This window comes from Streptomyces sp. NPDC103540, assembly GCF_055584445.1.
Map to the genome: position 1 here is coordinate 1 of NZ_JBVJMA010000028.1, position 52,094 is coordinate 52,094.

Annotated in this window: 67 protein-coding genes (1 of these 67 running past the window's edge); 23 read left to right on the top strand and 44 right to left on the bottom strand. The window is 71.8% G+C overall.

Annotated features, from left to right (window positions below; all coding sequences use genetic code 11):
- Positions 1-534: 534 nt before the first annotated feature.
- The 3 genes from ACZ6ZI_RS38360 to ACZ6ZI_RS38370 all read left to right on the top strand — a co-directional run bounded on the left by ACZ6ZI_RS38360 (position 535) and on the right by ACZ6ZI_RS38370 (position 3,815).
- Positions 535-3,042 carry a helicase associated domain-containing protein gene (locus ACZ6ZI_RS38360; protein WP_469529301.1) on the top strand — a complete coding sequence of 836 codons (2,508 nt, stop codon included), beginning with the start codon at positions 535-537 and terminating at the stop codon, positions 3,040-3,042.
- On the top strand, positions 3,039-3,329 hold the full coding sequence (locus ACZ6ZI_RS38365) for a hypothetical protein (protein ID WP_469529303.1): 291 nt from the start codon (positions 3,039-3,041) through the stop codon (positions 3,327-3,329). The genes ACZ6ZI_RS38360 and ACZ6ZI_RS38365 overlap by 4 nt, the downstream gene beginning before the upstream one ends.
- Positions 3,330-3,569: 240 nt before the next feature.
- Entirely contained in the window at positions 3,570-3,815 is a 246-nt protein-coding gene (locus tag ACZ6ZI_RS38370) for a hypothetical protein (RefSeq protein ID WP_469529305.1), read from the top strand.
- A 34-nt stretch (positions 3,816-3,849) separates the two neighbouring features.
- Here the strand turns inward: ACZ6ZI_RS38370 and ACZ6ZI_RS38375 are convergent, their stop codons facing one another.
- Positions 3,850-4,074 carry a hypothetical protein gene (locus ACZ6ZI_RS38375; RefSeq protein WP_401171837.1) on the bottom strand — a complete coding sequence of 75 codons (225 nt, stop codon included), beginning with the start codon at positions 4,072-4,074 and terminating at the stop codon, positions 3,850-3,852.
- Positions 4,075-4,375: 301 nt separating this feature from the next.
- Here ACZ6ZI_RS38375 and ACZ6ZI_RS38380 point away from each other — a divergent pair, with 301 nt between their 5' ends.
- Positions 4,376-4,651 carry an isoamylase early set domain-containing protein gene (locus ACZ6ZI_RS38380; RefSeq protein ID WP_469529308.1) on the top strand — a complete coding sequence of 92 codons (276 nt, stop codon included), beginning with the start codon at positions 4,376-4,378 and terminating at the stop codon, positions 4,649-4,651.
- A 60-nt stretch (positions 4,652-4,711) separates the two neighbouring features.
- Positions 4,712-5,044 (top strand): hypothetical protein, encoded by a 333-nt coding sequence (locus ACZ6ZI_RS38385; protein WP_469529310.1) that lies wholly within the window; start codon positions 4,712-4,714, stop codon positions 5,042-5,044.
- A 14-nt stretch (positions 5,045-5,058) separates the two neighbouring features.
- On the opposite strand, the gene ACZ6ZI_RS38390 is transcribed toward ACZ6ZI_RS38385, so the two are convergent.
- The 3 genes from ACZ6ZI_RS38390 to ACZ6ZI_RS38400 all read right to left on the bottom strand — a co-directional run bounded on the left by ACZ6ZI_RS38390 (position 5,059) and on the right by ACZ6ZI_RS38400 (position 8,340).
- The gene (locus tag ACZ6ZI_RS38390; protein WP_469529311.1) at positions 5,059-5,379 is read right to left on the bottom strand and encodes an STAS domain-containing protein; all 321 of its coding nucleotides are present in this window, start codon (positions 5,377-5,379) and stop codon (positions 5,059-5,061) included.
- Positions 5,380-5,540: 161 nt separating this feature from the next.
- A complete protein-coding gene (locus tag ACZ6ZI_RS38395) occupies positions 5,541-6,512 on the bottom strand; it encodes a hypothetical protein (protein ID WP_469529313.1) in 972 nt (323 codons plus the stop codon).
- A gap of 187 nt (positions 6,513-6,699) precedes the next feature.
- Entirely contained in the window at positions 6,700-8,340 is a 1,641-nt protein-coding gene (locus ACZ6ZI_RS38400) for a replication-relaxation family protein (protein WP_469529315.1), read from the bottom strand.
- A gap of 675 nt (positions 8,341-9,015) precedes the next feature.
- Between ACZ6ZI_RS38400 and ACZ6ZI_RS38405 the strand changes: the two genes are divergently transcribed.
- Positions 9,016-9,459, top strand: coding sequence for a hypothetical protein (locus ACZ6ZI_RS38405; protein WP_469529317.1), 444 nt, complete (start codon positions 9,016-9,018; stop codon positions 9,457-9,459).
- A gap of 613 nt (positions 9,460-10,072) precedes the next feature.
- Here the strand turns inward: ACZ6ZI_RS38405 and mobF are convergent.
- Complete coding sequence (gene mobF / locus ACZ6ZI_RS38410; protein ID WP_469529319.1) at positions 10,073-12,046, bottom strand: MobF family relaxase; 1,974 nt, start codon at positions 12,044-12,046, stop codon at positions 10,073-10,075.
- 295 nt (positions 12,047-12,341) lie between these two features.
- On the opposite strand from mobF, the gene ACZ6ZI_RS38415 reads away from it, so the two are divergent.
- Positions 12,342-12,683, top strand: coding sequence for a hypothetical protein (locus ACZ6ZI_RS38415; RefSeq protein ID WP_469529320.1), 342 nt, complete (start codon positions 12,342-12,344; stop codon positions 12,681-12,683).
- Positions 12,684-12,711: 28 nt separating this feature from the next.
- Entirely contained in the window at positions 12,712-12,933 is a 222-nt protein-coding gene (locus ACZ6ZI_RS38420; RefSeq protein WP_359994302.1) for a hypothetical protein, read from the top strand.
- Positions 12,934-13,032: 99 nt separating this feature from the next.
- Here ACZ6ZI_RS38420 and ACZ6ZI_RS38425 read toward each other — a convergent pair whose 3' ends face one another.
- The 30 genes from ACZ6ZI_RS38425 to ACZ6ZI_RS38570 all read right to left on the bottom strand — a co-directional run bounded on the left by ACZ6ZI_RS38425 (position 13,033) and on the right by ACZ6ZI_RS38570 (position 33,583).
- The gene (locus ACZ6ZI_RS38425) at positions 13,033-13,986 is read right to left on the bottom strand and encodes a hypothetical protein (protein WP_469529324.1); all 954 of its coding nucleotides are present in this window, start codon (positions 13,984-13,986) and stop codon (positions 13,033-13,035) included.
- Positions 13,983-14,621 carry a plasmid partition protein gene (locus ACZ6ZI_RS38430; RefSeq protein ID WP_359994307.1) on the bottom strand — a complete coding sequence of 213 codons (639 nt, stop codon included), beginning with the start codon at positions 14,619-14,621 and terminating at the stop codon, positions 13,983-13,985. Before ACZ6ZI_RS38430 ends, ACZ6ZI_RS38425 begins: the two co-directional genes overlap by 4 nt.
- 140 nt (positions 14,622-14,761) lie before the next feature.
- Positions 14,762-15,130 (bottom strand): hypothetical protein, encoded by a 369-nt coding sequence (locus tag ACZ6ZI_RS38435; RefSeq protein WP_469529326.1) that lies wholly within the window; start codon positions 15,128-15,130, stop codon positions 14,762-14,764.
- Positions 15,127-15,723, bottom strand: a complete 597-nt coding sequence (locus ACZ6ZI_RS38440) for a hypothetical protein (protein WP_469529329.1) — start codon at positions 15,721-15,723, stop codon at positions 15,127-15,129. The genes ACZ6ZI_RS38435 and ACZ6ZI_RS38440 overlap by 4 nt, the downstream gene beginning before the upstream one ends.
- Before the next feature lie 63 nt (positions 15,724-15,786).
- Positions 15,787-16,503 (bottom strand): hypothetical protein, encoded by a 717-nt coding sequence (locus ACZ6ZI_RS38445; RefSeq protein WP_469529331.1) that lies wholly within the window; start codon positions 16,501-16,503, stop codon positions 15,787-15,789.
- A gap of 7 nt (positions 16,504-16,510) precedes the next feature.
- Positions 16,511-17,005, bottom strand: coding sequence for a hypothetical protein (locus ACZ6ZI_RS38450; protein ID WP_469529332.1), 495 nt, complete (start codon positions 17,003-17,005; stop codon positions 16,511-16,513).
- Between the two features lie 2 nt (positions 17,006-17,007).
- Positions 17,008-17,844, bottom strand: coding sequence for an Lsr2 family DNA-binding protein (locus ACZ6ZI_RS38455; protein ID WP_469529334.1), 837 nt, complete (start codon positions 17,842-17,844; stop codon positions 17,008-17,010).
- Positions 17,844-18,401: a WhiB family transcriptional regulator gene (locus tag ACZ6ZI_RS38460; RefSeq protein ID WP_469529338.1), complete on the bottom strand. Its 558-nt coding sequence runs from the start codon at positions 18,399-18,401 to the stop codon at positions 17,844-17,846. The genes ACZ6ZI_RS38455 and ACZ6ZI_RS38460 overlap by 1 nt, the downstream gene beginning before the upstream one ends.
- The gene (locus ACZ6ZI_RS38465; protein ID WP_469529340.1) at positions 18,398-18,859 is read right to left on the bottom strand and encodes an ASCH domain-containing protein; all 462 of its coding nucleotides are present in this window, start codon (positions 18,857-18,859) and stop codon (positions 18,398-18,400) included. The genes ACZ6ZI_RS38460 and ACZ6ZI_RS38465 overlap by 4 nt, the downstream gene beginning before the upstream one ends.
- On the bottom strand, positions 18,856-19,536 hold the full coding sequence (locus tag ACZ6ZI_RS38470; protein WP_469529343.1) for a GGDEF domain-containing protein: 681 nt from the start codon (positions 19,534-19,536) through the stop codon (positions 18,856-18,858). Before ACZ6ZI_RS38470 ends, ACZ6ZI_RS38465 begins: the two co-directional genes overlap by 4 nt.
- 91 nt (positions 19,537-19,627) lie before the next feature.
- Positions 19,628-19,933: a hypothetical protein gene (locus tag ACZ6ZI_RS38475; protein ID WP_469529346.1), complete on the bottom strand. Its 306-nt coding sequence runs from the start codon at positions 19,931-19,933 to the stop codon at positions 19,628-19,630.
- Between the two features lie 105 nt (positions 19,934-20,038).
- Entirely contained in the window at positions 20,039-20,458 is a 420-nt protein-coding gene (locus tag ACZ6ZI_RS38480; protein WP_469529348.1) for an NUDIX domain-containing protein, read from the bottom strand.
- A gap of 71 nt (positions 20,459-20,529) precedes the next feature.
- Positions 20,530-21,333 (bottom strand): hypothetical protein, encoded by an 804-nt coding sequence (locus ACZ6ZI_RS38485; RefSeq protein WP_469529351.1) that lies wholly within the window; start codon positions 21,331-21,333, stop codon positions 20,530-20,532.
- 113 nt (positions 21,334-21,446) lie between these two features.
- Complete coding sequence (locus tag ACZ6ZI_RS38490) at positions 21,447-22,073, bottom strand: hypothetical protein (RefSeq protein WP_469529354.1); 627 nt, start codon at positions 22,071-22,073, stop codon at positions 21,447-21,449.
- 89 nt (positions 22,074-22,162) lie between these two features.
- Complete coding sequence (locus ACZ6ZI_RS38495) at positions 22,163-22,861, bottom strand: hypothetical protein (protein WP_469529357.1); 699 nt, start codon at positions 22,859-22,861, stop codon at positions 22,163-22,165.
- A 96-nt stretch (positions 22,862-22,957) separates the two neighbouring features.
- Positions 22,958-23,338 carry a hypothetical protein gene (locus ACZ6ZI_RS38500; RefSeq protein ID WP_469529358.1) on the bottom strand — a complete coding sequence of 127 codons (381 nt, stop codon included), beginning with the start codon at positions 23,336-23,338 and terminating at the stop codon, positions 22,958-22,960.
- Positions 23,339-23,446: 108 nt separating this feature from the next.
- On the bottom strand, positions 23,447-24,028 hold the full coding sequence (locus ACZ6ZI_RS38505; protein WP_469529361.1) for a hypothetical protein: 582 nt from the start codon (positions 24,026-24,028) through the stop codon (positions 23,447-23,449).
- A 107-nt stretch (positions 24,029-24,135) separates the two neighbouring features.
- Complete coding sequence (locus ACZ6ZI_RS38510; protein ID WP_469529363.1) at positions 24,136-24,618, bottom strand: Pycsar system effector family protein; 483 nt, start codon at positions 24,616-24,618, stop codon at positions 24,136-24,138.
- A 92-nt stretch (positions 24,619-24,710) separates the two neighbouring features.
- Positions 24,711-25,301 carry a hypothetical protein gene (locus tag ACZ6ZI_RS38515; RefSeq protein ID WP_469529365.1) on the bottom strand — a complete coding sequence of 197 codons (591 nt, stop codon included), beginning with the start codon at positions 25,299-25,301 and terminating at the stop codon, positions 24,711-24,713.
- Positions 25,298-25,531 (bottom strand): hypothetical protein, encoded by a 234-nt coding sequence (locus tag ACZ6ZI_RS38520; protein WP_469529367.1) that lies wholly within the window; start codon positions 25,529-25,531, stop codon positions 25,298-25,300. The genes ACZ6ZI_RS38515 and ACZ6ZI_RS38520 overlap by 4 nt, the downstream gene beginning before the upstream one ends.
- Before the next feature lie 130 nt (positions 25,532-25,661).
- Entirely contained in the window at positions 25,662-26,099 is a 438-nt protein-coding gene (locus ACZ6ZI_RS38525) for an RRQRL motif-containing zinc-binding protein (protein WP_469529368.1), read from the bottom strand.
- Complete coding sequence (locus ACZ6ZI_RS38530) at positions 26,086-26,589, bottom strand: hypothetical protein (protein WP_469529371.1); 504 nt, start codon at positions 26,587-26,589, stop codon at positions 26,086-26,088. The genes ACZ6ZI_RS38525 and ACZ6ZI_RS38530 overlap by 14 nt, the downstream gene beginning before the upstream one ends.
- Positions 26,590-26,726: 137 nt before the next feature.
- Positions 26,727-26,897, bottom strand: a complete 171-nt coding sequence (locus tag ACZ6ZI_RS38535; protein ID WP_469529374.1) for a hypothetical protein — start codon at positions 26,895-26,897, stop codon at positions 26,727-26,729.
- Positions 26,894-28,366 carry a hypothetical protein gene (locus tag ACZ6ZI_RS38540; protein WP_469529376.1) on the bottom strand — a complete coding sequence of 491 codons (1,473 nt, stop codon included), beginning with the start codon at positions 28,364-28,366 and terminating at the stop codon, positions 26,894-26,896. The genes ACZ6ZI_RS38535 and ACZ6ZI_RS38540 overlap by 4 nt, the downstream gene beginning before the upstream one ends.
- Positions 28,367-28,546: 180 nt before the next feature.
- Positions 28,547-30,679 carry a hypothetical protein gene (locus tag ACZ6ZI_RS38545; protein WP_469529378.1) on the bottom strand — a complete coding sequence of 711 codons (2,133 nt, stop codon included), beginning with the start codon at positions 30,677-30,679 and terminating at the stop codon, positions 28,547-28,549.
- A complete protein-coding gene (locus ACZ6ZI_RS38550) occupies positions 30,679-31,131 on the bottom strand; it encodes a hypothetical protein (protein WP_469529381.1) in 453 nt (150 codons plus the stop codon). Before ACZ6ZI_RS38550 ends, ACZ6ZI_RS38545 begins: the two co-directional genes overlap by 1 nt.
- Before the next feature lie 108 nt (positions 31,132-31,239).
- Positions 31,240-31,452, bottom strand: coding sequence for a hypothetical protein (locus tag ACZ6ZI_RS38555; RefSeq protein WP_052876083.1), 213 nt, complete (start codon positions 31,450-31,452; stop codon positions 31,240-31,242).
- Between the two features lie 251 nt (positions 31,453-31,703).
- A complete protein-coding gene (locus ACZ6ZI_RS38560) occupies positions 31,704-31,958 on the bottom strand; it encodes a WhiB family transcriptional regulator (protein ID WP_469529384.1) in 255 nt (84 codons plus the stop codon).
- A 245-nt stretch (positions 31,959-32,203) separates the two neighbouring features.
- The gene (locus ACZ6ZI_RS38565; RefSeq protein ID WP_469529387.1) at positions 32,204-32,617 is read right to left on the bottom strand and encodes a hypothetical protein; all 414 of its coding nucleotides are present in this window, start codon (positions 32,615-32,617) and stop codon (positions 32,204-32,206) included.
- A 105-nt stretch (positions 32,618-32,722) separates the two neighbouring features.
- Positions 32,723-33,583 carry a hypothetical protein gene (locus ACZ6ZI_RS38570; protein WP_469529390.1) on the bottom strand — a complete coding sequence of 287 codons (861 nt, stop codon included), beginning with the start codon at positions 33,581-33,583 and terminating at the stop codon, positions 32,723-32,725.
- Between the two features lie 512 nt (positions 33,584-34,095).
- On the opposite strand from ACZ6ZI_RS38570, the gene ACZ6ZI_RS38575 reads away from it, so the two are divergent.
- The 7 genes from ACZ6ZI_RS38575 (at position 34,096) to ACZ6ZI_RS38605 (ending at position 41,193) form a co-directional block, all read left to right on the top strand.
- A complete protein-coding gene (locus tag ACZ6ZI_RS38575) occupies positions 34,096-34,905 on the top strand; it encodes a GntR family transcriptional regulator (protein WP_469529392.1) in 810 nt (269 codons plus the stop codon).
- A 54-nt stretch (positions 34,906-34,959) separates the two neighbouring features.
- Positions 34,960-35,517: a UTRA domain-containing protein gene (locus tag ACZ6ZI_RS38580; protein WP_469529394.1), complete on the top strand. Its 558-nt coding sequence runs from the start codon at positions 34,960-34,962 to the stop codon at positions 35,515-35,517.
- Positions 35,518-35,596: 79 nt separating this feature from the next.
- Positions 35,597-35,932: a hypothetical protein gene (locus ACZ6ZI_RS38585; RefSeq protein WP_469529395.1), complete on the top strand. Its 336-nt coding sequence runs from the start codon at positions 35,597-35,599 to the stop codon at positions 35,930-35,932.
- Between the two features lie 326 nt (positions 35,933-36,258).
- On the top strand, positions 36,259-37,488 hold the full coding sequence (locus ACZ6ZI_RS38590) for an XRE family transcriptional regulator (RefSeq protein ID WP_469529398.1): 1,230 nt from the start codon (positions 36,259-36,261) through the stop codon (positions 37,486-37,488).
- A 158-nt stretch (positions 37,489-37,646) separates the two neighbouring features.
- A complete protein-coding gene (locus tag ACZ6ZI_RS38595) occupies positions 37,647-37,958 on the top strand; it encodes a helix-turn-helix transcriptional regulator (protein WP_469529440.1) in 312 nt (103 codons plus the stop codon).
- Between the two features lie 919 nt (positions 37,959-38,877).
- Positions 38,878-40,320, top strand: coding sequence for a helix-turn-helix domain-containing protein (locus ACZ6ZI_RS38600; RefSeq protein WP_469529400.1), 1,443 nt, complete (start codon positions 38,878-38,880; stop codon positions 40,318-40,320).
- 9 nt (positions 40,321-40,329) lie between these two features.
- Positions 40,330-41,193 (top strand): DciA family protein, encoded by an 864-nt coding sequence (locus tag ACZ6ZI_RS38605; protein WP_469529401.1) that lies wholly within the window; start codon positions 40,330-40,332, stop codon positions 41,191-41,193.
- Positions 41,194-41,204: 11 nt separating this feature from the next.
- Here the strand turns inward: ACZ6ZI_RS38605 and ACZ6ZI_RS38610 are convergent, their stop codons facing one another.
- The gene (locus tag ACZ6ZI_RS38610) at positions 41,205-41,639 is read right to left on the bottom strand and encodes a hypothetical protein (RefSeq protein WP_469529404.1); all 435 of its coding nucleotides are present in this window, start codon (positions 41,637-41,639) and stop codon (positions 41,205-41,207) included.
- A 246-nt stretch (positions 41,640-41,885) separates the two neighbouring features.
- On the opposite strand from ACZ6ZI_RS38610, the gene tap reads away from it, so the two are divergent.
- From tap to ACZ6ZI_RS38625, 3 genes are all read left to right on the top strand, one after another.
- Complete coding sequence (gene tap / locus ACZ6ZI_RS38615) at positions 41,886-44,081, top strand: telomere-associated protein Tap (RefSeq protein WP_469529406.1); 2,196 nt, start codon at positions 41,886-41,888, stop codon at positions 44,079-44,081.
- Positions 44,082-44,087: 6 nt separating this feature from the next.
- Positions 44,088-44,645, top strand: coding sequence for a telomere-protecting terminal protein Tpg (gene tpg / locus ACZ6ZI_RS38620; RefSeq protein WP_469529408.1), 558 nt, complete (start codon positions 44,088-44,090; stop codon positions 44,643-44,645).
- A gap of 173 nt (positions 44,646-44,818) precedes the next feature.
- Entirely contained in the window at positions 44,819-45,727 is a 909-nt protein-coding gene (locus tag ACZ6ZI_RS38625) for a hypothetical protein (protein WP_469529410.1), read from the top strand.
- 91 nt (positions 45,728-45,818) lie between these two features.
- On the opposite strand, the gene ACZ6ZI_RS38630 is transcribed toward ACZ6ZI_RS38625, so the two are convergent.
- The gene (locus tag ACZ6ZI_RS38630) at positions 45,819-46,343 is read right to left on the bottom strand and encodes a DUF6233 domain-containing protein (protein WP_469529413.1); all 525 of its coding nucleotides are present in this window, start codon (positions 46,341-46,343) and stop codon (positions 45,819-45,821) included.
- 70 nt (positions 46,344-46,413) lie between these two features.
- On the opposite strand from ACZ6ZI_RS38630, the gene tpg (ACZ6ZI_RS38635) reads away from it, so the two are divergent.
- The 3 genes from tpg (ACZ6ZI_RS38635) to ACZ6ZI_RS38645 all read left to right on the top strand — a co-directional run bounded on the left by tpg (ACZ6ZI_RS38635) (position 46,414) and on the right by ACZ6ZI_RS38645 (position 48,156).
- Positions 46,414-47,016: a telomere-protecting terminal protein Tpg gene (gene tpg / locus ACZ6ZI_RS38635; RefSeq protein ID WP_469529416.1), complete on the top strand. Its 603-nt coding sequence runs from the start codon at positions 46,414-46,416 to the stop codon at positions 47,014-47,016.
- A 100-nt stretch (positions 47,017-47,116) separates the two neighbouring features.
- On the top strand, positions 47,117-47,887 hold the full coding sequence (locus ACZ6ZI_RS38640) for a hypothetical protein (protein WP_469529418.1): 771 nt from the start codon (positions 47,117-47,119) through the stop codon (positions 47,885-47,887).
- Positions 47,884-48,156, top strand: a complete 273-nt coding sequence (locus ACZ6ZI_RS38645) for a hypothetical protein (protein ID WP_469529421.1) — start codon at positions 47,884-47,886, stop codon at positions 48,154-48,156. Before ACZ6ZI_RS38640 ends, ACZ6ZI_RS38645 begins: the two co-directional genes overlap by 4 nt.
- 229 nt (positions 48,157-48,385) lie before the next feature.
- Here the strand turns inward: ACZ6ZI_RS38645 and ACZ6ZI_RS38650 are convergent, their stop codons facing one another.
- On the bottom strand, positions 48,386-48,805 hold the full coding sequence (locus ACZ6ZI_RS38650; protein ID WP_469529423.1) for a hypothetical protein: 420 nt from the start codon (positions 48,803-48,805) through the stop codon (positions 48,386-48,388).
- Between the two features lie 124 nt (positions 48,806-48,929).
- On the opposite strand from ACZ6ZI_RS38650, the gene ACZ6ZI_RS38655 reads away from it, so the two are divergent.
- The gene (locus ACZ6ZI_RS38655) at positions 48,930-49,160 is read left to right on the top strand and encodes a hypothetical protein (protein WP_125510651.1); all 231 of its coding nucleotides are present in this window, start codon (positions 48,930-48,932) and stop codon (positions 49,158-49,160) included.
- A complete protein-coding gene (locus ACZ6ZI_RS38660; RefSeq protein ID WP_469529425.1) occupies positions 49,150-49,407 on the top strand; it encodes a hypothetical protein in 258 nt (85 codons plus the stop codon). Before ACZ6ZI_RS38655 ends, ACZ6ZI_RS38660 begins: the two co-directional genes overlap by 11 nt.
- Positions 49,408-49,627: 220 nt before the next feature.
- Here ACZ6ZI_RS38660 and ACZ6ZI_RS38665 read toward each other — a convergent pair whose 3' ends face one another.
- From ACZ6ZI_RS38665 to ACZ6ZI_RS38690, 6 genes are all read right to left on the bottom strand, one after another.
- The gene (locus ACZ6ZI_RS38665; protein ID WP_469529427.1) at positions 49,628-50,017 is read right to left on the bottom strand and encodes a hypothetical protein; all 390 of its coding nucleotides are present in this window, start codon (positions 50,015-50,017) and stop codon (positions 49,628-49,630) included.
- A gap of 28 nt (positions 50,018-50,045) precedes the next feature.
- Positions 50,046-50,234, bottom strand: coding sequence for a hypothetical protein (locus ACZ6ZI_RS38670; protein ID WP_469529430.1), 189 nt, complete (start codon positions 50,232-50,234; stop codon positions 50,046-50,048).
- 34 nt (positions 50,235-50,268) lie between these two features.
- Positions 50,269-50,616 carry a hypothetical protein gene (locus ACZ6ZI_RS38675; protein ID WP_469529432.1) on the bottom strand — a complete coding sequence of 116 codons (348 nt, stop codon included), beginning with the start codon at positions 50,614-50,616 and terminating at the stop codon, positions 50,269-50,271.
- A 28-nt stretch (positions 50,617-50,644) separates the two neighbouring features.
- Positions 50,645-51,127: a hypothetical protein gene (locus ACZ6ZI_RS38680; protein ID WP_469529433.1), complete on the bottom strand. Its 483-nt coding sequence runs from the start codon at positions 51,125-51,127 to the stop codon at positions 50,645-50,647.
- Between the two features lie 495 nt (positions 51,128-51,622).
- Positions 51,623-51,997, bottom strand: a complete 375-nt coding sequence (locus ACZ6ZI_RS38685; protein ID WP_469385109.1) for a hypothetical protein — start codon at positions 51,995-51,997, stop codon at positions 51,623-51,625.
- Positions 51,994-52,094, bottom strand: partial view of a winged helix-turn-helix domain-containing protein gene (locus ACZ6ZI_RS38690; protein ID WP_469529437.1) — the end only. The gene runs 355 nt beyond the window's last position; the window shows 101 of its 456 coding nt (coding positions 356-456); the start codon falls outside the window, past its right edge — the gene reads right to left on this strand; it ends in the stop codon at positions 51,994-51,996. The genes ACZ6ZI_RS38685 and ACZ6ZI_RS38690 overlap by 4 nt, the downstream gene beginning before the upstream one ends.

The window sequence follows — 52,094 nt, forward strand, 5'->3', positions numbered from 1 at the left end:
GCACCGCCAACGGCAGGGCATCCGGCCCGCGTTGCGGGCCGGGGCCGGCCTCCGGCCGACCCGTGGCCTCCGCTGCGCTCCAGCCACCCCGGGCGCACCCAGGATCCCCGTGCGGGCCAGGCGCGCCACGCTCCGCGAGGCACGCCCACCGGGCTCGGGCCGCAAGCTGCAGCAAGGGCGGGGAGGGGTGACGGGTAGTCGGGAGAGTGGCAGGCCGAACCGGGGAGCGCGGGGCCGGATTGACCAGCCGTCAGGGCGCTTTCCGTGGTGTCCATAAGAGAACAGTAGCAGAATTCAGCCCAATTCGAGGGACTTTTGTGGTTCCGAGTGCTTCACTTTGAAGCACGAGATAGACTCTGGACTCAGATAGCAGCACCACCGGGGACCTGGATCGGATTTCGATCACGCTCCCCCGCTACCGCTCCGAGGCTGTGACTCGGTTTCGGTGAGCTTCACCGTAGCCGAACGCAAGCTCTCTACGTGCAGGTTTCCCATTTCTTACCCGGGTTAAGGCCCAGGAGGGGGCAGGCGGATATGTCGGCCACAAGCCGGACCGATCAGCGCGAGGCGGCTCAGCAGGAAGCGGTGGAGGCGGTTGTCCGTGCCCTCGAATTGCCTGCAAGATCGTTTGGGCTCGAACGGGGCCTTCGAACGCAGGTGATCATGGCGACCGGGTCCGGCAAGACCCGGGTCGCGGCCCGCAGCGCGGAGCGGCTCCGTGCGGGCCGTGTGCTGGTGCTCGTGCCCTCGCTGGACCTGCTCACCCAGACCGAAGCCGCGTGGCGTCAGGGTGGCCGTACGGGCCCGATGATCGGGGTCTCGTCCCTGCGGGGCGAGGACGTCTCCTTCCCCAACACCACGGACGTGGAGGAGCTGGTCGACTGGGTGCGGCCGTTCGACAAGGTCACCGTGTTCGCCACGTACGCCTCCCTCGGACTGGGCACGCTGGAGCGCGCGCACAAGGCCGGCCTTCCGGGCTGGGACCTGATCGTGGTCGATGAGGCACACCGGACGTCGGGACGGCTGGGCAAGCCGTGGGCGGTCGTCCACGACAACACCCGCATCCCGGCCCTGCGCCGCCTCTACATGACCGCCACGCCCCGCCTGTGGCAGCTGGACGAGGACACCGAGGGCGCGCCGGGTGAGCTGGTGGCGAGCATGGAGGACGACCCCGAGGGCCCCTTCGGCAGCCGCTGCTTCACCCTGACGCTCTCGGACGCCATCGACCGGGGAATCTGTGCCCCCTACCAGGTGGTGTGCGTGGACATCACCGACAGCCAGCTCCAGGCCCCGCAGCTCCTGGGCGCCGAAGGCCGCTCGGACGAGGTTCGTGGGGCCCGGCTCGCCGCGCTCCAGACCGCGCTGCTCAAGGCATCCTCGGAGGAGGGCTTCCGCAGGACGCTCGTCTTCCACCATGTGGTGAAGGAGGCCGAGGCGTTCGCGGCCGGCCTCCCCGGTGTCGCCGCGCAGCTGCACGCCGCGGACCCCGAGCTGTACCCGCGCACGATCTGGGCGGACTGGCTGTGCGGCGAGCACAAGCCGAACCACCGCCGGCGGGTGCTCGGGGAGTTCGCGTCCGGGGTCGCCACCGACGGCACGGTGGTGGAGAAGGGCGTCCTGGGCTCGGTGAAGGTTCTCGGGGAGGGCGTGGACACCAAGAACTGCGACTCCGTGTTCTGGGCCGACGTCCGCGGCTCCATGCCCGACCTCGTCCAGGCCGTCGGCCGTGCGCTGCGGATGCAGCCCGGCGAGGGCAAGCTGGCCAGCCTGGTCGTGCCGGTCCTGCTCGGCCCCGGCGAGACGGCCGACAACATGCTCACCTCCCGGGCGTACGGCGGGCTGGCGAAGCTCCTGGAGGCGCTCAGGGCGCACGACGCCCGGGTCGTGGAGCAGTTGGCGCAGGAGCAGGCTCCCAGCGTCTACAAGCCCGCCTTGAAGGCCGCGCAGGGCCAGGAGGGCCGGGGTGACCGGTCCGGTGGGCCGTCGGCCCCGGCGCGGAAGCTGCTGAAGTTCTCCACGCCGCGCGATCCGGCGCAGCTGGCCGCGTTCATCAATCTGCGGGTGCTCAACCCGGAGCACGAGCACTGGCGGCGCGGGGTGGAGGCCGCCGTCATCTTCGCGCGCGAGCACGGCGACCTGAAGGTGCCCTTCACGTACCGCGTGCCCGAAGGCGAGGAGGCCGAAGGGGTGGGGTGGCCGGCCTCGCTCGCGGGCTTCCCCCTCGGGCAGTGGATCGCCGACAACCGGCGCTTCTACGCCCGCGGCAACATGGACGCCGACCGCGTCGCGCAGCTGGAGAAGCTGGGCATGGTGTGGTCGCACTACGACGTCGCGTGGGAGGAGGGCCTGTCCGCCGCGCGCGGGTGGGCTGAGGAGAACGGACACCTCCTGGCGCCGCTGGACGCCACCTTCCAGGGGTACCGGGTGGGGACCTGGCTGAAGAACGCGCGGGCCGCCGCCCGCAAGGCCACCGAGAACGAGCAGCGGCGTGCCGAGGGCCGGCCGGTGGAGTCGTCGGCCGGAGCCATGTTGCAGACGCGGCGCGAGCAGCTGGAGGACATCGACCCGTCCTGGTGCCCGGTCTGGCCGGTGGAGTGGCAGCGCGCCTTCCACCTCGTCCGGCTCCACCTCGAAGCAGCCGGCGGCGTCCTGCCGACCGAGCCCGGCAAGGTGATGCACCAGGGCGAGGACCTCGGACGGTGGGTGCGCTCGGTCCGACTCGGCTGGGACCAGCTCACCACCGTGCAGCAGTGGATGTGCGAACAGGTCCTCGGCATCGAGCCCGCGACCGAGGACGAGCAGCCCAAGCGCCGTACGCAGGCCGACAAGTGGTCCATGAACTTCGAGGCCGCCAAGCAGTTCTTCGAGCGCGAGGGGCACCTGCGGGTGCCGCGCAAGCACGTCGAACGGATCGTCGGCGAGGACCAGGAGGAGCGGGAGCTCCGGCTCGGAGCCTGGGTCGGGAACCAGCGCAGCCGGGCCGCGACGCTGCCCCCGGAGCGGGCGGAGCAGCTGTCCGCGATCGGGATGCGGTGGGCGTGACGGGCGTCGTCGTCACTGCGGCCGTCGCGGTCGCCGCCGGCTATCTGCTCGGTCGGCTGCGTCCGTGGCGGCGTCTGGGCGACTGGGCGGCCGATCAGGTCCGCTTCACCGGGGCGTGGGCCCGCGGCGGCGCCGGGCGGCAGGTCGTCGTCGTGCTGGTCCACGCCGTCACCGCGCCGCGCACCAGCTGGCGCATCCTGCGCGCCCCGGCCACCGAGACGCGGGCGGCGGTGCCCGTACGCGATCCGGACTGGGTCACCAACCGTGCGCGGGAAGGGCGCGAGTAGACGTTAGGTCACCGACTCCCTTACTGGCGTTCGACCCGCTAGAAGACGTCGACAGCGCAGGCCCGGACCAGGTGTCCGGGCCTTCGTCTTGCTCCGGATCTTTTCTCCCGACCGCTGCTGTCCGGGACCCGGCTCCCGGCCCTATGGGGTGAAGAAGCCGTGCCCGCCAGGACGAGACGCAAGCACCTGGGGCCTGTCACTGTCCGCTCGCCCGTCGAACTCACACTGGAGGAAGTACCGATGACCACCCGCCAGACAAGCAGCAGCATGACCCGGGACAGCGCCACCGCGCCCGTCCAGCCGCCCGACCCGGCCCGCCTCCCGCCGCAGCCCGCTGTCGGCGCCGGCCTGCCCTCCTCCATAGCCCAGGGCGCCGCCGAAGGTGCCGCCCGGTCCATCACGGCCCGGCTGGTGGACAAGTTCCTCACCAACCCGCCCGACTGGCTCAGGGCCCTGTGGCACGCCCTGCCGAAGCCCTGGGAGTAGCCACGCGGCCGGGCAAGCCAACTTCGCCCGGACGTCAGGCCGCGTTGAACTCGTGAGCGCGTCCCCCGCGCCACTCCACCCACTGCGGGTCGTCCAGGATGGCGTCGGGTTCGGCGACGCCGGCGGCCTCGAGGAACACGACCAGGTCGTGGTCGCTGTAGGCGGTGCCGAGGATCTCGTCCCGGCCGCTGCCGTGCGCAGTGACTCTCCGGCCACCCGAGAGCGAGGGCCGGTGCACGACGATCGGCGCGCTGGTCATACCTTCCAGCGTGCCCTCGGCTGGGCCGGTGGGCGAGTCGGCCCGAGGGCGCCTGTGCGGTGTGGCGCAGGGTCCGGCCGGTGTGGCTACCGGGGGCCGGCCGGGCCCTGCTTGCGTGGGGCACCGTCGTCCGGACTTCCCACCTGGACTGTCACACGCGGGGTGCCTTGGGGCGTGCCGGGTGTGGCGGGCGGGTGACCCGGCGGCCGGTACGGCGACGTCTGCGGGCCCACCGCGTGCCCGACCTCCAGCATGGGCCCGTATCCCACCCCCGCCCGCCCCGTCCATCAGGAGCACTGCCGTGCTGGAACGCGCCCTGCGCAAGAACTCCGCCAAGGTCACCTTCGTCCTGCCCGCCGACACCCCCGCGGCCGAGGTGAGCGTGGTCGGCGACTTCAACGACTGGCGGCCCGGCGTACATGCCCTGACCCCGCGCAAGGACGGCAACCGGGCCGTCACCGTGGAACTCCCCAAGGACAGCACCCACTCCTTCCGCTACCTCGCCGCCGGGGACTACTGGTTCAACGAGGACATGGCCGACAGCCAGGACGGCCCCAACAGCCGCATCCACACCTGACCAGCACCTGGCTGGCGCCCCGCGCCGCGTCCGCTGATCAAGGCGCTCTAGGGTCACGGCATGAATGATCAGGGCGAGGAGCTGCTGTCCCGCGTACGGGCCGTCCTGTCGGACGCGGGGTTCGAGGAGATCGCCACCGGCGCGGAAGGCGTCCACCTAATCCGGCACGCCCGCGGCGTCATGGTCGGCTGGATGCCCGAAGAACTCACCCAACCCCGCCGCCGGGGCCCCCGCCGCGGCCGCCGGCCCCCTGCCCCTTCCGACCTGCCGGGCCTGCGGCACGCCTTCGGGCTGGCCATGGCCGCAGCACTCCGCGCGGCCGGCCTCACCGTGGAGACGCGGGACGACGAGTGGCTGCTGGTGGTGTTCGACCGCGCAGCCGATGCCTCCTGAGCCAGGCAGCCGGGTCAGGTTGCCGGTGGTTGGCCGTCGCGGATGGTGAACAGGGCCAGCGCGCCCGTCATCTCCAGCAGCCGCTCCAGCTGGTGAGGAAGCGGTCCCGCCAGGACCAGGGCGCGGCTGTTGTGCAGCCGGATGAGGACGTTGAGGAAGGACGAGTCGGCGAACGTCACCCCGGTGACGTCGAGCACCAGGAGCCGGGCGTCGGCAGCCTCACGGTCACAGGCGGCCGCGAGTTTCCCCGTCGTGTCCAGGTCGAACTCACCGGAGCAGACGACCACCCACACGCCGTGCGGCTCGGTCCTCACCGTCACCTTCGGCGACTCCATGCACGCCTCCCGTTCCGGGCCGGACCCTGCGTCGGCCGACACCTGCGACCGTACGGCCTCACCAGCCGCGACGACACCACGCCCCGACGGACAGCCCCCAAGAGAGGAAGGCGGCGCGGCCCACTGGTTCATCGCTGCCAGCCACGCCTCCCCCGGTTGCTTCAGGGCTGCATCGCTCTCCAGCGCTCGATCAGCTCGGCCTGCCAGTCCGTCTTCGTCTGCCGTGACGCCGTATGGGCGGTCGGCAGCGTGGTCCGGCCCGCGTCGGCATGCTCGATGGGCGGAGCGGCTTCAGGTGCAGAAGTGGTCGGGTAGAGGAGCTGTTCTCCGAAGATGCTCTGCAAGCGGGAGAGGTCAGTGTCTTTGTCCACCGGCACCCACCCCTCGGGCAGGGAGGTCGTCGCACCGGATGGCGGCTCCGTCCCGATGGGAGCGGTGAACATCTGAGCAGGCTCTTCCCACACCGTCGACGTCAGGGCGACCTGTGCGTCGAAGACTTCCGGACGGAGCTGCAGAACTCCGTCCTTCCTCAGGGCTTCGATGTAGTTGAGGAGCTCAATCGTCGCGACCATGGTCCAGGCGACCAGCGGAACGGCGGCACGGAAGCGGTCCCGCAACCCGAACGGATCGCCTTCCTTCCGCCGCTCCGTGTCGTGATGCACCACGTCGCCGTAGATCCAGGACATGGCCAGCCGGTGTGCGTCGAGGTCGTGTTCCTCCCCCGTCACCACGTCGGCGACCAAGACCCGGTAGGCGGCATCCAGGGGTGTGGCGGGGGCCACCCGTGTCTTCCACTCGGCGCGCATTGCTCGGATGCGCTCCGCATCACGCGGCATCTCCCGGCAGGCGTAGCCCAGCGCCTTGAGCGACTTCATGTAGAAGCAGTCCTCGGTCTCCAAGAGAATCGGCCGGATCCGCGCCGCAGCGGACTCGACCACCTCCTCGGCGGGCAGCTCCTGCCGGATCCGGATCTCCCCGCTCTCAATGCGGACGCGGATCTTCGGGTCGATGAGCGCCACGAGCTGCTCCCAGTCAGCAGCCAGGGAGTGCTCTGCGACACGGCGTGCTCGTACCACGAATGATTCAAGGCACTGCCGGTTCTTCTGCTCGATCTCCGCCTGATCCCGTGCCACGTGCGCCCCCTCAGCTTGAGATCAGCATGGCGGGACGCCCGCCGCACGGACCACTCAATTCTTCGGTCAGCTCAGGCTTGCCCAAGGGGCCGGCAGGAGGCTTGCCCAGGGCCACCTTGGGCTTGCCCACGCAGGCTTGCCCAGGGCCACCTTGGGCTTGCCCACCCCTGTCGGTGGCTTGCCCGGCTCAGCGGCGCAGACGTGAGAGCCAGCCGGTGGCCTTCTGCTCGGGCACGGCCTGGTCCGGTTCCTGTTCGCGCTCCTCCCGCCGGGGGCTTACACCCCAGGCCCGGTCCGAGTCGGACTCGTACCGCTGGTCGCAGTCACCGCACAGAGACGGGTGCTTGGCCGGGGAGGAACCCCAGCCGACGGGCTTGGTCGCCTTCCATCGTTCGTCGGTGAACGCGGCACCGCATTCGGTGCAGACGGGGCGCTGGGGGGCGGGCCAGAAGTCGTCCGACGCGGCCTCGCTGTGCACCGGCTCCTGGCGCTCCTTGGTGGCGGCGACAGCCTGGTGCTTGCAGCCGTCGCACAGCTGCGGGTGGGTGTCGACGAGCTCTCCCCAGTGCGCCTTCTCCGCGGCCTCCCAGCGTTCGTCGGTGAACGGCGTTCCACAGCGGGCGCAGGCAGGCCGGCGGGCCTCGCGCTGAGCGGCTTCCTGTGCAGCTGCGGCCGCCTTCTTCGCGTCGTGCTCCTGTGCCGCGCGCCGTACCTGTGCCTGGTACTCCGCCGCGCGGACCTTGGCTTCCTCTGCCTCGCGGGCTTCGGCAGCATCGCGGCGCGGGTTGCCGATCGCTTCCAGGAGCGGCTGCGGGTGGGTGCGGCCGAAGCGGAGGAAGACCGGGCCGGCCGGGCCGTGGGCACGCAGGTTCTTCAGCCCGACCGCGACGATCGGGATCCTCCTGTCGTAGAGGTGGTGGCCGGCGCGCTGCCGCTCCCCCTGCCACAGGTGACGGGTCAGTTCCATCAGGCGCGGGACGGTGCGGTCGGGGTTGCGCTCACCGATGCGGTTGAACACCAGCAGCACGGGCGGATGCGGCGCATCGCCGTACCGGCCTTCAAGGCCCGTCCAGCGCGTACGCCACATCGGGCGCTCACGGCCGTCGGTGTCCTTCATCTGCCGCTTGAAGAAGCGGGCGTACTTCTCCAGCTTGGCGGCGAGCTCTTCCGCGGTCTCGTGGCAGTTGTCGACCTCGATGAACAGCAGCGGCACTCCGTCCTGCGGTGCGGTGAGCACCAGGTCGGCCTGGGCGCCGCCCTTGCCGGGCGCGTTCCAGGTGCCGGTCGCCGGGAGCGGGACCTCGGTCCAGTACGAGGCGATGGTGCCGATCCCGTCGGGTCCGTCGGCGGCGGCCTGGGCGGCGGCCTGGACGTGCGGCGGGTCGTCGGCGAGCTTGGCCATGTTCGGCTTCGGCCGCAGCATCGCGATCACCGTTTCGTTGACGGCCATCGGGTGGGAGGCCCCGCTGGAGCCCGCGCCGCGCGCGGTGGAGCCCATCTCCGTCGCTGGGCGCCGCAGCTCGTAGGAGGCGGCCTCCAGGCCCTTGGGGGTCAGGTTCCGCAGCGAGTCCCCCGTCTCGGTGGAGCCGCCGTTCTCGGACAGGCCGTGCTTGCGCATGTCGGAGAGCGCGCCGGTGTGCGAGGCGGTGCGGGCCTGCTTCTGCTTCGACGGCGTCTCCTTGGCGGCGTGCCGGAACGTCAGGTGCGGAGCGCCGATCCGCTGGATCTGATCAGCCGTCGCGACCTTCAGCGCTCCGAGCACGCGCAGTACGTCGCCGCGGTACTGGTTCGTCGACCCCGCCGGGTTGGTGATCCGCTTCCCCGCCATCAGCTCTGCTCCCTCGTTGCTCGCGACCGGCTGCCGGCCGACCGGCGCCGCTGGCCGCGGCTGGCCTGGGCTGGCCTCCCGGCCCCCCGGAACCCGATGATCTCCTGCACTACGGACAGCAGTAGGAGAGAAGAGGGGTGTGACGACGCGGTTTTCGCGCTCATCACCGCGTTGACAAGGGGTTTTCCCCTCACCCCAGGTGTCGGGCACCAAAGGGGGTTCCCGAGGAGTATCCGAAGTGGGCACCCAGGGACCTCCCTTGGGCTTGCCCACCACGGGCCGGCCTTCCGGTGTGTCCGGCCCGCACGGTGCCGCTGCCCGGCTCTCGGGTGGGTGGTGGTCATCATCTCGTCTCCTCTGTTTCCCCGGCCGGGACGGCCGTGGTGGAGGAGCAGCGTGCAGGTGACCCCCTTGTCCGCGGTCTGACCGGGGCCAGGTCAAGGAGAAATACGGCGGCGGGCGGGTCGGTAGCGGACCTGGACAAGGGGTCAGGGCCACGTTCGCAGGTCGGACCGAAAGCTGGACAAGGGGGCCCTGTTTGACCCTTGCAGTCCCGATTCGTCCGCATCCAGCGGAGGGGGGGAGAGTTCTCTGGCCTCTGTCCACAGGGTGCTCGTCCGAGGCTGCTGGGAGTCGTCGTGATCCGAGCGACGTCACCCAGTTGAGGAGACCTCCATGCCGTACCTGATCCCGCCTCGCACCCCGCTCACCCCGGGAGAGGTCGACCGCGCCTTCGACTACCTTCTCGCTCTGCAGATGGGCGGCGGGAACTACGCCTCCGGACGCACGCCGGCTACTCCCGAGCTGGCCTTCCTGCTGCTGCGCCTCGCCGAGAACATCGTCTTCCCCGTTACGGGGGTCCTGGGCGACGGGGAGCCGCACGCGGACTCCTTCGCCCTGGACGAGGTCGGGTGCATCCTGCTGTCCGCCCTGCGGGACTGGACGCGCGACTCCCCCACGACGGCCGTGCTGGGCATCGCCCGCAGCATCATCCGCTTCGTCGAGAACGTCATCCCCGACCCCGACGACCACGGAGACACCCGCGCCACCCTGGAGACCATGCGCAACGAACACCTGAAGTGGGCCCGCAACCTGCAGTCCATCGCCGGGCGTCCGTAGCCACGCGCACGATGCGCACCGGTGCGGTGCGGTGGTGCGGTGCGGTGCGGTGGTGCGGTGGTGCGGTGCGGTGGTGCGGTGGTGCGGTGGTGCGGTGCGGCGGTGCGGTGCGGTGGTGCGGTCAATCCGGTGCGCACCATGATGCGCACCACCGTCCATCCGGTGCGCATCCACTCGGTGGGCGGTGCGCACCGACGCAGTCGGCGCACCTCGGGTGGTGCGCATCCGGTGGGGTCGGTGCGGCGGAGTGGACCGGCTGAGCGCGGCGCATTCCTCCTTGACACGGGCCCACGTCAAGGGGAAATGCGGCAGGTACACACCGGGTGGATGGACGCAGTCGTCCCGGGCGATGGCGTCCACTCCCGCACGATGACGTCCACTTCCACCGGGTGGGCTCCACTCGGTGGAGCGGAGCCGGGCACGGTGGCGTCCACTCCCGGGCCGGTGGTCTCCACTCGGTGGAGCGGATGCCGCGCACGGTGGTCTCCACCCGGTGCGGTGGCCTCCACTCGGTGGAGTGGGGCGCACCGCACCGGGTGCGCACCACCGCACCGGGTGCGCACCACCGCACCGGGTGCGGACCACCGCACCGGGTGCGCACCATCGGGTCCACTCAGTGGCCGGCCTCCCGGCCGCGGTGCGGTCCGGGCTCGGGCGGTCGGTGCGCCTGCTGGTCGTCCGGGCGCACCCGGCGCACCGCCTCGGCGTCGGCCGGTGCGGTGTGGCGGTCCGCGCGGGCGCGGGCTTCGGCGGCCATCTTGGCGGCCGTCTCCCGGATGCGGCGCAGTCGGTCGGCCGTGAGATCGAGGGCTTCCACATCCGTACGGGACTCCCGCAGGGCTCGCACGGCCGTCATGTCGATCGCCTCCTGGCGGCCGGGCTCCGGCTCCTGGTCGTCGTGCTCGGCTTCGGCGGCCGGGGGCGCGAGCAGCTGCTCGGGCATCGCTGCCTGCTGGTGGGCGACGACGTCGTATGCCCGGCCCCGCACGGCGGTGGCGGTCGTGGTCGCGCGCAGCTTCTCCCGCACCACCGCACCGGCGAGGACAGCACGGTCGTACTGGAGCGGGATACGGGGGATATCCCACTCCCCCGCATCCTGGCCCGGCGGCCGGGGCACAGCCGGCTCGCCGGGATCGGCCGGAGGCTGCCGGTCCGGGTCGGGCCTGGGAGTGAGTGGGCGGGGCCGGGCGGGGAGGTCGGCCAGGTCCCACCGGGCGGTGTAGAGGCGGTAGTCCGCCAGCAGGCCGATCGTGGTCTTCGGCTCGCTGATGTCCAGGCAGTGCGTCTCGATGGCGGCGGCCACGATCTCCTCGTCCAGGCCGGGGTCGCGGCGGCGGCCGCGACCGACGAGGGCGAGGTGGCGGCGGGCTTCGGCGAGCAGGTGCCGGCGGTGGAAGCGCCCGCCGTCGTTCATCACGAACACCGTCGCGGTGACGTCGACGGCCGCCAGGGCGACGTCGACCACGGCCGCGACCCGGGCCCGGATCGCGGCGGCCGCGGCGCGGGCGTACTCGAGGAGGGAGTTGATGACGTCGGCGGCGACCCCGGAGGTGAGAATCGCGCTCGCCTTCCACCAAGCGCGCAGCTGCGCGAGCGGCCGGGTCTTCCGCTTGGGCGGGCGGGTCTTGCGGGCGGCGATCTGGTTCATCTTGGCGCGGGCCCGTTCCGAGACCACGGGCAGGAACTTCAGCTCGCCGTCGTCGTCGACGGCGGTGACGTACTCGTGCTCCAGCTCGGCCAGGCAGGCGGCGATCTGGTCGCTGCGCCGGGAAGTCCAGCGGATCAGCTCGTGCGGCACCCCCGCAATCTCCATCACCGGCCGGCGCCCCGGGGTGACGATCCGGGGCTCGGTCGCCAGCCCGAGCGCCTCGCAGACCTCCGCAGCAACGAGTTCGTTGTAGAGCGCGGAGGCGGCCACGGTGTTCTCGTGCAGGGCATGGGTGTGGATCGAGCCCCACTTCCCGTCCAGGCGCTGCCCCTTCACCGACAGCAGCAGATGGTCATGCAGCAGAGGCCGGCCGGAGCGCGCCTCGTAGTGGCGGAAGCGCGCGGCGACCAGACCGCCGGGCGGCCGCACCCGGTAGATGCCGTCCTTGCCGTACCGGATCACCGCGACCTCGTCCTCGATCCACTCCAGCACCCGTACGATCGCCCGCTCGTGCGCGGCCTCGATCACGCGCCGCGTTTCCTCATCCCCGAACGCCCACAGGAGGTAGATCGTCGGCTGCGGCCGGAACACGAAGTCGACACCGGTCACCATCACGCGGCGGCCGAGGGCGCCGGCCCGATACGCCTTTTTCGGGGAGTCGCCCGCGGCGAGCCGGTCGGCCTCGATCCGGTCGGCAGCCGGGTGTCGGCCGTACTCGCCGAACAGGTTCCGCAGCTGCGCCTCGGTGACCTCCTCACCCGGTGCCAGTCCGAGCGCAGCAAGTCCCCGGCCCATCCATCGCCCCACCGGGACACCGGCCTGCTCCTGGGCAGCGCGCAGGGGCGTGCGGGCCGGGCGGCGGCCGTCGCCGACGACGGTCTCGCGCAGGTAGTAGCGGTACATCTGCCCGGCCCGGATGACCCTGATGTCGACTGTCATGGAGACCACGCCACACCGCCCTGACCTGCAAGGAAAGAGCGGTCAGCGGGACGTCCCGCCAGACGGGAGCGGCGGCCGAACTTTCTTCTCAGGTGCCCGCAGGGCGGGACGGGGCCCGGGTCCGAACGCGAATGTCATCGCTCTCCGGCAGCACTCAAACCACGCCCCGGACAACCTCATCCAGCGCCACTGAGCACCATCCAGCACCACCGAACGAACACCACCAACGAGCACCGCCTACAGCAGCCCCCGGCACTCGCCGGGGGCTTCCTCGTGCTGCCCGGAGGAGACCGCCGTGCCCACCTTCGAGACCTGCCCCCGCTTCACCGCCGACCTCCAGCACCTCACCCCCGCCCAGCGCCGCCGCTTCCGCCGCGTCGTCCTGGACGCCTTCGTCCCCGACCTGCGCATCGGCCGCCAGTTCCGCCCCGGCTTACGGATCAAGGGCGTGCGCCGCGCCCCCGGCATCTACGAACTCACATGGGCGCCGGACGGGCGCGCGACGTGGTCGTACGGCGGGGAGAAGGTCGCCGGGCTCCCCCACGTCATATGGCACCGCATCGGGACCCACAGCATCCTGGACCGCCCGCTGGCCGAAGGCCGTCTTGTGGGCGCGGGTCACCAGTTGGTTGGCTGATCGTTCCGAACATCAGGAGGGACACCGCGTGGCAGCGAACGAGACCGGGACCGAGTCGGATCACCTGAAGTCGTTGATCATCAGCACCGCACAGGAGCTGTGGGAGGACAAGGACGCGCTGGGCAAGTTCCTCAACGTCGTCCGGCGCAGCGAGGGGTTCGCCCCGCTCGCCGACACGCTGGAGCAGTCCGAGGTCCGCCCGGCGAAGCCCACGTTCTACGGCGTCAAGAGCACCGAGTTCCAGAGCTGAGGAGCGACCAGGAGCGCCGGCCTTCGGACGAGGACCGCACACATGGCGGCGGCCCCCACCACACAGGTGGGGGCCGCCGTTGTCTTCGCTGGGGAGCGCTCAGGTCGACCGAGGAAGAGGGACGCCAGCCCTCGCGGCCGCCTTGTCCGCAGCCGACTTGGCTGACGCCAGGATCTTGGCCGCCTCGTCCGCATCTTCCTCAAGGGCCTTCTTGATGCTGGCCGGGGCCAAGGCGCGGTGGGCGGCCTCCAGCTGCGTCACGGCGTTGCGGAGTCCGTCCAGCGCAGTGGGCTGTGCGGTAGCCGGCTTCTCCGGAGTGGTCCGCGGCGTGTTGGCCGCGACTTCGCGGGCCAGGGCAGTCAGCTCGTCCTGCGTCAGCTCCCGCTCTTCCTTGCGCGGGAGCTGCTGGACGATGCCGGTGAGCGCCTTGACCGTGACGGTCTTGCCGGTGGCGTCCTTGATGGTCTCGTGGACGGCGACAGAGGTCTCAGCCCCGTAGTCCTTGGTGATCGGGTTGAGGGCGCCGGCCGCCTTCTTCCCGATGCTCGGGATGTCTGCACGTGCAGACACTCCGTTCGAATTCTCTTCGAACGCTTTGTCTGCACGTGCAGACAGCAGCTCGCCGATCGCGTACGCGGTCATCTCTTCGTAGGCGATCGGGCGGGACTTCTTGAAGACGTCCTGGGCGAAGGCTTCGAAGCTGGGGTGCGTCTTGCGGTACAGGCGCCGGCTGCTGATGTTGGCCATGGACTTGCCCATGACCCACCAGGCGTCCTCGAACTGCTGGACTCCCCGCATGCAGAGCGCGAGGATCTGCTCCTCTTCGTCGCTGAGGTCACCCGTCGCGTCCGGTGTCTCGATGGGCTCCGGGAGGTCGGCGAGCGTCATCATCTTGTCCGGACGCCCTTGCGCGAAGGGTCGGGCGGCCGGGGCGTGGCTGTGCCCGTCGTCCTCGGTGGTGGCGGGGGCACCGCTCTGTTGGCCGGGGACGGCCACCGCTGTGCCTGCGGCCTTGCGGGCCTGCCGGTCCTTGAAGGGGTTGGACTTGCTCACGGCAGCAGGTTCCGCTCTTCCATCTCGGTGACCAGCTCATCGAATACTGAGCCCTTGGCCTGGATGTCGCTGCCTTCATGGGTGCGCATGTACTTCACCACGGACGGGACCACCGTGGTGAAGACGTTGTAGCCCTCGTCTTCCAGGTACTCCCGCACCTGCTTGATCTCGTTGACGCCGCTCGGGGCCTTGCAGAGCAGGACCCAGGTGGCCGGCGGCTGGCTGTCCAGCCGCAGGGGCGCGGTGTCCTGGATGAACTCCTTGGTCGGGAGCTCCTCCATGCGCTCGACGTCGTTCATCGACGGCGGGAGGTTGATGATGGCGAGGTCGGCGAGGCGCAGCACGGAGGCGCCGACGCCCTTGTGGTCCTCGAGGTGACCCACGTCCACGACGCCGATGCCGTCCTCGAACCCGGCCGGGATCATCTGCGGGACGTTCATGTGGAAGGCCGGGGTGGCGGCCTGCTGCACGACGAACGGGTACGTGCCCGCGGCTTGCCAGCGGCTGAACTGCCGCGAGTCGTCCGCGTCGAAGCCGATCACCTTGCGTCCGCGCTCGTGCAGGGCGTGGCTCATCCACGCGGAATTCGTGGTCTTGCCCGTGCTGCGAGGGCTGACATTGGCGATGTAGAACATGGCGTGAGCGTACCGACCTGGCGCTACGCCCGAACACCACACGACCGGCATGTACTGGTTCGGGTGACCCCCGAAACGCAAAAAGCGGCCCCCGGCGCCCGGACCGAGAGGTCCAGACGGCCAGGGGCCGCTTCACGTACTCAGGTGCTCAGGTCGATGTCGACCGGGAGCTCGCGCCCGGCGAGAGCGTGGGTGAGGAGTCGGTAGGGGTCGGTCCACACACCGTGGATTCGCGTCCGGGCGCAGTGGAGCGTGCCGGTGAGGGCGGTCTCGGTGTCGGGGTGGATAAGGACCAGGGCGACGGGGTCGGTGTCCGGCCGCTGCCCGGGGAGAGGTCGGCCGCGCTCCAGGCCGCGCTCGCCGATCCGTACGGCGGCGTCGCCGCGGCCGGTCCAGGGGGCCGGCCGCTGGCGGGCGGCGAGCATGGCGGTGAACTCCGCGACGGCCTTCTGGTCGCCGGGGTGCATCGGTCCGCTGCCGTGTCCGCATCTGCGGAAGCGGGCCGTCACGTGCGCACCGTCCGGCGGTACAGCCGCGCGCTGAGCCGGTAGCGGAGGGAGGCGCGCTCCTCGCGCTCCTCGGTGGCGTCACCGAGCAGCTCCTCAAGCTCGGCCAGGCGCTCTTCGGCGAGCACCTCGGGCTGGTAGTCGTCGCCGTGGCAGACCGGGCACAGATGCTCGTGGCCGTCGAACTCGTGCCACGGCGCGCAGCCGACTTCACCGCAGGTCGGCTGGGTGGGGTCCTCGCCGATGCCGGAGCAGTACGGGCAGCGGGTGAAGCGGTAGTCGATGGGGGCGCCCGCGTGGAGGTCGGAGTGGAGCTGGGCGAGGCCGCGGACTCCGAGTTCGCGCAGCAGGGCGTCGGCGGCGAGGACCTGGCGGTCGATGCCGGTGTGGTGGTGGTCGGCGAGCATCCTCACGGCGGTGCACCAGGCAAGGCTGGAGCGGTCGACCGGGACGGCGTAGCTGCTGGCCCACGGGTCGACCGGGTTGAGGTCGGCGGGCGGCGGGGTCGGCGCGGTGAGCGGGATGCCGAGGGTGGCGAGCTGGGCGGTGACGTCGGCGGTGCGGTGGGTGAACTGGTCGAAGACGGTGGTGGGCATCGGCCCTCACAAGGACGGGGCTGTCCGGGACCAATTGGTCCCGGACAGCCGGAGCGGGTGGGGTCAGCGGGTGGCCGAGGTGAGGGCGGCCTTGTGGCTGTCGCGGTGCTTGCGCTGCTCCGGTTCGGCGAGGACGCGCAGGCCGTGCGGCTCGCCGACGGGGCCGCAGGCGCTGCACACCACGGCGTAGTTGCGGCGGCCGGCGCACCCGGCGTCCGGGTCGCGGGGCTTGCCGGAGGGGCTGACGGAGTGGGTGCATTCGGTGCCGTCGGGGTGGAGTGGGGCGATCTTGACGCTGATGCGGGCCATGGGCTTCGTCTCCTGGTCGGGCTCGGGGAAGGGCAGCTGGTGGAGCGCGGCCGCCGGGGCGCGGCCCCGGGTGGGGCGCGGCGGGGTGGGCGGCTCGGTGCGGGTGAGCGCGGTCTCGGGGAGGAGTCCGAGCTGTCCGGCGGCCGCCGCCCGGGCGGCGAGGGTGATGGATCGGGTGACCCGGTGGTGTCCGTGGTCGATACGGAGGTGGCAGAGCTGGCAGGCGGCGAGCAGGTTGCTCTCCCGCACGTCCTCTGGGGTGTGGTTGAGGTGGGCGGTGGTGAGGCCGACCACGGACCCGGTGTCCGGGTGGATCTCCTCGTGGACGGCGGGGCAGCGGCCGCCGGGGTGCGCCAGGCCGCAGTGGCCCGTGCACTCGCAGCGGCCGCGGGCCCGCTCGAACCGGATGCGCGCGCTGATCTCGTTCCAGTCGCGCGGGTAGCGGTGCAGGTTCTCGGGACGGATGGGCACGGCCGGGTCACTCGCCGCCGGTGGCCTGGCGCTGCTCGAACGCGTCGATCAGCTCGTTCAGCGCATCCGGGTCGCCGGCGGTGCCGACCCAGACGCCGGCTTCGGTCCAGACCGGGATCTCACCGGAGTCCTCGGCGTCGAACCAGCAGACGTACCGTCCGTACCGCTCGAGGACGGCCGTGGAGAGGGCGGTCGGGTCGGACGGCTGCGGTGCTGTCTCCAGCACGGCGAGGGTGGTGACGACCAGCCATATCGGCTCATCGGGCGTGCGGGGGAGCCGGAGGTAGCCGGTGACGCGGAGCTTGTCGCCGGGGGTCAGGTCGTGGATGACCGTGCGCGCCATAAACGGGTCGGCGACGCTGCAGGGCAGGATCATCTCGTCCGTGCGCTCGTCCGTCGGGGAGATGGTGAGGCGGAACCGCGCCGTCGACCCGTGGAGGTCGCCGGGCACGGTCTCCTCGTCCAGGAATCCGTCCAGGGCTATGGCGTCGTCGTCGGCCACGGTCAGCCGGCCTTCCGGACCGGCGCCTGGTGCGCGGCGTCGTACGCCTCCAGGACCCGCTTGGGCACGATGCCCGCGTCGGCGACCTGGTGGCCGTTCTCGCGCGCCCACGCGCGGACGGCGGCGAGCTCCTCACGGGTGCGGCCGCTGCCCAGGCCCGCGCGGATCGGGGTGGGCGCGGCGGCGGCCGCCGTGGTGGCGCGGGTGCCGGCCTTGACGGTGCGCAGCTCCTCCTGCGCCTTTTCCAGTTCGGCGCGGGCCTTGGCGACCTTCTCCTCGGCCTCGCGCTGGGCGGCCTCGCTGTCGCGGCGTTCGGAGAGCTCGGTGAGGTCGGCGGTGATGCGGGCGGCGCGGCTGCGGACTGAGGCGGCCGGGTGCGTGGCCGCCCAGTCGAGCAGCTTCTGCACGGCGTTGGTGATGGGCAGCGCGATGACCGGGACGTCGATGACCGGGGAGCCGGCGGCCGGGGCGGGCAGTCCGAGGACGCGGTCGGCGATGAGGTCGCTGAGCTCGGTCTCGGTCAGGCCGGTGGCCTCGCGGATGGCCTCCTCGCTGTCGCCGTTGTTGTGCATGGAGATCGCCATGGCCTCGTGCGCGGACAGGGCCGGGGCGGTGGGGGTGTTCGTCATGGTGGGTGCGTCTCCGGTTTCCGGGATGAGGGGGAGCAGGGCGGTGAGGGTGTCGGTGGGCAGCCCGAGGACGTCCAGGAGCAGCCCGAGGTCGTCCTTGTCGCGGGAGCTGCGGGCGGTGACCCGGGCCGCGGCGGCGAGCTGCTGCTGCGGGTTCGGGTTCAGGGGCAGCGCTTCGGCTTCGAGGGCCTCGGTCCAGTCGGTGAACATCACGCGGCCTTGCCGCTGACGGCCAGCGCCAGCACGTGCAGATTGGACGCCGCCTGCGCCGGGGTGATGGGTTCCTTCCAGCGGTTGTAGGGCGCGGGCCGGGTGGGGATGCCTTCCAGCTCCAGGCGGGCGAGGGCGAGTTCGCGGGCGGTCGGCGGCACGACGCGGGCCTCGCGCGCCCGCTCCCTGCGGAGCCGGTCCTGTTCGGCGACCACGCCGACCCAGTCCGCACCGAGCCGGGCCACGAGCTGCTTGCGCAGCCGCGTACGGTCGCGGACGGTGGTCGCCGCCCACACGCCGTGCGCGGTCAGGGCGGGGTTGGCCAGCGCCCACTTCAGGCAGCCCTCGACGATCGGGCAGCCGGAGCAGGCGTGCTTGACCTGGACGAGCGCCTTCTCCCGGGCGCGGGGGTCTTCGTCGGTGCGGATGTCCTCGATCGAGAACAGGCTGGGCTCCGTGCGGCAGCGCAGGGCCTGGTCGGTCTCGGGGAAGGGAATCCGGTCGTCGGCCGCGATGAACGTCGGCGGCTTCGGGACGCCGGTGCGGGTGCCGCTCATGAGGTGCCCTCCGGAGCGAGGTGGGGGAGCTGAAGGAGGACCTGGTCCACGAGGTCGCGCGGCGGGCGCCACGGTCCGAGCTGTCCGTGCAGCCACGGGATCGGCAGCGCGAGCTCCCGGACGTCGGCCAGGACCAGGTGGAACGCGTCGGCCTGCGCCCAGCGCGAGCAGAGGGCGGTGCCGGCGGCGTCCTGGTGGCAGTCGGTGAGGCGGGCGACGCCGATGACGGCCCGGGTGTGCAAGGCGCGGCCGCGGATCGCGGTGGCGACCAGCGGGTCGCGCATCGGGGCCCGCTCGGTGGCCTGCCCGGCGTGCAGCAGCACCAGGCCGCGCCAGGACCAGGCGGCCGGGCGGTTCTCCACGTCCTTCCCGGCGAGGATGCACGTCGTCCAGGGCTGGCGGATCGTGATGCCCCGGATCCAGGTGCCCAGGTCGGCGGTGGTGGTGGTGTCGCTCATGCCGCCCGCCCCAGGGTGTGGGTGCCCGGCCGTCCGGCGCGGCGCCCGTTGATGGAGGGCACCATGGCGTGCGAGCGGTCGGCGAGGACGGCGCGACCGGTGTGCTTGCCCGCGTACATCGCGGCGTCGGCGGCCCGCTGGAGCAGGGACAGGTCCGTCGTGCCGAGGACGTCGGGGCAGGCCGCGCCGACCGACGCGGCGACGTCGACCAGGCGGCCGCCCTCGACCTCGACGGGCTGCGCGAGCAGCTGCGTGAGCTGGGCGAGACGGAGCTCGCGGCGGCCGGGTGCGATCCGGACCGCGACGGCGAACTCGTCGCCCCCGAGCCGGCCGACCACGCCGCGGCTGCCCGACCAGGCGGTGAGCCGGGTCGCGGTCGCGGCCAGGACGCGGTCGCCGGCGGCGTGCCCGCCGGGCCCGTCGTTGATCTGCTTGAAGTGGTCCAGGTCCACCAGGACCACCAGGGCGCTGTCGCCGTACCGGTCGATGAGCTGCCGGGCCCGGGTGGTGTAGCCGTCGCGTCCGAGCAGTCCGGTGAGCGGGTCGCGGCGGGCGGCGGACAGCTTGCGGTGCAGCGCGAGCGCGTGCACGGTCCAGCCGGTCAGCGGCACGGCGAGGGTGGTGATGAGCAGGGCACGTTGCCCGAACGGGGCCTGTACGCGCGCGGTGGAGGCCATACTGGTGGCTTCCTCTCTCGTCTTGTACGGGATGGGTAGGCCCGAGGCAGGCGTCGGTTACCAGGCCGTGTGCGTCTGCCTCGGGGCGTATCTACAGCTCGTAGGGCTTCTTGCGGGTCCAGCTGTTCGGGTTGGACCAGGGGCCGGCCTTCGCCGCCGCCCAGTCCAGCTCCCAGCCGTCGCGGACCCCGCGCGCTGCCCAGCCGCCGTCCTGCTGCCCGGGGACCTCGAGTCCGGCCCGCCGCGCGGCGAACGCCGCGTCGTAGACCTGGTGGGCACGAGCCAGGGCCTCGTCGACCGAGGACGCCCTGCCGGTGAAGACGTGCACACCGCGCTGCGCCCGGTCGTTGGTGTGTATCGGTACGTCCACCTCGTAGAACTCCAGCTGCTGCGGCATGACGCCTTCTCCTTCCTGTCGCTGGTCGTGGCGGAACACCGCGACCGCCCCGGCCGGGAAGGGCCGGGGCGGCACGGAGGAACGCCGCGGGCGCGCGGGAAGGGGTCAGCGCTTGACCGCCTCCGCGACGATCTCGGCGTGGTCGAACGCCAGGTCCGGGAGCGCGGCCAGGGGCCACCAGCGGGCGGCGGTGGCGTCGTCCCCGGCCGTCGGCTCGACCAGCGCGGGCAGGGTGGCGGTGTAGGCGACGGTGACGTACCGGCCGCGCGGGTCCCGGCCGACGGCGTCGAAGGCGCCGACCTGCCGGAGGTCGGCGGTCGGGACGGTGATGCCGGTCTCCTCCTCCAGTTCACGCGCGGAGGCGTCCAGGCTGCATTCGCCCTTGTCGACGTGTCCGCCGGGCAGCGCCCACCGGTTCTTGAACGGCTCCCAGCCCCGCTCGATCAGCAGGACGTGCCGGTCGGCGAACAGGACGACGTCGGCGGTGTAGCGGATCGTCTCGTCGGTGGTGGTGTCGGTGCTCAAGAGGTGTCTCCTGGTCTTGGATCGGGGCCCCGGCCGGGTGGCCGGGGCGGGGCAGGACTGTCTGCGGGTGGTCAGGCGGGGACGGGGGCGGGGGTGTCGAGTCCGGCACCGAGCAGCAGGCCGCGGATCGACTGCTCGTACTCGCCGGTGCGGAACCGGTCGAAGGTGAGCTGACCGGCGACCAGGCAGCGGGCTCGCAGCCGGATCAGGGCGACGGCGTGGGGATCGGCTCCGGCGTCGGCGGCGGCCTGCGCGGCCGCGTCTCCGGCGAGCTGGTTGGCCGTCTGGAGGCCGGCCTCGCGGCGGGAGCGCCGGGCGCGTCCGTACGCCCAGTCCGTCAGCGCGCGGGTGTCGTCCACCCGGGTCTCCCACGCCTTGTACGTGCGGCGGGTGGCCTCGGGGTCGGCGGCCCACTCTTCGGCCCACTGGCGGGCGAGGTCGGGCAGCTGGGCGAGGACGGCCAGGACCTGCGCGCCGCGGTGCCCGAACGCACGCCACGCCTCGACCTCGCGGACGACGCGGATCTGGTGGGACATCAGCCAGTACGGGGCGAAGTCGTTGCCCCAGTTGCCGGTCTCACCGAGCGGCTCGACCTCCCACAGCCGCACCGGCCACCGCTCCGCCGCCTCCAGGCGCTCCAGGATCTCGCCGGGCCGGCTGTACATGTGGAAGTAGCCGAACGGCTTGTCGGTGTACCACCGCTCGCCGGGGGTGGGGTGGTCGACGGTCTCGCCGATGTGGTCGGCGAGGTTCACGGTCGGGATCGTCTCGCCCAGGCCGCTGTAGTAGCGGGCGAGGTGGTTGCAGGTGGGCGGGACGGTGCCGTCGGGCCGGGTCGCCATGTAGTGGACGACGGGCCGGGCGCTGCGGGCCATGGGTTTCTCCAGGTCGGTTCAGGACGTGCAGGCGGGTTGGGTCACCCCGGTGGCGTGGCTGACGGGGCACCGCGCCGCCCCGGCCAAGGAGGCCGGGACGGCACGGTGTGCGGTCAGGCAGCTGCGGTCTGCGCGGTGGCGGTCTCTTCGCGGGCGGCGGCGGCTTCGGCCTGCCGGTTCTGCCGGATGACCTTGCCGACGATCTGCCCGGTGACCTTCGCGGCTTCGGCCTCCATCTCCGCCTCGGTCCGGTAGAGGCTGCGGGCCCTGCCCTTGGACAGGACCTGGGTGCCCATCTCGTGCCGGGTAAGGGCGATGCGCCGCTCCAGTGCGCCCTTGCGGCACAGCTGGTCGACCTCGACGAACGCCCACACGAGCGTCGCGCCGATCTCGCGTCGGCGGCGGCGCAGCCGCTTGGCGTTGATCAGGATCCGGATCGTGTTCTTCGGGGCGATCACGGTGACGGAGTACAGGTCGTCGGGCTTGTTGGTGAAGCTGAGGCGCTTCTCGGCGTAGACGTTCTCCGGGATCCCCGCGGCCGCTCCCTGCGCCGCGGCGGCGAGGCCGGGGATCTTCTTGGGGGAGGTAACCACCAGCTCCACGGCGGTCAGCGGGCGCCGCCCGAAGTGCTCCTTCACGAGCTTCTGCGCGGTGATGACGGTGTCGTTGATGTCGGCGGTGAGGCTGCGGGAGGTGAACAGGCCGTCGCGGATGACGGTGATCTGCGTGGGCTGCGACATGCGGGGGCCTTCCGGCTCGGTCTCGGGTGGGTCTGATTGGCCGCCGCACCGCCCCGGCCGCGCAGGGCCGGGGCGGAACGGGTAGCCCGTCAGGCTTCGAGGGACTTGAGGTGCTCGTGGAGCTCGGTGACCGCGGGGTGGGGCTTGTCCTCGTCCTCGGTGGCGCCCGTCGCCTGGGCGGCGGGAAGGCCGGCGGCGCGGGCGGCGAGGTGGAGGCGGATCTGCTCCATGCCGGTGATGGGCACCGGCTGCTCGCCGTCGCCGGTCAGCAGCGTGAAGTGGTTCTTGCGGCCGTACTTGCCGACCTCGGCACGGTGGTGGAGCACCACGCCGGGGGCGAGGTAGAAGGACGCCTCGCCGTCCTCGTAGCCGCGCCACCGGTTCTCGTCTCGCAGGAAGTTGTCGCCGTCGTCGATCCGGAAGGCGTCGCTGGCGGCGCGGTGTGCCGCGTCTTCCTCGGTGGCGGTGACGACCTGGGCGAGGGCCTCGTCCAGGGTGGTGGCCGGGGCCGGGGCGGACCGGCGGGTGGAGGGCAGCGGGGTGCGGGTCCGCATGAGGCGGCGCATCGGGGCGAGGACGAGTTCGGCGAGTCCGTCGATGGCGACGGCGCCGATGACGGCGACCGCCCCGGCGAGCAGGATGCGGGTCCCGTCCGTCCACGTGGCGGGGGCGACCTGGTAGCCGAGGTAGGCACCGGCCGCGCCGCCGATCAGCGTGGACGCCATGCTGGCGCCCTCGATCATCGTGTTGACGACGCTGATGGCCGTCTGGCGCAGGGTTGCGGTCATGATGTTGAGGCTCCTTCTTCTGTCAGTGCGCTCTGGGAGGGGGAGGGGTACTGCTCCGGGGCGGCCGGGCCCGACGCCTGCGGCCGCCCCGGGCGCTCAGCCGGCCGTGTGGAGCGCGGCGGTGGTGCGGACGGTGTCCGCGAGCAGCACGGTGAGCTCGTGGCCGTGGTCGACGGCGTCCTCCAGGCGCTCGATGAGCTCGGGGGGCAGGTCGCGGTTGCGGGCGCCGGCCAGCAGGCCCTCGAGGTAGAGGACGTCGGCGAGGACGCGGCCGCGGACTTCCAGGACGCAGGGCTGCACGTGCAGGACGTCGGTGTTCTTCGCGGTGGCGCGGGCCGCGTGGTCGGCGGCCTCGGTGTACGCGGTCTCGGTCTGCTCGGTGAGCAGCGCGTCGACGGCGGTGGTGTCGGCGTAGGCGCGGCGCCAGCCGAAGCGGGCGGCGGCGGCCTCCATGAGGGAACGGCGGGCGAGGGACACGGTGACCTCCGGGGGAGGGCCGGTCGTCCGGTCTCGGCTGACCGGGCGGACACCGCGTCGTCCCCGGCCGCCGACGTGCGGCGGGCGGGGACGCACGGAGGGCGCCGGTCAGTTCTCCGGGAGGCGGCGGGCGTAGTACGAGGTGTAGTCGCTGTACTCGCTGCGCTCGACGCGCACGATCTCCGGCTCGTCGACGACCAGCTGGTTGAGCACGGCCACGATCCAGTCGTTGGTGCGCTGGAGGGTGAGGCGGATCAGGTCCAGGTCGGACACCCACACCTGCGTGTCCCCGTCCCGGCGGCGGGACCTGCGGACCCAGGCGTGCAGTTGCTCGCGGACGGTGTCGTCGTCCGGGCGGTCGGGGATGTCGCGGGGCAGCGCCCGGCAGGTCGTGGCGTGCTCGTTGGCCACCGTCGCGGCGTCGGCGAGGCCGTAGCGCGTGTTGTAGGTGCGCTTCCCGTCCTTCGCGGTGGCGTAGTGGCAGCCGAGGCAGGCGACGGAGTAGTAGGTGCCGTGCGGGCCGTCGTCGGTGGTGTAGACGAGGACGACCGAGCTCGCCTGGTTGTAGTAGCGCTGGGCGATGGTGACGCCCTCGGGCTTCCAGGTCTCGCCGATCTCGGGCCACGGCTCGGGCTCGACGGCCGGCAGATCGACGGGCTCGGGGCGACGGGTGAACAGGGTGAGCGCCATGGGCTACTGCTCCTTGTCGGTGTCGGGACGTGCGGCGGGGTGAGCGCGCCGGGCCGCGATGGCGGCCACGGCGAGGAGGACCAGGACGAGCGCGTACGGCCAGCTGCTCACCCGGCGACCGCAAGGACGGCGGCGGCCAGGAGCAGGGCGAGCGCGGCGAGGATCGTGTCGACCGCGCGGGCGAGGCGCGCGTACTTGGCCACGGCGATGGTCGACAGGGCCTTGATGCGGGCGCCGCGGGTGTCGGTGTCCATGGAGACTCGGATGGCGTCCGCGTCCAGCTGCGCCCAGTGCGGGAAGCTGCCGGGCGCCGGCGTGCGGCCTCCGATGTTGGGCCGCACGACCAGGAGCAGCAGCACGGCGGCGGCCGCGAGGAGAAGGCCGGCGGCGCCGCCCACGAGCTGGGCGGGCAGGGGGAACTTCTTGTCGGCGAGGCTGGCGAGTCCGGCGAGGACCGCGCCGTCGAAGGCGAGTAGCAGCGATGCCTTGCTGTCGGTGCGGGCGATCTCGCCGCTGACCGTGGTGCAGGCGGCGTCCAGGTTCTTGCCCGGGTCGCTGGTGTGCGGCGCGGCGTCGGTGCCGAGGGTCATGATCGGATCCCTTCCGGCCGGGCTGTCCGGCTCCCCTTCACCACCCGGCCCGCGTACGGCGGGGCGGGTGGATCAGGCAGCCGCCAGAACGGTCAGCGGGCGGGGTGGTTGTGGGTGTGGATGGTGATGCGCGGGCGCAGGGACAGGCCGCGCAGCGCGAAGAGGGAGCCGATCGTCCAGGCGAGGACGGCCAGGGCCGCGGCGACCGGGCGGCCGGCGGTGGGGGAGGCGTCCCACACCATCGCCACCGAGCAGACGCCGTGCGCGATCCAGGTCAGCCGGGCGCCGACCGCGCCGGTGAGCCAGGACAGGCCCAGGGAGACGGCGCCGACGCCCAGCCAGATGAGGAAGGCGCTGGAGGCCGTCAGCGGAAGGCCGGCGGTGTGCGCGGCCAGGTAGGCGTGGACGGGGTCGGCGACGGTGGCGGTCCACTGGGTGAACCAGGCCCAGTCCTGGTGGTGGTACCAGTCGATCGCCTTCGGCACGCCCCACTTGAGGGCGAGGATCACCGCGATCACGCCGACGGCGCCGACGGCGGCGATGGCTCCGGCCGGGACGTCCTGGGCGGCGCGGATCGGCTCGGCCTGTGGTGCTGCCGGCTGCCTCGGGCGGGGGATGCGCTGGCTGTCGTCGATGGTCGTCAGCGGCGGGACTGCGGGGTCGGGCTTGTTGGGCTCGGTCACCGGTGGTTCTCCTTCGCGGTGGTCGACGGCGTCGCGGACGGGGTGACGCTGTGGGTGGGGCGGGTGGGGCCGTGCTGGTCGGGATCGGCGGCGCCGCTGCTCGCCCCGCACAGCTGCCAGCCGAGGAAGATCCCGGCGATCAGGGCGACCTGGTGGCGGTGGGCTTTCCACCAGGTGGGCGGGGTGGGTTCGGTCAGGACGCCGATCACGGCGGGCGGCTTCTTCGCCATCGGGGGTGGGCTCTCCCAGGCACAGGGGACAAGGTCGTGTGCGCGGGGCCGGGTCTGCCCGGCTCCCCTTCACCACCCGGGCCGCGAAGCCGCGGCACGGGTGGATCAGGCAGCCGTCAGGGGTGAACGGTCATGCTGCGGCGGCCAGGTGGCCACCGCCGTGGTGCATGTAGCTGCCGGGCGCGGCCGGGGTGCCGTCGGAGCACTCCAGGCACGAACCGAGGGTGCGCAGAGGAAGGCAGTGGTAGTACCGGCGCAAGCACTTCGGGCAGGTCTGCCGGGCGGCCATCGCCTTGTCGAGCGCGACCTCCTTGGCGAAGGTCATCGGCCGGATCGGCTTGGCCTTGGCGATCTCGTAGAGGTAGGCCATGCGTTTGCCGCCCCGGCACTCGATGACGGCGACCGGGTCCTGGCCGCCGGGCCGTAAGCGCCTCTCCCTGAGTTGCCGTCTGGTCGCGAGCCCTTTCGGGGCCTGCCTCCAGCGGTGCACGGGGAGGGCGCCGGTGGGGTCGGCGTAGATGTCGACGTCCCGGACGGCCGGCGGGGACGTCGTCTCAGCGGCGGCCACGGCCTCGGTTGTGTCCGCGGCCGGTGTGGACCTGCACCTTGGCGCGGCCCCGGGCGGTCACGTTGATCGAGCTCGCCTTCCCGCTGCCGGGGCCGGTGGCGAGCATCTTGAGCAGGACGAAGCCGCCCAGCGCGAGGCCCGCCAGGATCGCGAGCGCCTTGGCGAGCTCCAGCAGCGCGGCCGCGAGGAAGAAGACGCCGACCCCGGCGACTCCGAGGATGACCGCGACCAGCGCCGCCTTCACCAGGAGCGGGGAGACGTAGGGCTGCGGGGCCGGGGCGGGCGGCGCCGTGTAGTAGGCGACCGGGTGGCCACCCGGGCCGGGCATCACCACGACGCCGTCCAGGCCGGGGGCCGGCGGGTAGACGACCGCGCCCTGGGGGAGCGGGACGACGTGCTGGCCGTACGCGGGGACGGGCTGCTGGCCGTACTGGGGAGGCAGCGGCTCGGGGTAGTAGGTGGGCTGGGGCTGCTCGCCGTAAGACGGCATGATGGGGTCTCTCCTCTGCATGGGGAGCTCGGGCGGTGTCATTTGGCGTGAGATTCGCCCGGGGAGGCTTCGGCCTCTTCACCGGTCCCCGAGGTGCTGAATTCATCTCGGGGGCCAGTGGAGCCGTCGAAGCGCGCTCAGTCGGTGGCGTGTCCGTACCGGGTGGGCAGCAGCGGTTCGCTGCGGGCCAGGATCGTCGGCGGGTGACCGGGGCCGACCGTGGGCAGTTCGATCGGCTCGTCCGGCCGCTCGGTGAAGTCGTACGTGAACTCCACGGTGCTCTCCTCTTCTTCGGGCCGGTGGGTCATGCCGCACCGGCGTTTTCGCTGTCGTCCTCGAAGACGTCCAGGGCGTCGGCGATGACCGAGTCCTCGAAACCGTCCTCTTCCGCGAGGCGCTTCTTCGCGGCGCGGACGCGGTCTCCGACCCACGTCTCGGCCTTGTCGTACTGGTTCGCGAGGCGCTCCAGGTCGGGCGCGATGCCGGAAAGCGAGCACTTCGCGATGTACCGCTCGGCCTCATCGCGCTGCCGCTCGCGCACATCGCGAGGGATCCGGCCCGCAGTTTCCGAGGCGGCCAGGGCGGGAACCGCGGTGAGCGCGGCGCCACTTTCCGAGGGACGGCCCGCAGAAATCGAGGCGCGGGCTCCTGCACTTTCCGAGGTTCCGCGAGCCTTGGCGGCGGCCCTCTCCAGGAGCCGCTGGCGCTTGATCTTCTCGGCTTCCTCCAGGGCCCGGGCCTCGGCTTCGGCCTTGATCCGCTCGGCCTCTGCCTTCGCGTCGGCCTCCTTCCGCAGCGCTTCTGCCTGGGCTTCTGCCGTGGTGATCTCGGCCTGCCGCTGTGCCTCACGGTCCCGCTCGGCCTGCTCCAGCTCCCACTTCTGGCGACGGTCCTGCGCGTCGATCTCGGCATCGGCCTTGCGTCGCGCCGCCTCGATTTCTGCTGCTCGCTCCTTGATCTGGAGCCGCTCGCGTTCTGCCTCGATTTCTTCGCGGCGGGTACGGGCGGCGGCCTCGATTTCTGCCTCGCGGCGCTCGTTTTCGAGCCTCGCGTTCTCCTCGCGTTCGCGCCGGGCGTCCTCGCGTTCTTCGCGGGCACGCTTGGTGGCGGCCTCGCGTTCTGCTTCCTCGCGCTTGGCGGCGGCCTCGCGGTCGGCCTCTTCGCGAGCTCGCTTTTGCGCGGCCTCGCGTTCTGCGAGCTTCGCGGTCTCGAACTGCGCGATGACCGCGGTGAGCTCGCTGCGGCGCCGGGTGGCGTACTTGCGGTACCCGGTGGCCGCTTCCGCGAGCAGGATCAGCAGCGCGGGCGCGACGGAGTGGAGCAGGATTCCGCCGGCGTCCGGCTTCTGCGGGACGAAGTGGAAGTGCCCGTCCGGGTAGAGGCTGGTCCAGCAGTTCATGACCCAGGTGGACAGGCCGGCGGTCCAGCGCAGCAGGAACGGCCAGCCGCCGGGCTTGTAGTCGCCGCCGTGCTCGGCCAGGACACCGTCGACGTACAGGACGGTGATCAGGGCGAGGCTGGCCAGGGGATCCAGCATCCAGGCGATGAACCACGGGATGTCGTGGGAGATGCCGAACAGGGTCACATTCACACACGTGAAGACCAAAGCGCCGCCACCGAGGGTGAGCAGCGCCCTGGTCACCATGGCCAGGACCTCGTCCAGCTTGGCGATGGACTTGCGGGCCTTGGCGGCGTCGTCGGCACTGACCGGCGCGGGAGGAGCGACGGTTCTGGGCGCCCCGGCCAGCGTCGGCCGGGGCACGGTCGGGGCACTCAATTCAGTTACCTTCCGTAAGGTGCGCGGGGGTGCGGTGCGCACCGTGCGCGTGGGACAAATGGGTACGCATTGGGTGGTGCGCGGCCAGGGTGCGGGCCCCCTACCTGGGGCGGGGACGGGTGCGCACGGTGCGCGGAGTCGCGCACCGTGCGCACTCCGCTTTGGTCACTCTCCGTTGATTCAGGAGAGGGGCGAGCGGAGGATGTCGTACTTGCCGAAGCCCTCGTCCGACTCGTCCTCGGAGATCACTCCGGCCTCCAGGAGGGCGTCGCGCTGGCGGTAGAACCAGCGCTTGGTGTCGGAGAGTCCGATCCGCAGGAGGATGTCGGTGACGTCGCGGGGAGCGAAGGAGTTTTTGCCCTCGCGAACCCACTGGTCGATTCGCTCGTACAGGGCCTGGCGGCCCTGCTCGCTGGTCAGCTTGTCGCTGTCGTCGCCGCCCAGCTCGAAGACGGGGGCGTCGTCGGCGGGGGCCTCGATCTCGTCCTCGATGCGCAGGTGGTCGTACTCGCCCGGCTCGGGGTCCTCGTCCAGCACGTTCTTGAGCATCTCGTTGAGCTCCTCGACCTCGGCCGCCATCGTCTCCTCGTCCACGCCGTCCATCTCCTCCTCGGGCGGTCCGGAGTAGGCCGGCGCCGCCGGGGCGACCGGGGCGGTCGCCGTGGCGGTGGGGGCCGCGGCCGGGGCCGCCTGCTGCGGGGTGTTCTCCTCTCCCTCCTCCTTGGGCAGCAGGGGGGCGTCGTACGTGGTGCGGTTGACGTACAGGTCGCCGAAGGCTTCGGCGGTGATCGTGTCCAGCGGGGTGCGGATCGCGGCCCCGGCGGTGATGGCGTCGGCCTGGTCGCGCTTGCTGGCCAGCTCGGTGCGGGCGGTGATGTGCCAGCGGTCCTCGGGGATGCCCAGGCCCGCCACGTAGTGGTAGCCGGGCTTGCGGTTGCCCCACTGCGGCCAGGCGCCGGCGTCGGTCGCCTCGTCCGGCAGGCAGTACTGCGCGTCCGCGCCGTCGCGGAGACCGAAGCACAGCCCGGCCGGGCTGTTGGCGCGGGAGTCGGTGTCCATGTTGTTGTGCGTGGCGCGCTGGATGGAGGTCAGGATCCAGATGCCGGCGGCGCGGGCCGTGCGCAGGATCTTCTGGTAGTGCTCGTTGTCGGCGGCGAAGTCCGCGGCCTCTTCACCGATGATCACCAGGAAGTTCAGGCCGCAGCCCGGCTCCCACTTGCTCATCCCCTTGGCGGCGAGGTAGTCGGTGCGCTTCTCGATCGCGTTGGGCAGGAGCTTGAAGAACCGCCGGGCGGCGTCCTTCTTGTCGATCGGCCACTCGATGCCGTGCCGGACGTGCCCGAAGTCCTGCTGAAACTTCGAGCAGTCGATGGCGATGACGCTGACCTCCGTGCGGGTGCCGCACTCGGTGATGATGAGCTGGTTGCCCTGGGTCTTGCCCGCGCCGTTCACGCCCATCGCGATGGCGTGTTCGACGTTGCCGTTGGACAGCGGGCCCGGGTCGCGGAGCATCCCGGTGAGGTTGAGCAGGACGTCCTCGCCGTCCTCGTAGCGGCCGGTGCGGATCGGGACGTCGCCGATGGACGCGCCGAACGCGGACGGGCCGCGCCAGGGGAAGCCCTCCTTGAGGAGGTCGGCGACCTGGACGCGCATGGTGATCAGCGAGGAGTCGTCGTCGTCCACGGTGTGGGTGATGCGCCCCTTGCCGATCTTCATCGCGGCGGCCATGGCGGGGATCCTGCGGGCCAGGTCGTCCGCAGTCGCCCCGTCCTTGGCCTCCACCTGCACGATGACCGTGCCCTTGCCGTTGGACTGCGCGTCCTTCAGCTCGTGCTTGGCCAGCCCGATCTCGCTCTCCAGCTTCTCCCACTTGCTGGCGCCCTTCTCGGACCCCTTCTTGTGGAAGGAGCTCCAGAGGTTGTTGGCCAGGGAGAGGCCGATGCCGCCCAGCGCCCAGGCGCCGGCGGTCGCGGCCGTGTCGACGCCGGTGATGGTGCCGAGGGTCACGGCCGTGGTGACCGCGATGGTGTTGACCTGGTGCAGCCGGACGGTGTCCTTGTCCCGCTTGGCCTTGCTGTCCAGGTGGCTGAGGAACTTGCAGAGGCCGGCGCCGGTGCCCGCGAGGCCGAGGGCGGCCAGCGCGAGCGCGGCCGGGTTCCCGGCGACGGCCAGGTGCCCGCCCTCCACCAGGACGGGCCCGAGCGCGGTGATCGCCCAGGGCCCGACGATGCGGATCCGCCGGGCGCGGTCCTGCTGCTGCTCGTCCTCGCTGCGGGTGTCGATCGTCTTGGACTTCGAGAAGCGGCGTGCCATCAGGCGGCCCTCCCTTCTTCGCCGGGCTTCCCGGCACCGTCGGACGGCTTGTCGCCGATGGAGAACCCGGGCTTCGACTTGCCCTTGCCCTTGCGGGCCTCGGCCTCGGCCTCCTGCTCGGGCTTGATGAAGTGCTTGACGAAGGAGGCGTACATCTTCACGCCGGACAGTCCGAGCACCTTCGCGGCGGTCGAACCGGCCCGCAGGTGGCCGCTGACCAGCTTCGCGCGGATCTTGCTCTGGACGCCGAACGTGTACCACTTGCCCTTGTACTGGGACAGGATCGCGCTGATCATGTCGGCGTCGAACGCCAGCCGCGTGTACAGCTCGAAGCCGATGGCGCGGAGGATCTTGGCGTAGTTGTGGAGGTCGCGGTCGGTCTTGAACTCGATGGCGTCCAGCTGCTTGATGAGCTGTCCGAGGTTCGAGCCGACCTTGTCGCCGTCACTCATGAACGGGATGTCCTTCCGGTGGTTGGGGCGGGGGTTGTGCGGGGCGGGGGCTCTGTCACCTCCCCGCGGTCCCGGGCCTGGGCCCGGGGCCACGGGCAGACGGCAGGGTCACCGGTTGCTGCTGGCGGCCTGGTCGCTACCGGAGTTCTGCACCGCCGTGGCGATGCCGTTGCCGATGTTGTTCAGGGCCCCGGCGAGCGGGGACGTGGCGAGGGCGTAGCCGCAGATCAGGGCGGCGATCAGGACTCCGGCTCGCATGTCGGCGCGCCAGAACAGCCAGGTGGCGCCACCGGCGAGCAGGAAGAGGGGCAGGGCGATCACGGGTCCTCCAAGGACGGGGAGTTGGGTGAGGAGCTCTCCAGCCACGAGGGCCGAACAGAGCGGGGAACGCGGGTTCCGACGCTCTCCACCGCCACCGGACCGCGGGGGCGGGCCGGTGGCGACTGGGCAACGCGGGACGGGGTGGGAAGTCAGCGGGCCAGGAGCACCGCGACGACGACGATGAGCGGGGTGGCCATGCCGAGCAGGTAGAGGAACTTCATGTCTCCTCCTTCCGGAATCGGTTGAGGGGATCAGGCGGCGTTGCGGGCCCGGTTGCGGGCGGCCCGCCGCTTCATCGCGCGGCGCTCGTCCTCGGAGAGGCCGCCCCAGACGCCGTCGTCCTGACCGGACTCCAGCGCCCACTGCAGGCACTGCTCCATGACGGGGCAGCGGCGGCAGACGGCCTTGGCTTCCTCGATCTGCAGCAGGGCCGGGCCGGTGTTCCCGATGGGGAAGAAGAGCTCGGGGTCCTCCTCGCGGCAGACCGCGTTGTGGCGCCAGTCCATCGCGGTCACTTCCCCTGCCGGACGCGGCGCAGGGCCTCGTCCATGTCCGTGTCGGAGTCGCCGTTGTTCCGTGCGATGCTGATGCGCATCAGGGCCTCCATACAGGTCCTGGACAGCCTCGGGGGCGCAATCCCCGGGGCTGTCGTCGTGTTGGCGGGTCGTACGACCGGCCACGACCAGCGGCCACCCTCTTGGTGCAGTAGGGGGTGGCCGGTGATCGTGGGCGTCCGTCCGGGGCCGGCTGGTCAGGCAGCGGCGTATTCGGGGCGGCAGCCGGAGCGGATCGTCCGGCGCAGGTGGTCGGCGTAGGGGAGGAGGACGTCGACCAGGCGCTCGCGGACGCGGGCAGTGATGGCCGGGTCGGTGGCGAGGATGTCGCGGCTGGCGTCGACGCGGGCGGTGATCTCGGCGCCGTGCGCGAGGGCGAGCTCCTGGCGGCGGTCGGGCTGAACGGTCAGCACCGCGGCCGCGTACCGGCGCAGCTCCCGGGCGGTGCCCGCGGGCTCGTGCATCTCCAGCGGCGTGCCGAAGGCGATGTCGAGGTCAACGTCGAAGTCGTCGAGCGGGACGTCGAGCTCGTCCAGGAGCGCGAGCGTCTCGGCGTCGAACACCTCGCCGGTGCCGGGCCGGTGGGACGTCAGGGTCGAGGTGGCGGGCATCAGGGCCTCCAGGGTGCGGCGCGTCGGGCGGGACGGGAGCAGGAAGCCCCGGCCTCGTCCCCCGTGCGGAGCGGGAGCCGAGGCCGGGGCCGGCGGTTGTGCGGGTCAGGCGGCGAGCGCGGACCTGCGGCGGCGGGCGGTGTACGCGGCGGCGGTCTCGCCCGGGGCCGGGGCGGGCACCTCGGCCCTGACGTCGGCCACCAGATCGGCGTGCGCGGGCTGGTCCGCCGGGGTCAGGGGGCGGCGCAAGACCGTGGCCAGGTGCGTGTAGGCGGCGCGAGCGAGGTGCTCCTCGAGGACGTCGCTCGCGGAGCGGTCCGGGGCGGCGTCGGCCAGGGCGCGAAGGGTGCTGGTGGCCAGGGCGCGGGCGGAGCGGGGGTCCCCGGCGGTCTGGGGGGTCATGGCCAGCGGGGCGCCGGCGGGTCCGTCGACGGCCCGACCGCGCGTGGTGGGGATCGCGTCGGCGGGGACCGTGCGGGCGGCGTCGGCCTGGCGGGCGGCGGGCACCGCACGCTCCCACTGGGCTCGCCGGTCGGCGGGACGCTCCTGCGGCCGGGCGACCTTGAGGGTCTGGACGGTGGCGCGGCGGTGGCGGGTGACGTCAACGGCGAGGCGCTCCTCGCGCGCCCACTCGTCGTACTGGTGGCTCCAGGTGTCCGGGGTGATGTCGACGTCGACGAGGCGGTTGCTGGAGCTGCAGCGGATCGCGGCGTCGACGCCGGCCTTCCCGGTGTGGTGCGGGACGAGCTTGAGCAGGTAGGTGCCGCGGTGGGGGGTGATGGCCACCCAGGTTTCGCACTTCGGGCAGACCAGCGAGATGCGGCGCTTCTGGGTGGACTCGACCCGCCGCATGTCGATGTGACCGGGCGACAGGGTCGACAGGGCGATCGGGGCGAGGGGGCTGACGCGGGAGGTGTGGGTGCGGCCCCGGCGCTTGGCGGCCTTGGGCATGGCGAGCTCGGGCATGGCGACTCCTCGGCAGGAAGAGGGAGGGGTGTTCGCGGGCGGATGCTCTCTCCACCCACCAGGTGCACGAGCCATCGGCCCGTGTCCCGGCGGATAGACAGCGCATCAGCGCTGAGGTCGTGCACGCAGTCCTGCCAGGCCGGGGGGTTTGGTCTTGGCTACCGCCTCCGGCCGCCTGCCCGACTCCGAAGAGGCGAGCTGCGGGACTGCGATGGTGCAGTGGTACGTCCAGCAGGGTTCCGAAGCGCATGGGCACACCGCTGGCTACGCCCTGCATCCGGCTACTCACCGCTTGCTGGGCACTTCGATTAGAACCCTGCTATTGCCGTTCGGTCAACCTGTCTAGCTAACTTGTTTTCGCCACCCCCTCTGACCTGCTATTTTCTAGGCAAGGTTAAAGAGGTTCGTGCCGCCTGCGGGTCCCAGCTTTCGGGAAACAACTAGTCATGCGATGCTGTGCGCACCGGGTAGCGAGATCCGCTGCCCTCACGATGCGCACGAGAGGGGGAGCAGTGGCCACCAAGCAGAAGGAACCCGGGAAGGTCGAGCGGATCGCATCCGAGATCCGGGAAAAGATCGAGCGGGGTGCACTCGCGCCTGGGTCGCGCCTGCCTGGCGTGCCTCAGCTCCAGCAGGAACACGGCATCGCCTATCAAACTGCGCGCGAGATTTACGGTCTGCTCGAAGACGAGGGTCTGGTCTTCTCTCGTCGGGGCAAGGGAACCTACGTCTCGCTTGTGATCGACAAGATCGTGTCGGATCGAACCAGCCGGTACCTGCCCGGCTTCCGCGAGGCCGGCGGCGCCGTCGGGGCGTTCGAGGCCGAGATGCGGGCGAAGGGGTTCGACATCAAGAACGTCGTCACCATCGCCAAGGACGTACCGCCGAAGAAGGTCGCCGGCATCTTCGAGATGCATCACCGGGCGAAGACCTTGAAGCGCGAACGAGTCATGTCCGTGTTTGTGCCCGGCAACGCTGAAGCGCTGGAGGTCGTCCAGGTGGCGACGTCCTGGTTCCCTGCGGATGTCGTCGATGCCTGTCCGTCGCTCGCCGCCGCCAAGACCGGTACCGGCGGCAGCAAGTCCCGCATGGCCGAGGCCGGATTCGCTCAGGTGCGCCTCCGGGAGGAGATCGAAGTACGGTCCCCCACCCGGGAAGAGGCGGCAGCTCTCGGCATCGCCGCCGAGCAGGCCGTCATGGAGATCACCCACATGGGGCTGACGACCGAAGGCCGGGTCGTGGAGATCTGCCTGCACGTACTGCCTCGCGCCAAGTGGCGCCTGTCCTACGAGTGGGCCATAGACACGCCGGAAACCGGCTGACCAACAAGAGACACCGAATCGTCCGACAAGACACCAGCAAGGAGCATCCAGCACATGGCTAGCAACCGAATCGACGACAGCGGCGTGATCCTGCGGGACGCGCGCACTCGGTACACCACCGGCCAGCGCGAGGAGAACGGCGCACACGGTGCGTTCGATGCCGAACTGCGCCGGTCCGGCCGCACCCCGCGCACCGAGGTCACCGTCAGCCGCGGCGCTGCGCCGGCGGATGTCGCTCAGCTCCTGGGCGTCGACGGCGACGTGGTCGTGCGGGCCCGAGAGATGTTCGACGGTGAGCGCGTCATTCAGCTCGTCACCACGTACATCCCCGTCGACGTCGCCGAGGCCGCAGGCATCGAGCAGGTGGACACCGGCGTCGGCGGCATCATCAGCCGCATGAAGGAGGCCGGCTTCGACCAGGGCGACACCGCCGTCGAGGACATCGAGCTCCGGCCCGCCACGACGGAGGAGTCCGAGCGTCTCGGCCTGCCCGAGGGAGCGGATGTGCTGACCATCAACCACATCGGTTCCGCCGACGGCCGCGTTGTCGAGGTGACCCAGCACGTCCTGGTCAAGGGCTGGAAGCTGCGCTACGCCGCTCCGCTCGCCTGACCTAGCGCTCAGGGCGCCCCGGCCACGCCGGGGCGCCCACCCCGCCAGCCCCTGCGAGTCCCTGGAGACCGATCCCCCCATGAACGCTGAGAAGCGGCTCACCACCACCGAACTCGTGGACGAGATCCGCAGCTCCCTCACCGTGGCCAACGGATGGATCCCCGCACTCTCGGGCCCGGATGGTCCGACCGGCGTACGCGAGGGCGCTCCCCTCTCCGAGATCGCTCGGAGCCTGGGCGAGTTCGCGAGCGCGCCGACCATGCCTCCCGCCGTCGCCCAGCAGCTGCACAGGGCCGCGGAGTCGGCGGCCGCCGCGACCTCCGCAGACTCCGCGACGGTGTACGGCCACCTGGGAGCGGCGTACGCGTACGTGCTCCAGGCCCATCGCGCTGCCAGCGGCGACACGACTAACTGACCCAGAAGCCCGTAGCCACCGCGAAGGAGGGGCCGTGCAGCAAGCGCCGCGCTCGTCTTCTGCGGTCGTCGGGCGGGACTCAGCATGGACCGTTCGCCTCCCACTGGGACGTGGATCAACTCGTGTGAACGGCACTCACCGTGCGCCCCTCTGGACGCTTCGCAAAGTGACGACCGCTGGTGACATCCGGAATGTCACCAGCACTTGTCACCTCCGCACGATCAAGAGGCCGTGCCATGCTCGGCCGCAGAAGGGCCGGCCTCCGTTCGGGCATCACCCTGTTGGACAGGCTGCGCCGCTGGACCGTACGGGGAAGGGGAACAGCGATGGATGAGCGTCCCGACTGGGCACGCCGGATGGTCGAAGAGCGCGCGGCACGCGACTGGTCGCAGACCGACGCGGTGCGCGCGCTGATGGCCAGGCTCCCGGAGGACCAGGTCGTCAGCGAGCAGGACTTGGTGCGGCAGTGGAAGCGCTGGGAAGCCGGTGACGCGCAGCCCGTGAAGTACAGGTCCGCCATCGCTCAGACCTTCGGCACGACGACCGGTGCCTTTTTCCCCGAGAAGTCTCGCCGTGACGGCCGCGCGGAAATCTTGCAGGTCAGCGGCATGGATACCGTGGACATCATCGCCCGGCTGCGGGCCTCGGACGTGGACGTCGCGACGCTGGACGCGCTGCGGATCACGGCGGACCGGCTGTGCTGCGAGTACGCGTACCTGCCCGCCGATCAGCTGCTCCTGGAGGGCAAGGCGTGGCTCGCCCGCGTCGTGGGCCTCCAGCACCAGCGGGTCAGCCTCGCTCAGCACCGCGAGATCATCGCGCTCGCTGGGAAGCTGTCGCTCTTGGTGGGCTGTGTCGAGTACGACTCCGGCCGGCCCCGCGACGCGGAGGCGACCCGGCAGGCCGCGCTGATGCTCGGTCAGGAGGCCGGGGAGCTGAGCGTGCAGGGCTGGGCGCACGAGATGCGGGCCTGGTTCGCGCTGACCCGGGGCGACTACCGCGGCGTCATCGCGGCCGCGGAGGCCGGCATCGCCGTGGCACCCACGGAGAGCGTCGCCGCGCAGCTGTACGCGCAGAAGGCCAAAGCGTGGGCCAGGCTCGGGGACCGGTCGCAGACCGAGGTCGCGCTCGACAAGGGACGCCAGATCCTCGAACTCCTGCCGTATCCCGAGAACATCGAGAACCATTTCGTGGTCGACCCCGCGAAATATGACTTCTACCGTATGGATGCGCTCAGGAAGTCGGGCGAGAACCGACTCGCGGAGCAGTTGGCCAACGAGGTCATCCGGGCGGGTACGGATTTCGACGGGACGGAGCGATCGCCTATGCGGATCGCGGAGGCCCGCGTCACGCTCGGGGTGGTCGCCGCACGCGAGGGTGACCTGGACACCGCACTCGCCTACGGGGAGCGGGCCCTGACGGGGGAGCGGAAGTCGCTGCCCAGCCTGGCGATGGTGGCCGCTGACCTCGGGCAGGCCCTCCAGAAGCACTACGGCCACGCCTCCGAGGCTCAGGAGTTCGTCACCCACCTTCGCGAATTGCGGGGTAGCCAGTGATTTTCTCAGACGGAGTTCTGACCAGCCCCAGCGAGGCGGGATACGGACGCGGACCCTACCGAGCTCGGAACGGAACTCAGTTCGCGCCGACCAATTCTCCCAAAGGGAGATCAGATCGTGTATCTTTCAGAGTTACGACGATCATGGAAGGCTTGACTATGCCCGACCCGGACGACCGCTCGCAGCAGGTCGACGCCCTGCTGAACGGCCTGCCTGAGGCTCTGCCGTCCCCGCAGGTGTGCGCGAAGCTGCGCCTCGCGGCCGGCCTCACCCAGCAGGACGTCGCGGACGCCGTGGGCGTGAAGAGGGTCGCAGTCACCCGCTGGGAGTTGGGCCAGACCAGCCCGCGGCGCCCGCACCGCGAGAACTACTTGCGTCTCCTCAAGGGCCTCGCGGAGCGCTTTCCCGAGGCCGCGAAGGCGGATGAGGGCACGCCGACGCCAGCCTCGGATTCAAGGGGGTCGGGGTGACGTAGCCGCCACCGGCCGCGCGGCCTGCGGACTGACAATCCGCTTCGGCCAGCGCGGCCCTTCGCACCGACTGGGCGTGACACCTCAGTTCGGCTGCTCAGTTCCGGTTGACGCCGGTCCTGAGCTTCGGCTCATCGAGCCACTTCTCTCGCAAAACCCCGCCTTGACAAGCGGGTCGGCCCCTTTGACAAGGGCCTTCGCAAGACCCGACCGCTGACAACGGTCGATGCCCTACCGATCCGCGGGGCCCTGTGACGGGGGCCCTGCGGTTCACCAGGAGCGGGAGGGGAGGAGAAATCTCCCCCCACCCAATCCAGGTCCGCCCGCTTCTCACGAAGGGGGCGGTCCCAACACATCCGCACATCTGGCCGTCCAGCCCCGAGGGGCTCGGTTCGGTTCAGCTATATGGAAGGTGGGTCGTTCTCATAGTGCCCGAAGTGGTGTCCCCCTGTCAGCTTGACCTTGTCCGTTTCACCCCGGTTCAGGCGTGGCGGTCGTCCCGTGTGATGGGATCGGCGTACGGTTCCTCCCCACTTTTCCTGTTCGTACAGGAAGAGGGTCTTCCGGTAGGAAGCTACAAGCGTGGGCCTTTCGGAGCGGTCTCGCCGGGCCCGGTCGCGGCACCCGCCGCCCGGCTCGTGCACCCGCTCGCGGACGTCGTCCACAACTCCGTCGACAGGAGCGTCCTCGAGGACGGCGTCCCGTGTGGCGGGACGCGATCCGAGGTTTCTGCCCGCCGTGCGGGAGCGCGGGGGGTGATCCGCGCTGAGCGGGCTCTGTCCACAGGTTCCGTGTTGCAGGGTCGGCGGATGGATCACGAAGCGCGTGTTTTGCCTGCTGAGGGGGGTGTCCGCTTTGGCGTGTACACCAGCCTGATGACACAGGCGATCTTCACCACTCCGGCCGGGACGGTGGGCCGATGAGCGGCGCGGCGGCAGCGGTCGCCGTGCTGATTCCTGCTCCGCGTCCGTCGGTCGATGACGTCGCGGTCTCCGTGCTGCCCGCGACGCTGTACGTGCCGGAGGCGTCGCAGTGGCTGTCGATGTCGACGGGCCGGGTCGCGCTGGACGGCTACTCCTGGATGCAGGCGGTCCACTGGGTCGCCGGGTCCGGGCTGTATGAGCCGCGCCGTCACCGGTCGCATGGGCCGCGCTCGTTCGGGCCGACGACGGTGCGCGTGGCCCAGGAGCTGGCGGAGCTGTTCCCGTGCCGTCCGGGGATCGAGTACCTAGTGCGCCGTACCGGGCTGTCGGAGCGGTCGGTGGAGTACCACCTGGGGATGCTGCGGGAGGCCGGGCTGCTCGCGTACGTCGTGCGGGGCACCCGGGTCCGTGGTGCGGCCGCGATGGCGTCGGAGTTCGCGCGGATGGTGCCGGTGGAGTTCGACGTGGCGCTGGGGATCCGTACGGCCGGTGAGGGCACCGGGCGGCGGATGACCGGGATCGCGGAGGCCGGCCGGGAGCTGATGACGAAGCTGGCGGCGAAGGCGGCCCGCAAGGTCCGCAAGCGGCGGGCGAAGTCGTCCTCGAAGGCCCCGGCGAAGGGTGCCCGGAAGGGTGCTGACCAGGGTGTTGGGGCGGCTGTTTCGGATGAGGCCCGTTGCACCCCAATGGTGGGTAGTTCCCGCAGTGTTTCTTCTGCGGGAACTACCTCTCTTCCCCCTGAGAGCAAGCTCGCAAGCGGGCAGAGCAAGTCCCCCACCCCGAAGAAGGTCAAGCACGGCCGCCGGAAGCTCAATGCGGTGGGACGCCGTTTCCAGCTGGCCTCGGAGCTGATCCGCCAGGTGCCGTGGATGGGCCGCGCTGCGGTGCCCCGGATCGCCTGGATCCTCAAGGACGTTGCTGACGCGGGCTGGACGGCCGATGAGGTGATCGCGTTCCTGGACTGCGGCGACGCCCCGGGTATCGTCCACCGGCCCACCGGGTTCCTTGCCGGGCGGCTGGCCGGTGCGGTGGCGCTGTGGCCGACCGAGGAGGGCCGGGAGCGCGCCGTCCAGGCGTACCGGGACTCCCGGCGCGCGGAGAAGGCCCGCCACCAGGAGTGGGAGGGCGCCTGGCAGGCCCCGCGCAGCATGGCGGTCCGGCGCATGGTCGCTGAGGCGTTCACCCCGCAGACGCAGCCGTACGCCCCGGGCGAGTCGCTGCCCGAGCTGGGCGGTGTCGAGGACCTGAGCCCGCAGGACCTGGCGGAGATGCGGGCCACGGCGCGCGGCGAGTTCATGGCGGGCGACACCACGCTCGTCATGAGCATCCACGACGCCCTCGGCCCGGCCGCCGCCATGCACGTCTTCGGCGCTGACCTGGTGCAGCGCGCTCGCAAGCTGGCGAGCAGCAGCTCGCTGATGACCGTCGGACGCCGGTAGGAGGCCATGATGACCGAGACCCTCAACACCACCAGCAGCAGCGAGCAGCCGACCCCGGAGCTGTCGGGCGTCGACCTGGCCCGGGTGGCGCTGCACCAGGCGCGCGAGGCCGCCAAGGCCCGCGGCGAGGGTGGCACCCGTAAGGCGAAGCGCCCCCTTCGGGCGACGGTGCGGCGGGACGGCCGGGAGCCGACGGGGTTCGCCGCCGTGCTGCAGGGCCTGATGGCCGACCGGGCCTGGGACGTCCCGGCCGCCGGCGGAACCGTCGTGGACCAGTGGCCGGCCATCGCGGCCGCGCTCTCGCCGAACCTGGCCGCGCACGTCCAGGCGGTCGCCTTCCACGCGGAGACCGGCCAGCTGGACCTGCGCCCGGACTCGCCCTCGTACGCGACGCAGCTGCGCCTGATCAGCTCCCGGATCGTCGCTGCGGCGAACGACGCGGTCGGCACACAGGCGGTGCGCACCGTCCGCGTCCTGGCCGTGGGTGCGACGGGCCCGGCGCCCCGCGAGGCGGTCACGGCTCCGGCGACGGTGGCGGCCGCGCCCGAAGCTCCGGTGAAGACCCGCGACATGGCCGGGCCTGGCTTCCACCGGGCGCTCGCCGCCCACCAGGCCGTCCCGCGCGGCCAGCACGTCAGCTCGGGCGTCACCGAGGCGATCGAGCGGCAGACCCGAGCCATGCGCGAGCTCAGCCGCCGCGCGTTCCCCGACACCGACGTCGCCCCGGGCGATGCGCCGGCCTCGATCGACGACGCTCGCCTCCAGCGGCGCCGTCAGGCCGCGGTGACCGAGGCCGCTGCGCTGCGCCGGGCCCGTGCCGAGAGGGCCGGGCTCCAGGTGCCCGCGCCGCGGCGCTTCGAGAAGACCGCGTGAGGAGCGACGGGTCAGACCGCCGCCGCCCGGCAGGCGGCGTGCTGCGCGGCGTCGAACTCGGCAAGGGCCTCGTTCAGTCGGGCGGCGACCTCGGGCAGGGTGTGCCTGCGGCCGGCGAGCCAGCGCAGGTACGGCTCCGCGCCCTGGAGCAGGCCGGAACGCGGGTAGCCCACCACCAGGGCGCGGTGGGTGCCCCGGGCCAGTTGGTGGCTCCAGGAGTCGACGTCGACCTCGTCCTCGGGCGCGGCGACGTGCCCGTCGACGAACGCGCCCCTGGTGGTGGTGCAGCAGTTCCAGCCGTAGTCGATGACGCACCGCTCGCACGCGAGGGTGCCGCGCATGTCCGGGTAGCGGCGCTGCCACTCGCCATTGAGGGCGACGACGTCCCCGGCGAGCGGGATGTTCTTGGCGCACAGGCAGCACCTGATGCGGAACGCGACGGACACGGCGGAGCTCCCAATCACCTCGTGGGCCGGACCCGCTCAGCCTGGCAGCCGACCCCGGTCCTGCAACGTCGCCATGCCGCCTCGGTGCTCACCGCCGCCGTGCCTGCAACACACCCTGCAACAGGCGGCTGCAACAGAGGACTGCAACGCACCGCGTTGCGGCTCTGACCTGCGCCGATACCCGTTGCGCGGCTTACCCGCCCGCGTGTTGCAATCTCCCCATTGCGCGATCCAATGCGCGATCCAATGCGCGAATCAACGCGCGATCCGGTAGGATGTCTAGTGGAGGTGACCTCTGTGTCCACTGAGAACGAGCTGTTCAGCGCCGTTGATGCGCTGCTGGAGCAAGTCGCGCAGGACGACCTGCCGACCCCTGCGGAGCGCAAGCGTCTGCGGGAGGCGGCGGGCCTGAGTCAGGCGCAGATCGCCACGGCGCTGGGTGCTCGACGCGAGGCCGTGGGGAACTGGGAGATCGGCAAGACGGAGCCGCGGCCGCCGAAGCGCGCCGCGTACGCGCGCCTCCTGGATGGCCTCGCCGTCCGCTACCCCGCGGTGGTCCCGGAGGCGTTCACCGGCCCCGCGCCCGTTCCCGCCCCGGCTGCTGCCGCACGCCCGGCACCCGCCGCGAAGCCCGCGACGTCGCGGCGCCCGGGTGCGCAGAAGGCGGCGCCGAAGAAGACCACGGCGTCGGCGGCCGCCGTCGACCCGCGCTTCGAGAACGGGCCGCTCGCGGTCATCGACGCCGACTCCGATGGGCAGGTGTCGGCGTACTGCGTCGGCGGCCTGGTCCTGGACGTGCCCGCCAAGACGATCCCGGCCCTGGTCGACTGGACGCTGGCCGAAGCCCGGCTCGGGCAGGCCCGGCTGCACCGCAACGGCCGCGACGCCGACCCGGTCCTCGTCCTCACCCCGGCCGCGCTGGAGCGCTTCGGCCTGCCCGCCGCCCTGTCGGAGGAGGAGCGGAACGCGAGCCGTCTCCCGGCCGGCCACAAGGTGGTCAAGCAGATCGAGCGGGCCGGACTCCAGATGACCCAGCGCGGCCTCGGCCCGTGGGCCCGCATCTACCGCGACCCCGAGGGCTCCCGGCGGCGCTGCGTCCAGCTGTGCATCCTGCCCTGGAACGCCCTGGACGTCCGCGAGTGGGGCCGCAAGGACAACCCGCAGCTGCTGCTCACGATGCACCCGGCCGACCTCGTCCAGTACCTCGGCCTGTACGCGGCCCGGGTGATGACCCCGCGCGGCAGTACGGCGACGACCGGCCTGGAGCTGATGACCGCGCTGCGCCCGCCGACCCGCGCGGAGAAGAACCCGGCGACCGGCGAGTTCGAGCGGGCCTTCAACGACGACGCGCTCACCGCCCTCTACAAGGTGGTGGACTGCGAGGTCCCCGACGAGCACCCGAACCTGAAGGGGAAGTTCGCCCGGCACCACCTGCGCACCCCGGCCGAGATGCTGATGGAGGAGCCCTACGACTGGTGCCGGCCCCTGACCGATGAGGAGTGCGCGAACCCGTACCTGGTCGCGGTCGACCTCAACATGTCGTTCGCCGCGGCCGCGAACAGTCTCACCGTCGGGCTGAACGGACCCACCCACCTGGAGAACAACCCGGCCTTCGACCCGGCGCTGCCCGGCTCGTGGCTGATCGACCTCTCCCACGTCGACCTCTCCCGCGTGCGGGTGGGCGGCCGCACCGTCGACGCAGGCCGGCTCCCGAGCCCGTTCACGCCGAAGGGCGACACCCCCACCGGCCCGGCCTGGTACGCCACCCCGACCGTCGCCTACGCGGTGGAGCTCGGCTTCGACGTCGCGCCGATCGAGGCGTACGTCCGCACCCAGACCAGCCGCTACCTGGACGCCTGGTACAAGCGGCTGCGCGACGCCTACGTCGACACGATGGCCGACATGGGCGTCACCACCGACCTCCAGGGCGAGGAGTTCCTCGAGGCGATGGCGCGGCGCAAGCAGGTCGACCCGACGATGGCGCTGCTGGAGACCGCCATCAAGGCGACGGCGAAGGGCGCGATCGGCAAGCTCAGGCAGCGCTCCCGGGGCCAGGTGCCGTACTACGAGCCCTACCCGGCGCTGGAGCGCTGGACCTGGCGCCCCGACATCCGGGCCGCTGTGCTCGCCGCCCAGCGCACCGGCCTGCACCGCAAGCTGCTGAAGACCGCGGCGGCCGCCGACCTGTACCCGGTCGCGATCGGCACCGACGCGATCGTCTACCCCTCGCCCGGCCCGTCCCCGCTGGACGTCCTGCCGACCACGCCCGAGGGCAAGCCGGTACCGGGCGGCTTCCGGCTCGGGGTCTCGCCCGGGATGGTCAAGCACCAGGGAACCCAGACCGTCCTGTGGGCGGAGCAGCAGTTCGAGGAGCGCGGCGGCGTCTTCAACATCGCCAACCTCATCAAGACCGTTGACCCGACAGCCGGAGAAGGGGAGTAGCAGGTCATGGTCGATTCGCTCGGGGACAGCCTGGACCGCGCGCTGGAAGGGGCGTTCACCCGCCGCATCCCGCAGAGCGCCCAGGCGCAGATGAAGTACCTGGTCAAGCAGCTCAAGAGCACCAAGGCCGCCGCCCAGGCCCTCGGGATCACCCAGCGCACCGTGGAGCGGTACGTCACGGGCAAGATCAAGCGGCCCCGCCAGGAGCTGCGCGCCCGCCTGGAGGGCGAGGTCAAGAAGCGCTGGCAGCCCCAGGTGAGGGCGAAGGCGAAGAAGAAGGCCGCGACCACCGGCGGCATCGTCGTCTCCACCCGCGCCCGGTTCGGGTTCACCGCGGCTGCGGGTACGACCGACGACGCCCGGATCCGCGACATCACCCAGGCCCTGCCGCCCGAGTTCGCCGACCAGCTGTTCACCGCCCGGGAGCAGGGCGCGAGCGAGGACCAGCTCCGGCAGATCGCCGCCGACGGCCTCGCCCGGATGTACTTCCGGGCCAACAACTCCCGTGCGGACGGCCTGGGCGTGGAGTTCACCGATGTCGAGAGGCTCGACATCGACCTGTAGGAGGCCCGTAGGAGGCCCGACAACCCGAACGCCCGTGAGGCCCTGCACCGCGCTCCTGGAGCCGGTACAGGGCCTCACGGGCGTCTCCGCGGGGGCGGCCCGCCCGGCGCCTGGCCCTGGCGCAGGCTGCCCTCGGGGAAGAGGCGTTGGCCCTGGTGCATAAGCTCGCGGGCATGAGCGAGGAGAGCCTGCACGAGATCCTGGGCGACATCGAGCGGTCCGTCCGTGACTTCACCGGCACCGAAGCCGTTCTCGCGGAAGCCGAGCAGCAGCTCGTCCGCACGCGTCAAGCCGTGTTCGCGCATGTCGAGCGGCTGCGCGGCGAGGTGGGCGCGGCCCACGCACCGGAGCTGGTGGCAGTGCTGAGGCACCTGTACTGGCAGCAGCCCGGGATCCATGGGCGGGCCCTGGCCGAGGCCGCCGGCATGCACATCCACGAGATGCTCGCGGCTATCGGCCCCTCACCCTCGGGGATCTTCTGCGCGGACTGCGGCACCGAGCTGCAGCGCACCAGCCGCTCCTGGAAGCCGCCGGCCCGACCCGGGCCGCCCCTGTGCCCGGCCTGCCTGTCCGTGGAGCGCGACGCGCATTCGCGGACGTGGCGGGTGGAGAGTCTGCGGTCGCGCATCGTCGCGGAGGCTCCGGTACGGGCGCGGGCCATGGACTGGCGCGCCGCTGCCGAGCTGGTGCTCGCCTTCCCGCCACTGTCCCAGGGGGTCATCCGCGGTAGCCATGCAGACCAGCAGGAAGGCGTCTGGCGCGGCTGGGAGAACGCCCGGGTGGTGCGCAACCGCCTGCTCGCGGCAGCCGTCGACGGTGACGACGCCGTGGGCATCCCCGTCAGCGAGGCGCAGTTGCTGGTGGAGACCGCGTTGCGGACCGCCGAGTGGGATACGGCCCGCACTCGCGACATCGTGGACCCGATCACCGATGAAGCAGCACTCGCCCTGCTGACCCGGATGAAGCGCGAGGTCCGCGCCGTTGCCCAGGCCGCCCGGCAGCGCGCGGACGCCGCATACCCCGAGGGGTACGAACTGAGCGAGGACGAGGAGTCCGCAGCCTGGCGCGGCACCGCCGGATGAGGGGCCGACCCACCCGGGCGGTCAGCGTCACGCCGGGCCGCCGGATGTCCGGCCTGCCTCGCCTACCGGGACGCCCCCACCGTGGTCGAGGTCAGCTTCCTTCGATGTGGTCGAAGCCGCGCAGCACGGGGTCCAGCTCCTGCGCTGCGCCGCACAGGGAGCACAGCCGGGTGCCGGGCTGCTCCGCGACGTCCAGGGCCCGCTCCAGGGGCAGCAGCGGCGCGCCCTGCGGGGCCTCTTCGCAGTCGACGGCGTGCAGCACGGCGCGGCCGGGCCCGCGGCCGCCGGCCTTCTGCAGCACCCAGCCCGAGGGCCGGCGGGGCCCCAGCACCTGGCGCACCGTCGACGGCGGCGGCAGGCGCTCGGTAGGCACGTCGTCGTAGGAGACGCCGTCGACCGGCCGGACGTGCTCGGGGGCCCGCACCCACACCCGGTACTCCGCGGCCTGGACGTCGCCGTCGGCGGTGTTGCGGTACGCGGGCAACCCCACCTCGTACAGCCAGCCGTGCGGCGTCTCGCGCCGGGCCCACAGCCGGGCGGTGATCTCTTGGCCGTCCGGCAGGACCACCAGCACCGGCACGGGGGCGGCCGGGCCGTCCGAGGGCGTCGTCGTCATGCCGACCACGGTAGGCAGGCCCGGCGGGCGGCGGCCTCTGTCCACAGGGCTGCGGCTGTGAGCTATCCCCGTGACTGAGGAAGAGAAGACAGAGAAGGCAGCGCAGGCCGCCAAGACGCGCGCCAGGTTCATGGAGGGCCTCGCCCGCGTGGAGCGCACCCTGTTCACCCGGCCCGCGCCGAAATCCGCGCGAGCCCAGATGAAATTCCTTCGCAAGCGTGAGAAGGGCTCCACCAAGAGCCTGGCAGAGCGCCTGGGCGTCTCCCGCAAGACCGTGCAGCGCTACCTCTCGGGCGCCGCCACCAAGCCGAACAAGCGTCTCCAGGAGGCGTTGGTCCAGGAGACCGAGTCGGAGTGGCAACCGCAGGTCAAGGCACAGGCGAGGCAGCGCGCGAGTACGTCGGGAGGGCTCGTCATCACCTTCCGGGCCACCCTCGGCTTCACCGCGAACGGGTCCTCGGACGACGCCCGGGTGCGGGACCTCAGCATCGCTGTGTCGCCCTCCCACGCGGCTCTCATCCTTGCCGCGCAGGAGGAAGGTGCGACGGACTCAGCGCTGCATGATGCCGTCGCTGAGGCCATAGCGGACGCCTATTTCCGTCAAGACGGTGGAGGACGAGCGAACCTGAAGGTGAACTTCACGGACGTCCAGCGGCTGGACATAGCGTTTTAGCAGCGCGGAATTCAAGCGTGCTGTAGACCTGTGACCGGCCCGCCCAAGCGTATTTCCGGGTAGGCCGTCATTTCCGTATCCGAGTTGAAAGCGAGTCCTGATGAACACGTCCGACGGGTGGCGGCCGCGCCGTGTCCCCGAGGCCCGCGGCCGCGCCAGCGCCGCACGCACACCCATCGACTACACGAAGATCGGCCGGTCCTCGGTACGCCGCCGCGCGCGGGGCATGACGCACAGCGAGGCGGTGGCCGCGCTCGAAGATGCGGAGCAGCAGGCTCACCTGGACCGCCGCGACGAATCCGCGGCCGACGACGGCGGCCGCCGTGAAGCCGAGCTCGCGGAGTGGCAGCGCGTCGTGCAGCTGCTCGCCGCGACCGGCGGCCCGTACGACCCGGACGCCGACGTCGTCGTCCAGGAGGAGCTCGCCGAAGACCGCCGCCGCGAGGAAGCCGAGCAGCAGCGCCGCCAGGAGCAGCAGCAGCTCGCCGACCGGGCCGAGGAACTCGCCCGGCTGGGTGGGGCAGGCCGACTCGATCGCAGCGTGCCGAGCCGGGCCGGGGACGAAGCCGCCCGCGATCTCCTGGACGAGAACCGCGACTACCGCGTCCCGGCGGTCGACGCCTGGCTCGCCCGCGCCCTCGCCGACCAGTCCGGCCACTACGCCGACCCGGCCGCCCGCGCAGCCGCCATCGGCTCCCTGCCCGCTCCGGTGCGCGCCCGCGCCGCGCTGCTCGCCGCCCTCGCCCGCACCGGCGCCCCGGACGGCGACCTCGAGTTCGTCGGCCGCCTTGCCCAAGCCGACCCGGCCGCCACCAACGCCCTCGCCGCGTGGCTGGAGAACGCGGCCGCGGTGAAGGGCAGCACGTCGTGAGCGCCGCGGACGAGGTGGTGGTGGCCACCTGGAGCGAGCACAGCGAGATCGGCCACCACTACGAGGACCTGCTCGCCGACGGCTCGGTCATCGCCTGGACCGAGCCGCCCTTCGGCGAGAGCCTCTACCCCGGCGACGACGACCCCGACTACAACCCGATCTGCGACTGCCCCGGCCAGTGGCCGCGCCAGTTCTGCATGGAGTGCGCCGGCTGCGCCGCCTGCGGGCAGTGCACAGACCCGCACGTCTGGCCCCCGCTCCAGACCTGACAACCAGTTGCCACGCTCACCGAGAGTGATAGCCAGTTGTCACATCGACCTGTCACGCCCCCTGTCACGTCGCCGGAAAGCCGCGTCACAGCCCCCGCTCGAAAGCCCTTCAATTCGGACATACGGACGTGGATACGGCCTGGGAACCCCTCTCCGGGCCGTTTCCACGTGACAGCGCGACAGCGTGACAGCCTCTCCGGAGGTGATCACGCTCCGTGCGGGGGTCGGGTCAGGGGATCGGCCGGACCGAGGCGTCGTGGTGGCTGGGGGAGACGGGCGTGTCCACCGGGTGCAGCCAGCGCAGCGGCACGGTGAGGGTGCCGATCCGGGGCAGTTCGACGGGCTTGCCCTCGGCGTCCAGGAGCGTTCCAGAGACCTGGTAACCGTCCCCGGGCGGGAGGCCGGCCTCCTGCGCCTGGTCCTCGGTGAGCTCCACCGTGACCCGGGGACTTGCCCTCATCACCAGACCGTGCGCGGTCCGGGCGGTGGTGTCCACGTCGATCACGGACAGCGGGAAGTAGGTGCCCCGCAGCCAGCTCAGCGGCCACCAGGAGTCGCCCATCGTCTCCGGCCGGTACCGCCGCCACGGCAACGCGACCGGCACCTCGCATCGGTATGTCTCGCCCACCCGGACGTCCTTGGTGCGCATGCCTCCAGGGTCCTCCCCGCCGCGCACCGCCGCCCGCCGCCGGGTTTCGTCCGTACCGTCCCGGAGGGCCCCGCACCGGCGCTACCGTGAACAGACACGCCAGCAACCCGCCCAGGAGCCCCGGATGAGCCAGCAGCCGGCCCCCGCGCCCGCCCGCCAGCCCCTCGATGAGCACGCCGCCGAATCGGCCCGCGCGTACGCGGCCGCGGAGCGCGCCAAGACGGACGTGCTCGCCTCGGTCCTGGAGGACATCGCCGCCAACGGCTACCCCTCGCCCGAGTCCGGCGTGCCCTGGGAGACCGCCCGCGACGCCCACCTCGCCCGCCTCGCGGACGAGCAGCCGCGTGTCGCCTGACCACGGAGCGCGCCGCTCGCGCGTCATCATGGTGGAGCCCGCGCTCACCCAGCTCGCGAAGCTCACCGCGTCCGAGACCCACCGCCTGGACCGCGCGATCGTCGCCATCAGCGTCAACCCCGACCTCGGCACCGAGGTAACCGGCACCCTGCTGCGTGACTACGCGGACGAGGTCGACGGAGTCCGCGTCATCTACTACGTCACCGCCTTGAGGACCATCACGATCGTGTCGTACGTCGAAGCCTGATCAAGCAGCAGCGCCCCGGATCCGCTTGGGTCCGGGGCGCTGCTGCGTCTGCTGCTCGTGCTGCTGCTACGGGTAGTTCGGCTGCCGGAGAGCGATGACATTCGGAGTCCGGACCCGGGCGCCGCAAGGCTGCTGCTCGGGTAGCAGGCCGTGCAGCACAGAGCAGCAGCGCCGTGTAGCAAACGGGTGTTCGTCTGCTGCACGGCGCTGCTGCAAGGGGTCAGCCGGCGCTGCCGGTGGCCCACCGTTCCAGGTCGCCGACCGGCTTCGCCAGCAGGGTGCGACGGCGGGACTGCGCGGTCGCGCGGCTCGCCAGGTGCATCGCCTTCGCCAGCTCGGCGTGCGAGAGCTCCTTGGCGGCGGGCTGGCGCAGCGAGGCGTCCCGTACGGCCTCCAGGCGCTCCAGCAGCGCCGTGGTGCCCTCGATGGCGGCCGCGAGCTCTGCTGCGCCCGCCCGGCCCGTGCGCAGCAGCGCCAGGCCGTGCAGCGCGGCGGCGAACAGCGCGGCCAGCTGCTCGCCGTCGCTGCCGAGCGCGGCGACGTCCTCGGCGGCGAGCGGGACCAGGAGCTGCTCCTGGTGGTCGTCGGGGTGCGCGGGATCGGTGCTCACCGCGGTCTCCTTCCTCGGGCGGGTTCGGTCAGCGGTCGGTGACGGTCCAGCCCTCGCCGGGCCGGATACGGATGATGCCGCCGGGCGTGTGCAGCTGCCCGACGCCCGCGCCCAGGCCCAGCGCGTCGATCTCGTCCAGCAGAGCGGCGGCCCGCTCCGCGAGCTCGCGGGCCTTCGCTTCGCGGTCGCGGAGTTCGGCGGCGGTTCCGGTGAACACGGTGTCTCCCTGATGGTGTCGGGGCGGAGCGGGGCTACAGCCAGCGGAAGAGGTTGCGGACGTCGGAGGCCGCGCCCGAGAGGTTGTCGGAGTCCAGGCGGGCGTCGAAGTCGTACGGGTCCTCCGCCTCGTCCATGACGTTCTCGGACGCGGCCGCCAGGACGTCGGCGAACCGCTCGTGGACGGCCGCCTCCCGCAGGGCCTCCACGACGCTCTCGCGGTCGGCGGTGCCCCGCTTGATGGCCTCGGCGAGCATCCCGAGCGCGGCGGCCGCGGCCGGCGCCAGGTAGGCGAGCTCGCTGTCGACGGCGCCCCGGTCGGCGGGGGTCTCGATGGCGGTGATGTCGGCGACCTTCTCGATCTCCGTGGACGTGCTCTCCATGACGGGCTCCTGTCTCGGCTGGCGGGGTTCAGGCGGTCCGGCTGAGGTAGCCGGCGGCGACGTCGACGAAGGCGTCGTGGGCGACCTTCGCGGCCTCTCGGGCGGCGGCCAGGGCCTCGGTGGTGGCGTAGGCGTCGCGCAGCGCGTACGTCCGCGTGACCATCTCGTCGGCCGCGGCGCGCACCGCCTGGTCCTCGATGAGGACCCGCAGGGCGACCAGCGGGCGGGTGACGGCGGACCGGGTCATGTGGCTCTCGCCGCGCAGGGCCTCGATCCGCTCGGAGCCGGCTTCCTTGAGGACGGCGTCGCCGCGCACCCACATCGCCCGGCGGTGGTCGCTGACGGCGCAGGCGAGCGCGGTGACGGCCTCCAGGCGGTCCCGGCGGATCGCCTCGCCGTGGCTCACGCGGAGGGACCGTTCGGCGGCCCGCTCCTGGAAGCGGCCGGAGACGATCGAGCCGAGCAGTGTGCCGACGATGGCGAGGGCGGCGGTGACGAGGGTGACTAACACGGTGGGCTCCTCCCCTGTATGAACTTCAATACATGTATTGAAGTTCATACAGGGGAGGGGGTGCAAGAGGGTCAGTCCATGATTCTTTTCGCGAGCCCGCGACCTGCGCGTTTCCCGTACATGGGAACCGTGTACGCGTATCTGACACACACCTCCCGCGTGCGGGACGAGGTAGCGCTCCGCCAGGGAGCCGGGGTTTCCCCTACAGGGGAACGATGTTCACGCTGTCCCTCAGCGACCCGGTGAGCTGGCACATCGCCCAGAGGGGGTGTTGCCGCCGACACCAGCCAAAAGGGCTCTCACCTGCGAATTTCCCCTCCAGGGGAACGGTGTTCCACTTCTGCGGGGACCTTTGTCCACCCCTGCATGGACAACTCCCGCCCGAGGCGCCCCCGACCTGCCGGTTTCCCCTCCAGGGGAACGATGTATCGCCCTCGGCGCACGCAGAAGCGGCGCTGCACCGTGAGGTGCAGCGCCGCAGTGCGAACGGTGTGGCTACGAGGCGTGGAGCTGCCGGACGGTCGCCAGGGGCGCGTCGTCGTCCTCGGGCTCGATTGGCGCCGGCTGGCCGGTGGCCTTGGAGCCCAGGCGGTAGAACTTCACGCCGACGGCCGTGTAGGCGAGCGTCAGCCAGCCGTTCTCTGCGAGCCGGCCGATACTCCGCGACGCGCTGGTGGTGCTCAGACCGACCAGCTTCCCGATGTCCGTGGCCGTGCTGCGCACCGGATCCCCGACCGGGACCGCGGTGGCGTAGTACATCAGGACCTTCAGGTCCGCGCCTTGCTTAAGCTGCGACCGCAGCAGGAGGTCGTTGAGCTCGCCGGCCTCCATGAAGCGGGGCTCGAACGACTCGGCGATCGGCGACGTCATGACGCCTCCTTCTCCTTCTTCTCCGGCGGGCACGTGGTCACGGGGTGGCGGGCGTGCTGCGTTGCCCTGCGCTGCTCTCCCGAGGAGCCGTCGAAGG

Excerpts from the sequence above, each read along its gene's own strand:
- ACZ6ZI_RS38470 (WP_469529343.1), bottom strand. The coding sequence starts at position 19,536 with ATGGCCTCCACCGCGCGCGTACAGGCCCCGTTCGGGCAACGTGCCCTG.
- ACZ6ZI_RS38485 (WP_469529351.1), bottom strand. The coding sequence starts at position 21,333 with ATGGCCCGCAGCGCCCGGCCCGTCGTCCACTACATGGCGACCCGGCCC.
- mobF (WP_469529319.1), bottom strand. The coding sequence starts at position 12,046 with ATGACAGTCGACATCAGGGTCATCCGGGCCGGGCAGATGTACCGCTAC.
- ACZ6ZI_RS38440 (WP_469529329.1), bottom strand. The coding sequence starts at position 15,723 with ATGCCCACCACCGTCTTCGACCAGTTCACCCACCGCACCGCCGACGTC.
- ACZ6ZI_RS38630 (WP_469529413.1), bottom strand. The coding sequence starts at position 46,343 with ATGACGACGACGCCCTCGGACGGCCCGGCCGCCCCCGTGCCGGTGCTG.
- ACZ6ZI_RS38650 (WP_469529423.1), bottom strand. The coding sequence starts at position 48,805 with ATGCGCACCAAGGACGTCCGGGTGGGCGAGACATACCGATGCGAGGTG.
- tap (WP_469529406.1), top strand. The coding sequence starts at position 41,886 with ATGCGCGAATCAACGCGCGATCCGGTAGGATGTCTAGTGGAGGTGACC.
- ACZ6ZI_RS38360 (WP_469529301.1), top strand. The coding sequence starts at position 535 with ATGTCGGCCACAAGCCGGACCGATCAGCGCGAGGCGGCTCAGCAGGAA.
- ACZ6ZI_RS38455 (WP_469529334.1), bottom strand. The coding sequence starts at position 17,844 with ATGTTCACCGACTGGACCGAGGCCCTCGAAGCCGAAGCGCTGCCCCTG.
- ACZ6ZI_RS38520 (WP_469529367.1), bottom strand. The coding sequence starts at position 25,531 with ATGGCGAAGAAGCCGCCCGCCGTGATCGGCGTCCTGACCGAACCCACC.
- ACZ6ZI_RS38475 (WP_469529346.1), bottom strand. The coding sequence starts at position 19,933 with ATGCCGCAGCAGCTGGAGTTCTACGAGGTGGACGTACCGATACACACC.
- ACZ6ZI_RS38530 (WP_469529371.1), bottom strand. The coding sequence starts at position 26,589 with ATGCCGTCTTACGGCGAGCAGCCCCAGCCCACCTACTACCCCGAGCCG.
- ACZ6ZI_RS38675 (WP_469529432.1), bottom strand. The coding sequence starts at position 50,616 with ATGGAGAGCACGTCCACGGAGATCGAGAAGGTCGCCGACATCACCGCC.
- ACZ6ZI_RS38375 (WP_401171837.1), bottom strand. The coding sequence starts at position 4,074 with ATGACCAGCGCGCCGATCGTCGTGCACCGGCCCTCGCTCTCGGGTGGC.
- ACZ6ZI_RS38405 (WP_469529317.1), top strand. The coding sequence starts at position 9,016 with ATGCCGTACCTGATCCCGCCTCGCACCCCGCTCACCCCGGGAGAGGTC.
- ACZ6ZI_RS38495 (WP_469529357.1), bottom strand. The coding sequence starts at position 22,861 with ATGACCGCAACCCTGCGCCAGACGGCCATCAGCGTCGTCAACACGATG.
- ACZ6ZI_RS38625 (WP_469529410.1), top strand. The coding sequence starts at position 44,819 with ATGAGCGAGGAGAGCCTGCACGAGATCCTGGGCGACATCGAGCGGTCC.
- ACZ6ZI_RS38460 (WP_469529338.1), bottom strand. The coding sequence starts at position 18,401 with ATGAGCGGCACCCGCACCGGCGTCCCGAAGCCGCCGACGTTCATCGCG.
- ACZ6ZI_RS38640 (WP_469529418.1), top strand. The coding sequence starts at position 47,117 with ATGAACACGTCCGACGGGTGGCGGCCGCGCCGTGTCCCCGAGGCCCGC.
- ACZ6ZI_RS38685 (WP_469385109.1), bottom strand. The coding sequence starts at position 51,997 with ATGACGTCGCCGATCGCCGAGTCGTTCGAGCCCCGCTTCATGGAGGCC.
- ACZ6ZI_RS38585 (WP_469529395.1), top strand. The coding sequence starts at position 35,597 with ATGAACGCTGAGAAGCGGCTCACCACCACCGAACTCGTGGACGAGATC.
- ACZ6ZI_RS38595 (WP_469529440.1), top strand. The coding sequence starts at position 37,647 with ATGCCCGACCCGGACGACCGCTCGCAGCAGGTCGACGCCCTGCTGAAC.
- ACZ6ZI_RS38505 (WP_469529361.1), bottom strand. The coding sequence starts at position 24,028 with ATGGCGCTCACCCTGTTCACCCGTCGCCCCGAGCCCGTCGATCTGCCG.
- ACZ6ZI_RS38560 (WP_469529384.1), bottom strand. The coding sequence starts at position 31,958 with ATGGACTGGCGCCACAACGCGGTCTGCCGCGAGGAGGACCCCGAGCTC.
- ACZ6ZI_RS38370 (WP_469529305.1), top strand. The coding sequence starts at position 3,570 with ATGACCACCCGCCAGACAAGCAGCAGCATGACCCGGGACAGCGCCACC.
- ACZ6ZI_RS38490 (WP_469529354.1), bottom strand. The coding sequence starts at position 22,073 with ATGTCGCAGCCCACGCAGATCACCGTCATCCGCGACGGCCTGTTCACC.
- tpg (WP_469529408.1), top strand. The coding sequence starts at position 44,088 with ATGGTCGATTCGCTCGGGGACAGCCTGGACCGCGCGCTGGAAGGGGCG.
- ACZ6ZI_RS38570 (WP_469529390.1), bottom strand. The coding sequence starts at position 33,583 with ATGCCCGAGCTCGCCATGCCCAAGGCCGCCAAGCGCCGGGGCCGCACC.
- ACZ6ZI_RS38580 (WP_469529394.1), top strand. The coding sequence starts at position 34,960 with ATGGCTAGCAACCGAATCGACGACAGCGGCGTGATCCTGCGGGACGCG.
- ACZ6ZI_RS38545 (WP_469529378.1), bottom strand. The coding sequence starts at position 30,679 with ATGGCACGCCGCTTCTCGAAGTCCAAGACGATCGACACCCGCAGCGAG.
- ACZ6ZI_RS38600 (WP_469529400.1), top strand. The coding sequence starts at position 38,878 with ATGAGCGGCGCGGCGGCAGCGGTCGCCGTGCTGATTCCTGCTCCGCGT.
- ACZ6ZI_RS38385 (WP_469529310.1), top strand. The coding sequence starts at position 4,712 with ATGAATGATCAGGGCGAGGAGCTGCTGTCCCGCGTACGGGCCGTCCTG.
- ACZ6ZI_RS38400 (WP_469529315.1), bottom strand. The coding sequence starts at position 8,340 with ATGGCGGGGAAGCGGATCACCAACCCGGCGGGGTCGACGAACCAGTAC.
- ACZ6ZI_RS38535 (WP_469529374.1), bottom strand. The coding sequence starts at position 26,897 with ATGACCCACCGGCCCGAAGAAGAGGAGAGCACCGTGGAGTTCACGTAC.
- ACZ6ZI_RS38605 (WP_469529401.1), top strand. The coding sequence starts at position 40,330 with ATGACCGAGACCCTCAACACCACCAGCAGCAGCGAGCAGCCGACCCCG.
- ACZ6ZI_RS38565 (WP_469529387.1), bottom strand. The coding sequence starts at position 32,617 with ATGCCCGCCACCTCGACCCTGACGTCCCACCGGCCCGGCACCGGCGAG.
- ACZ6ZI_RS38510 (WP_469529363.1), bottom strand. The coding sequence starts at position 24,618 with ATGACCCTCGGCACCGACGCCGCGCCGCACACCAGCGACCCGGGCAAG.
- ACZ6ZI_RS38465 (WP_469529340.1), bottom strand. The coding sequence starts at position 18,859 with ATGAGCGACACCACCACCACCGCCGACCTGGGCACCTGGATCCGGGGC.
- ACZ6ZI_RS38390 (WP_469529311.1), bottom strand. The coding sequence starts at position 5,379 with ATGGAGTCGCCGAAGGTGACGGTGAGGACCGAGCCGCACGGCGTGTGG.
- ACZ6ZI_RS38550 (WP_469529381.1), bottom strand. The coding sequence starts at position 31,131 with ATGAGTGACGGCGACAAGGTCGGCTCGAACCTCGGACAGCTCATCAAG.
- ACZ6ZI_RS38655 (WP_125510651.1), top strand. The coding sequence starts at position 48,930 with ATGAGCCAGCAGCCGGCCCCCGCGCCCGCCCGCCAGCCCCTCGATGAG.
- ACZ6ZI_RS38430 (WP_359994307.1), bottom strand. The coding sequence starts at position 14,621 with ATGTTCTACATCGCCAATGTCAGCCCTCGCAGCACGGGCAAGACCACG.
- ACZ6ZI_RS38590 (WP_469529398.1), top strand. The coding sequence starts at position 36,259 with ATGGATGAGCGTCCCGACTGGGCACGCCGGATGGTCGAAGAGCGCGCG.